The 57671-nt window shown below is 60.0% G+C and carries 49 protein-coding genes and 1 pseudogene (2 of these 50 running past the window's edge); 30 read left to right on the forward strand and 20 right to left on the reverse strand.

What is annotated here, in order from left to right; all coding sequences use genetic code 11:
- The 3 genes in view from carB to gmk are tightly spaced (each overlapping or abutting the next) and all read left to right on the forward strand, a layout consistent with a single transcriptional unit that may run on beyond the window.
- On the forward strand, positions 1 to 1061 hold the final stretch of the coding sequence (gene carB / locus OGI63_RS04765; protein ID WP_004218885.1) for a carbamoyl-phosphate synthase large subunit. Its footprint begins 2350 nt before the window's first position; 1061 of the gene's 3411 nt are visible here — the last part of the coding sequence; its start codon lies beyond the left edge, outside the window; the stop codon is at positions 1059 to 1061.
- Entirely contained in the window at positions 1058 to 2029 is a 972-nt protein-coding gene (pyrF, locus tag OGI63_RS04770) for an orotidine-5'-phosphate decarboxylase (protein WP_004218886.1), read from the forward strand. Before carB ends, pyrF begins: the two co-directional genes overlap by 4 nt.
- Positions 2026 to 2655, forward strand: coding sequence for a guanylate kinase (gmk, locus tag OGI63_RS04775; RefSeq protein WP_004218887.1), 630 nt, complete (start codon positions 2026 to 2028; stop codon positions 2653 to 2655). The genes pyrF and gmk overlap by 4 nt, the downstream gene beginning before the upstream one ends.
- Positions 2656 to 2751: 96 nt before the next feature.
- Here gmk and ilvD read toward each other — a convergent pair whose 3' ends face one another.
- Complete coding sequence (ilvD, locus tag OGI63_RS04780; RefSeq protein WP_012619949.1) at positions 2752 to 4611, reverse strand: dihydroxy-acid dehydratase; 1860 nt, start codon at positions 4609 to 4611, stop codon at positions 2752 to 2754.
- Between the two features lie 172 nt (positions 4612 to 4783).
- Between ilvD and rpoZ the strand changes: the two genes are divergently transcribed.
- From rpoZ to fmt, 5 genes are all read left to right on the forward strand, one after another.
- Entirely contained in the window at positions 4784 to 5068 is a 285-nt protein-coding gene (gene rpoZ, locus OGI63_RS04785; RefSeq protein ID WP_004218889.1) for a DNA-directed RNA polymerase subunit omega, read from the forward strand.
- 180 nt (positions 5069 to 5248) lie between these two features.
- Complete coding sequence (gene metK, locus OGI63_RS04790; protein WP_004218890.1) at positions 5249 to 6475, forward strand: methionine adenosyltransferase; 1227 nt, start codon at positions 5249 to 5251, stop codon at positions 6473 to 6475.
- Between the two features lie 119 nt (positions 6476 to 6594).
- A complete protein-coding gene (locus tag OGI63_RS04795) occupies positions 6595 to 7878 on the forward strand; it encodes an SAM-dependent methyltransferase (protein WP_004218891.1) in 1284 nt (427 codons plus the stop codon).
- Between the two features lie 153 nt (positions 7879 to 8031).
- On the forward strand, positions 8032 to 10275 hold the full coding sequence (locus OGI63_RS04800; RefSeq protein ID WP_004218896.1) for a primosomal protein N': 2244 nt from the start codon (positions 8032 to 8034) through the stop codon (positions 10273 to 10275).
- 117 nt (positions 10276 to 10392) lie between these two features.
- Positions 10393 to 11358, forward strand: a complete 966-nt coding sequence (fmt, locus tag OGI63_RS04805; RefSeq protein ID WP_012619951.1) for a methionyl-tRNA formyltransferase — start codon at positions 10393 to 10395, stop codon at positions 11356 to 11358.
- A 99-nt stretch (positions 11359 to 11457) separates the two neighbouring features.
- Here the strand turns inward: fmt and serB are convergent, their stop codons facing one another.
- Entirely contained in the window at positions 11458 to 12159 is a 702-nt protein-coding gene (gene serB, locus OGI63_RS04810) for a phosphoserine phosphatase SerB (protein ID WP_004218899.1), read from the reverse strand.
- A 109-nt stretch (positions 12160 to 12268) separates the two neighbouring features.
- On the opposite strand from serB, the gene OGI63_RS04815 reads away from it, so the two are divergent.
- From OGI63_RS04815 to OGI63_RS04840, 6 genes are all read left to right on the forward strand, one after another.
- Complete coding sequence (locus OGI63_RS04815) at positions 12269 to 12892, forward strand: DedA family protein (protein ID WP_004269070.1); 624 nt, start codon at positions 12269 to 12271, stop codon at positions 12890 to 12892.
- 125 nt (positions 12893 to 13017) lie between these two features.
- A complete protein-coding gene (gene arc / locus OGI63_RS04820) occupies positions 13018 to 14586 on the forward strand; it encodes a proteasome ATPase (protein WP_004218902.1) in 1569 nt (522 codons plus the stop codon).
- An 82-nt stretch (positions 14587 to 14668) separates the two neighbouring features.
- Complete coding sequence (gene dop, locus OGI63_RS04825; RefSeq protein WP_004218903.1) at positions 14669 to 16273, forward strand: depupylase/deamidase Dop; 1605 nt, start codon at positions 14669 to 14671, stop codon at positions 16271 to 16273.
- 119 nt (positions 16274 to 16392) lie between these two features.
- On the forward strand, positions 16393 to 17286 hold the full coding sequence (locus tag OGI63_RS04830) for an inositol monophosphatase family protein (protein WP_004218904.1): 894 nt from the start codon (positions 16393 to 16395) through the stop codon (positions 17284 to 17286).
- An 88-nt stretch (positions 17287 to 17374) separates the two neighbouring features.
- Complete coding sequence (locus OGI63_RS04835; RefSeq protein ID WP_004218910.1) at positions 17375 to 17590, forward strand: ubiquitin-like protein Pup; 216 nt, start codon at positions 17375 to 17377, stop codon at positions 17588 to 17590.
- Positions 17590 to 19080 (forward strand): proteasome accessory factor PafA2 family protein, encoded by a 1491-nt coding sequence (locus OGI63_RS04840; protein ID WP_004218911.1) that lies wholly within the window; start codon positions 17590 to 17592, stop codon positions 19078 to 19080. The genes OGI63_RS04835 and OGI63_RS04840 overlap by 1 nt, the downstream gene beginning before the upstream one ends.
- Positions 19081 to 19157: 77 nt before the next feature.
- On the opposite strand, the gene OGI63_RS04845 is transcribed toward OGI63_RS04840, so the two are convergent.
- The 12 genes and pseudogenes from OGI63_RS04845 to OGI63_RS04900 all read right to left on the reverse strand — a co-directional run bounded on the left by OGI63_RS04845 (position 19158) and on the right by OGI63_RS04900 (position 31714).
- Positions 19158 to 19439 (reverse strand): HU family DNA-binding protein, encoded by a 282-nt coding sequence (locus tag OGI63_RS04845; protein WP_004218914.1) that lies wholly within the window; start codon positions 19437 to 19439, stop codon positions 19158 to 19160.
- Between the two features lie 166 nt (positions 19440 to 19605).
- Positions 19606 to 22110, reverse strand: coding sequence for a lysylphosphatidylglycerol synthase transmembrane domain-containing protein (locus OGI63_RS04850; protein WP_004218915.1), 2505 nt, complete (start codon positions 22108 to 22110; stop codon positions 19606 to 19608).
- A gap of 98 nt (positions 22111 to 22208) precedes the next feature.
- Positions 22209 to 23654 (reverse strand): adenylosuccinate lyase, encoded by a 1446-nt coding sequence (gene purB, locus OGI63_RS04855; protein WP_004218916.1) that lies wholly within the window; start codon positions 23652 to 23654, stop codon positions 22209 to 22211.
- A gap of 50 nt (positions 23655 to 23704) precedes the next feature.
- Complete coding sequence (locus OGI63_RS04860; RefSeq protein ID WP_004218917.1) at positions 23705 to 25255, reverse strand: alpha/beta fold hydrolase; 1551 nt, start codon at positions 25253 to 25255, stop codon at positions 23705 to 23707.
- 8 nt (positions 25256 to 25263) lie between these two features.
- Positions 25264 to 25542: a hypothetical protein gene (locus OGI63_RS04865; RefSeq protein ID WP_004218918.1), complete on the reverse strand. Its 279-nt coding sequence runs from the start codon at positions 25540 to 25542 to the stop codon at positions 25264 to 25266.
- A gap of 130 nt (positions 25543 to 25672) precedes the next feature.
- Positions 25673 to 26272: a DUF6466 family protein gene (locus OGI63_RS04870; RefSeq protein ID WP_004218919.1), complete on the reverse strand. Its 600-nt coding sequence runs from the start codon at positions 26270 to 26272 to the stop codon at positions 25673 to 25675.
- Positions 26269 to 27273, reverse strand: a complete 1005-nt coding sequence (locus OGI63_RS04875; RefSeq protein WP_004218926.1) for a vWA domain-containing protein — start codon at positions 27271 to 27273, stop codon at positions 26269 to 26271. The genes OGI63_RS04870 and OGI63_RS04875 overlap by 4 nt, the downstream gene beginning before the upstream one ends.
- Positions 27270 to 28331 carry a VWA domain-containing protein gene (locus OGI63_RS04880; protein ID WP_004218927.1) on the reverse strand — a complete coding sequence of 354 codons (1062 nt, stop codon included), beginning with the start codon at positions 28329 to 28331 and terminating at the stop codon, positions 27270 to 27272. The genes OGI63_RS04875 and OGI63_RS04880 overlap by 4 nt, the downstream gene beginning before the upstream one ends.
- Positions 28328 to 28840, reverse strand: a complete 513-nt coding sequence (locus OGI63_RS04885; protein WP_004218928.1) for a hypothetical protein — start codon at positions 28838 to 28840, stop codon at positions 28328 to 28330. The genes OGI63_RS04880 and OGI63_RS04885 overlap by 4 nt, the downstream gene beginning before the upstream one ends.
- Positions 28841 to 29806: a DUF58 domain-containing protein gene (locus OGI63_RS04890; RefSeq protein WP_004218929.1), complete on the reverse strand. Its 966-nt coding sequence runs from the start codon at positions 29804 to 29806 to the stop codon at positions 28841 to 28843.
- On the reverse strand, positions 29803 to 30867 hold the full coding sequence (locus tag OGI63_RS04895; RefSeq protein ID WP_012619956.1) for an AAA family ATPase: 1065 nt from the start codon (positions 30865 to 30867) through the stop codon (positions 29803 to 29805). Before OGI63_RS04895 ends, OGI63_RS04890 begins: the two co-directional genes overlap by 4 nt.
- A 126-nt stretch (positions 30868 to 30993) precedes the next feature.
- A pseudogene (locus OGI63_RS04900) lies at positions 30994 to 31714 on the reverse strand (uracil-DNA glycosylase).
- Positions 31715 to 31890: 176 nt separating this feature from the next.
- Here OGI63_RS04900 and OGI63_RS04905 point away from each other — a divergent pair.
- The 3 genes from OGI63_RS04905 to groL all read left to right on the forward strand — a co-directional run bounded on the left by OGI63_RS04905 (position 31891) and on the right by groL (position 34922).
- Complete coding sequence (locus OGI63_RS04905; RefSeq protein WP_004218933.1) at positions 31891 to 32574, forward strand: LytR C-terminal domain-containing protein; 684 nt, start codon at positions 31891 to 31893, stop codon at positions 32572 to 32574.
- A gap of 306 nt (positions 32575 to 32880) precedes the next feature.
- Positions 32881 to 33093: a cold-shock protein gene (locus OGI63_RS04910; RefSeq protein WP_004218935.1), complete on the forward strand. Its 213-nt coding sequence runs from the start codon at positions 32881 to 32883 to the stop codon at positions 33091 to 33093.
- Between the two features lie 215 nt (positions 33094 to 33308).
- Complete coding sequence (gene groL / locus OGI63_RS04915) at positions 33309 to 34922, forward strand: chaperonin GroEL (RefSeq protein WP_004218937.1); 1614 nt, start codon at positions 33309 to 33311, stop codon at positions 34920 to 34922.
- Between the two features lie 139 nt (positions 34923 to 35061).
- Here the strand turns inward: groL and OGI63_RS04920 are convergent, their stop codons facing one another.
- Entirely contained in the window at positions 35062 to 35355 is a 294-nt protein-coding gene (locus tag OGI63_RS04920; RefSeq protein ID WP_004218164.1) for a WXG100 family type VII secretion target, read from the reverse strand.
- Positions 35356 to 35432: 77 nt separating this feature from the next.
- Between OGI63_RS04920 and OGI63_RS04925 the strand changes: the two genes are divergently transcribed.
- The 5 genes from OGI63_RS04925 to OGI63_RS04945 all read left to right on the forward strand — a co-directional run bounded on the left by OGI63_RS04925 (position 35433) and on the right by OGI63_RS04945 (position 40752).
- Positions 35433 to 36440 carry a hypothetical protein gene (locus OGI63_RS04925; protein WP_004218163.1) on the forward strand — a complete coding sequence of 336 codons (1008 nt, stop codon included), beginning with the start codon at positions 35433 to 35435 and terminating at the stop codon, positions 36438 to 36440.
- 53 nt (positions 36441 to 36493) lie between these two features.
- Positions 36494 to 37231, forward strand: a complete 738-nt coding sequence (locus OGI63_RS04930; RefSeq protein ID WP_004269071.1) for a response regulator transcription factor — start codon at positions 36494 to 36496, stop codon at positions 37229 to 37231.
- Positions 37232 to 37304: 73 nt separating this feature from the next.
- Positions 37305 to 39050: a sensor histidine kinase gene (locus OGI63_RS04935; protein ID WP_012754418.1), complete on the forward strand. Its 1746-nt coding sequence runs from the start codon at positions 37305 to 37307 to the stop codon at positions 39048 to 39050.
- A 180-nt stretch (positions 39051 to 39230) separates the two neighbouring features.
- A complete protein-coding gene (locus OGI63_RS04940; protein WP_004218160.1) occupies positions 39231 to 39620 on the forward strand; it encodes a cold-shock protein in 390 nt (129 codons plus the stop codon).
- Between the two features lies 1 nt (position 39621).
- Positions 39622 to 40752, forward strand: a complete 1131-nt coding sequence (locus tag OGI63_RS04945; RefSeq protein ID WP_004218159.1) for a DUF3027 domain-containing protein — start codon at positions 39622 to 39624, stop codon at positions 40750 to 40752.
- Between the two features lie 82 nt (positions 40753 to 40834).
- Here OGI63_RS04945 and OGI63_RS04950 read toward each other — a convergent pair whose 3' ends face one another.
- Entirely contained in the window at positions 40835 to 41857 is a 1023-nt protein-coding gene (locus tag OGI63_RS04950) for a hypothetical protein (RefSeq protein WP_004218157.1), read from the reverse strand.
- Between the two features lie 164 nt (positions 41858 to 42021).
- The gene (locus tag OGI63_RS04955) at positions 42022 to 42999 is read right to left on the reverse strand and encodes a universal stress protein (RefSeq protein WP_004218155.1); all 978 of its coding nucleotides are present in this window, start codon (positions 42997 to 42999) and stop codon (positions 42022 to 42024) included.
- 306 nt (positions 43000 to 43305) lie between these two features.
- Between OGI63_RS04955 and OGI63_RS04960 the strand changes: the two genes are divergently transcribed.
- Entirely contained in the window at positions 43306 to 45858 is a 2553-nt protein-coding gene (locus OGI63_RS04960) for an ATP-dependent Clp protease ATP-binding subunit (protein ID WP_004218154.1), read from the forward strand.
- A 401-nt stretch (positions 45859 to 46259) separates the two neighbouring features.
- On the opposite strand, the gene aspS is transcribed toward OGI63_RS04960, so the two are convergent.
- Both aspS and hisS read right to left on the reverse strand, forming a co-directional pair.
- Entirely contained in the window at positions 46260 to 48062 is a 1803-nt protein-coding gene (aspS, locus tag OGI63_RS04965; RefSeq protein ID WP_004218152.1) for an aspartate--tRNA ligase, read from the reverse strand.
- A 58-nt stretch (positions 48063 to 48120) separates the two neighbouring features.
- On the reverse strand, positions 48121 to 49521 hold the full coding sequence (hisS, locus tag OGI63_RS04970) for a histidine--tRNA ligase (protein ID WP_012619961.1): 1401 nt from the start codon (positions 49519 to 49521) through the stop codon (positions 48121 to 48123).
- A gap of 133 nt (positions 49522 to 49654) precedes the next feature.
- On the opposite strand from hisS, the gene OGI63_RS04975 reads away from it, so the two are divergent.
- The 7 genes from OGI63_RS04975 to OGI63_RS05005 all read left to right on the forward strand — a co-directional run bounded on the left by OGI63_RS04975 (position 49655) and on the right by OGI63_RS05005 (position 56778).
- On the forward strand, positions 49655 to 51073 hold the full coding sequence (locus OGI63_RS04975; protein ID WP_004218150.1) for a DUF349 domain-containing protein: 1419 nt from the start codon (positions 49655 to 49657) through the stop codon (positions 51071 to 51073).
- Between the two features lie 178 nt (positions 51074 to 51251).
- A complete protein-coding gene (locus OGI63_RS04980) occupies positions 51252 to 52040 on the forward strand; it encodes an alpha/beta hydrolase family protein (RefSeq protein WP_004218147.1) in 789 nt (262 codons plus the stop codon).
- A 168-nt stretch (positions 52041 to 52208) separates the two neighbouring features.
- Positions 52209 to 52994 carry an amino acid ABC transporter ATP-binding protein gene (locus OGI63_RS04985; RefSeq protein ID WP_004218146.1) on the forward strand — a complete coding sequence of 262 codons (786 nt, stop codon included), beginning with the start codon at positions 52209 to 52211 and terminating at the stop codon, positions 52992 to 52994.
- Between the two features lie 85 nt (positions 52995 to 53079).
- Positions 53080 to 53919, forward strand: a complete 840-nt coding sequence (locus OGI63_RS04990; protein WP_004218145.1) for a glutamate ABC transporter substrate-binding protein — start codon at positions 53080 to 53082, stop codon at positions 53917 to 53919.
- A 5-nt stretch (positions 53920 to 53924) separates the two neighbouring features.
- The gene (locus tag OGI63_RS04995) at positions 53925 to 54602 is read left to right on the forward strand and encodes an amino acid ABC transporter permease (protein ID WP_004218144.1); all 678 of its coding nucleotides are present in this window, start codon (positions 53925 to 53927) and stop codon (positions 54600 to 54602) included.
- Between the two features lie 3 nt (positions 54603 to 54605).
- On the forward strand, positions 54606 to 55697 hold the full coding sequence (locus OGI63_RS05000) for an amino acid ABC transporter permease (RefSeq protein ID WP_004218142.1): 1092 nt from the start codon (positions 54606 to 54608) through the stop codon (positions 55695 to 55697).
- A gap of 112 nt (positions 55698 to 55809) precedes the next feature.
- The gene (locus OGI63_RS05005) at positions 55810 to 56778 is read left to right on the forward strand and encodes a PPK2 family polyphosphate kinase (protein WP_004218141.1); all 969 of its coding nucleotides are present in this window, start codon (positions 55810 to 55812) and stop codon (positions 56776 to 56778) included.
- Between the two features lie 14 nt (positions 56779 to 56792).
- Here the strand turns inward: OGI63_RS05005 and OGI63_RS05010 are convergent, their stop codons facing one another.
- Positions 56793 to 57671, reverse strand: the final stretch of a protein-coding gene (locus OGI63_RS05010) for a DEAD/DEAH box helicase (protein ID WP_004218140.1). Its footprint extends 1710 nt past the window's final position; only the last 879 of its 2589 coding nucleotides appear in the window; its start codon lies beyond the right edge, outside the window; its stop codon occupies positions 56793 to 56795.

The following is a 57671-nucleotide window of genomic DNA, read 5'->3' on the forward strand; positions in this document are numbered from 1 at the left end:
TGTATATCGGCGGCATCATGGAACACATTGAGGAGGCGGGCGTCCATTCCGGCGACGCTGCCTGTACATTGCCGCCGAGCACGCTGAGCGACGACCAGATTCGACGTCTGCGCGAGGCGACCCTGGCCATAGCCAAGGGTTGCCAGGTACGCGGTCTCATGAATGTGCAGTATGCCTTCATGGCCAACACGTTGTATGTGATCGAGGCGAATCCACGCGCTTCGCGCACCGTGCCGTTCGCATCCAAGGCCACCGGCGTGGCTCTGGCGAAGGCCGCGGCCCGCATCATGGCAGGCGAAACGATTGAGCAGCAGCGTGAGAACGGCTTGTTGCTGCCTTATGGCGATGGCGGCGATGTGCGCCTCGGCCAGCAGGTCGCCGTGAAGGAATCGGTGCTGCCGTTCAAGCGCTTCCGCACGCCGGTCGGCAAGACCGTCGACATTCTGCTTGGGCCCGAGATGCGTTCCACCGGCGAGGTGATGGGATTCGACCGCGATTTCCCGCATGCTTTCGCCAAGAGCCAGCTGGCCTCCTACGAGGGGGGACTGCCGACGAACGGCAACGTGTTCATCTCGGTGAACGACACCGACAAGCGTCAGCTGCCGTTGTTCGCCGTGCGTCTGGTGGAGCTTGGGTTCGAGATCTGGGCCACCGAGGGCACCGCATCGGTGCTGCGCCGCTACGGCATCGAATCGAAGATCGTCGACAAGATTCACAGCCGGGTGGACACCGATCCGGAGCATCCGATTGAAATCCAGCATGCCGCGGGTAGCGTTGGCAAGAACGTCGTCGAGCTCATCGAGGAAGGCCAGATCGATCTCATCCTCAACACGCCGAACTCCCGTGGCTCCCGATCCGACGGCTATTCGATCCGTGCCGCGGCCATTGCCGCCGACATTCCGCAGTACACAACGATGACGGAGTTCTCCGCGGTGCTGTTGGCCATCGAAGCCGTGAAGAAGAACGACTACGAGGTGATGAGCATTCAGGAGCACTCCCGTGAGCTCTACGAACTCGAACGCAAGCACAAGGAAGAAGGAGAGGAAGCGCGGGCGCAATGACACAATCGCTCACAGACAAGGAACGCGAGGCCATGCACTCCGACTTCGGATTGCGGCTGAGCAACTCAATGAAGCAATACGGGCCGCTATGCGTGGGCATTGACCCGCATAGGGGCGTGCTCGAGAACTGGGGGTACAGCGTCGACGCCGAAGGCGCGGAGCTCTTCGCCATGCGTATGCTTCAGGCGGCCAGCGGCAGGGCCGCAGCCGTCAAGTTCCAGCTCTCCATGTTCGAACGCTACGGCTCCCGCGGTTTCGTGGCGCTGGAACGCGCCCTGTACGCGGCCCGCCAGATGGAGCTCATCACCATTGTCGACTGTCTGCATGGCGGCTTGTCGACCACCATCTCGGCCATTGCCGACGCCTATTTCAAGCCAGATGCGCCCATGCTTGCCGATGCGATCACGTTGTTGCCATACTACGGTGCGCGGTCGCTCGGTGGTGTGATCAACGATGCGCTTGACAATGGGAGGGGAGTCTTCATCGCCTCGCTCACGTCGAACCCGGAGGGCGCGAGTCTGCAGACCGCAATCCGCCAGAATGGCGAGTACAAAGGCAAGACGGTGGCCTATGGCATCGCCGCGACCGCTCAGAAGTACAATAAATCAGTGAAGGGCCTCGGTTCGGTCGGACTCATCATTGGCGCGACCATCAGCCAATGGCTGCAGGAAAGCGGCATCGAACCGGGCGATTTCACGGGGCCGATCCTCTCGCCGGGCTACGGTTGGCAAGGTGCGGAGGGCAGCGATCTGAAGAACGTGTTCCATGGCACCAACGGCAATGTGTTGGTGACGGTGTCCCGCGCGATTTCGCAAAGCGGGCCCGACATGGACGCGCTCATCGAAAGCACCCAGACCATTGCCGCCGATGTACGCAAGGCATTGCGCGAAGCCATCGACGGCACGTCGACGGCGCCACGCGGACACATGGCGAATCCGAAAGGATTGCGCACTTGGGAGGAACAATGAGCGAACAATCCCGGCAATCGCAGGCAACCGAGCGGCAAGGCGGCCGGCTGATCGTACTCACCGGCCCCACAGCCGTGGGCAAGGGCACCGTCGAGACGGCGTTACGCAAGGCGCATCCGGAGGTCTGGGTTTCGGTCTCCGCCACCACGCGCGATCCACGGCCGGGGGAACGCGATGGCGTGAACTACTGGTTCATAAGCGAACCCGAATTCCTGCGCAGGCAGGAGGCGGGGGAGTTCCTCGAAACCGCCGTCGTTCATGGCATGGCGCACTACGGCACGCCGTTGGAACCCGTACGTGAGCACTTGGCAGGGAACGTGCCGACAATCCTCGAGATCGACCTGCAGGGTGCGCGCCGCGTCAAGGAGCGCGCGAAGGAACTCGGACTCGACGTGGTTTACGTGTTCATCGCGCCACCAAGCTTCGACGAGCTCAAGAAACGTCTGATCGGGCGTGGGACGGAGACGCCTGAACAGCAGGCGAAGCGGCTCGAGACCGCGAAGGTGGAGCTGGCGGCGGAGCCCGAGTTCGATGTGACGATCGTGAACGAGCAGGTGGACAAAGCGGCACGGGACCTGTGGAATGTCATCGCACAGGAATACGGCTTGCCACAGGATACCGACTGACGGCATGCGGCATCGAATGCGAGTGGGGGTGCCACCGAGGAAATCGGTGGCACCCCCACTCGCATAGGTTCTAGGTATCGAGGATTCCCAGCCGAATCAGGCCAGTCCCGAAAGACGGTCGATGAGCTCGGGGTCGCGGGTGGCGCCCTTGTCGGCCGACCTGGCGAAGGCGGCGAAGGCCTTGAGTGCTTGGCTCACTTTGCGATCACGGTGTGCGACATAGCCATCGCCGGCCTCGAGTTTGGCACGGCGCTCGGCGAGTTCCTCGTCGGTCAGCTCGACGTTGATCGTGCGGTTCGGGATGTCGATGGTGATGATGTCGCCGTTCTCGACGAGCGCGATGTTGCCGCCGCTCGCCGCCTCAGGCGCCACATGGCCGATCGACAGGCCCGAGGAGCCGCCCGAATAGCGGCCGTCGGTGATCAGTGCGACGTCCTTGCCTATGCCCTTGCCTTTGACGAACGAGGTCGGGTAGAGCATCTCCTGCATGCCCGGGCCGCCCTTCGGTCCCTCATAACGGATGATGAGTGCCTGACCTGGTTTCAGCGTGTCGTTGAGAATGACCTCGACCGCCTGCTCCTGCGATTCGACGACGAGCGCGGGACCACGGAACTTCCAGATCTCCTTCGGCACACCTGCGGTCTTCACCACGGCGCCATCCGGGGCGAGGTTGCCGCGCAACACGGCGAGACCGCCTTCGGTCACGGCGGGATGGTCGATGTCGTGGATCGCGCCGTTCACACGGTCGGTGTCAAGCGAATCGAATTTCGTCTCATGGGTCCATGGCTCGGGGGAGACGATGTGGCCCGGAGCCGCCCTGTAGAAGTCCTTGGCGTATTCGGTGCAGGAGTCGCGCATGATGTCCCACTCGTCGAGCTTGGCCTCGAGCGAGGGGTAGTCGATCGAATGCACATCGCGGTGGAGCTTGCCGGCACGGTCGAGCTCACCCAGGATTCCGGTGATGCCTCCGGCTCGGTGCACGTCGGAGATCTCCCATTCGCCGGATGGCGATGCCTTGCAGATGCACGGCACAGTATGCGAGATGCGTTCGATGTCATTGAGTGTGAAGTCGACGTCCGCAGACTGTGCCATCGCGAGAATGTGCAGCACGGTGTTCGTCGAGCCGCCCATCGCCACATCCATCGTCATGGCGTTCTCGAAGGCGTGCTTCGTGGCGATCGAACGGGGGAGCACGGATTCGTCGTCATGCTGGTAGTACTGGTTGGCGATCTTGACCACCTGTTGTGCCGCCCGTTCGAACAGCTGCTTGCGGTAGCCGTGCGAGGCGAGCACCGTGCCGTTGCCGGGCAGTGCAAGGCCGATCGCCTCCGTGAGGCAGTTCATCGAGTTCGCGGTGAACATGCCGGCGCATGAGCCGCATGTCGGGCACACGGTGCGCTCGAAGGCGAGGAGGTCGTCGTCGCTCATGGAGTCGTCGGCAGAGGCGTACATGACGTCGATGAGATCGGTGTTCTCCTTCACGGTGCCGTCCGGCAGCACGGTGGTGCCGGCTTCCATGGGGCCGCCGGAGACGAACACGGTCGGAATGTTGAGACGCAATGCCGCCATGAGCATGCCCGGTGTGATCTTGTCGCAGTTCGAGATGCAGATCAGCGCGTCCGCACAATGCGCGTTCACCTGGTATTCCACCGTATCGGCGATGATCTCGCGGCTAGGCAGGGAGTACAGCATGCCGGTGTGCCCCATGGCGATGCCGTCGTCGACGGCCATCGTGTTGAACTCACGCGGGATGCCGCCGGCCTTCTTCACGGCCTCGGAGACGAGACGCCCAACTTTGTTGAGATGTACGTGCCCGGGGACGAATTCGTCGAAGGAGTTGGCAATGGCGACGATCGGCTTGCCGAAATCCTTGCTGTCAACGCCGGCCGCACGGTAGAGCGCGCGGGCACCGGCGAACATTCGTCCGTTCATGATTTTTGCAGATCGCATTTCCATAAGCATCTATTCAACTCGAACTTCGCGGAGAGTGGGCAAGGCTTCCGCATGCTGGAATTTTCGGCCATAATCTCAACAGAATAGGTACATCTGTCAGAGTTTGCCTATTTTCGTCGACTTGAGGTATACTGAACCTTTGCATAAGCATTTGCTAGTGATTTGGAGATTTCAAATGGCATTCGGCACTGAGCCTATCCCGACCGGTCTTGCGGATCCGCCGATCGACGACCTCATGGAGCATGCGGATTCCAAGTACGCATTGGCCATTTTCGCTGCCAAGCGTGCTCGCCAGATCAATTCCTACTTCACGCAGCTCAATGAGGGTCTGCTGCAGAACGTCGGTCCGCTCGTCGAGTACAAGAGCCAGGAGAAGCCGTTGTCGATCGCGTTCCGCGAGATCAACGAAGGCCTGCTTGAGGAGACGCTCGGCGAAGACGATCTGAGCGAAGGAAACTAGACTTTCACGAACATGCATGTGCGCCCTGCCGGATATTGGTGGGGCGTTTTTGTTTTGGCGGCCAACCCGGTTTGACCGCGAATCCAGGTGGTGCTAAGTTACGCTTGCGTATGAAAGTAGCGAAGATGTGATTGAATTGTGGAGACAAACGCCCGCATATTGAAATAGAGAGGAGGAGTCATGGCAGAAGTGAAGCTGATCTCCGCGGAATCCGTTACCGAAGGACATCCCGACAAGATCTGTGATCAGATTTCCGACGCCATTCTCGACGACATGCTCCGCCAGGACCCGCATTCACATGTGGCGGTGGAGACATCCGCCACGAAGGGCCAGTTCTGGGTGTTCGGCGAAGTGACGAGCAAAGGGTACTCCGACATCCAGAGCATTGTGCGCGACACAGTGCGTAGGATCGGGTACACCAGCTCGGTGATTGGTCTGGATGCGGATTCCTGTGGCGTTCTTGTTTCACTGAGCGAACAAAGCCCTGAAATCAACCAAGGTGTTTCCCGGATCGACTCGGACCGGGAGAACGCCGTCTCGCGCGAGGAGCGCTACGAGGCACAAGGAGCGGGCGACCAGGGTGTCATGTTCGGTTATGCAAGCGACGAAACCGATGTGCTCATGCCATTGCCGATCCATCTGGCACATCGCCTGGCATATCGGCTCGCAGAGGTGCGTAAGAACGGCGAGGTGAAGTTCCTGCGCCCCGACGGCAAGACGCAGGTAACCATTGAATACGACGAGGAGAACAGGCCGCTGCGCGTCGATACCGTGCTCATCTCCACACAGCATGATCCCGAGGTCTCGCAGGAGGCATTGCGCGAGGATCTGCGGGAGCATGTGATCGAGCCGGTGCTCGATGAGGTGCTGGGGGATGCGGTGAAGCACGACGACTACCGCGTGCTCGTCAATCCGACAGGTTCGTTCATCATGGGCGGTCCGGCAGCGGATGCAGGGCTGACCGGTCGCAAGATCATCGTCGACACCTATGGCGGTGCGGCCCATCATGGCGGCGGCGCGTTCTCGGGCAAGGATCCGAGCAAGGTGGATCGTTCCGCGGCCTATGCCGCACGTTGGGTCGCCAAGAACATCGTGGCCGCGGGTTTGGCCCATAAGGTCGAGGTGCAGGTTGCCTACGCCATCGGCGTGGCCGAGCCGGTGAGCATCAATGTGGAGACCTACGGCACCGAGGCGGACGGCGTGACCCGCGAGCAGATTCAGGAAGCCGTGCGCAAGGTGTTCGATCTGCGTCCTGCCGCGATTGTGGACGAGCTCGACCTGCTGCGTCCGATCTACTCGAAGACGGCTGCGTACGGCCACTTCGGACGTGAGGACGATGACTTCACTTGGGAGCACACCAACAAGGTCGATGAGCTCAAGCGGGCCATCGCCACCCTCGTCGACTGATACGAATACCACCAAGTCCATCCCGGCAAGCTGCTTATGCAGGATGGGCAACGGCATATCTCAATGCAACAGCTGCACCGAATGCGCCGTGCAGCAAGGAATCTCCAAAGGAGATGAATATGGCCGCAATGACCGTGGCACAGATGATCGAGCTGTTCCTCAAGCCGGGTGCACCTGTGCATATTGAAAGTTTCGATGGGTCGTCGTATGGGTCCGACGATGCTCCGCTGACGTTGCAGGTGAAGAACTCGCGCGCCATCTACTACATGGTGAATGCGCCGAGCGAGCTCGGCCTGGCCCGCGCCTACCTGCAGGGGGACATCGATTCGCCGCAGCTCGTGCCCGGCAATCCATATGCGCTGTTCAAGGAACTCGTACCGCTCAAGTCGTACCTGCGTACACCAAATCCAGCCCAACTGGCCAAGGCGCTCGCTTCGGTGGCCTCCCATGGGTTCCACCGTCCCGCGCCTCCCGATATCGAGGGCCCAAGCCGTGCCCGCCGCATCAGCGAAGGACTGCTGCCGCATTCGAAGGCCGGCGACGAGGCCACGGTGAGCTACCATTACGATCAGTCGAACGAATTCTATTCGATGTTCCTGGGACCATCCATGACCTACACCTGCGCGGTGTTCGACTCCCCGCTCATGTCGCTCGAGGCCGCGCAGAAGAACAAGATCGACCTCGTGCTCGACAAGCTCGCACTCCAGCCGGGAGAACGACTGCTCGACATAGGTTGCGGTTGGGGGTCCATGGTGATCGAAGCTGCCAAGCGCGGCATCAAGGCCCTCGGCGTCACGCTGAGCGAGGAGCAGGTCGAATGGGCTCAGCGCTGGATCAAAGACGAAGGACTGGAGGACCTCGCCGAGGTGCGACTCATGGACTATCGTGACGTTCCCGAAGGCGATTTCGACGGCATCTGCTCCATCGGCATGATGGAGCATGTCGGGCACAAGCACTACCCGTCGTATTTCAAGGAGATCTACGCCAAGCTCAAGCCGGGCGCCAAATTGCTCAACCACCAGATCACCCGGTGCAACTCGCATCAGGGCAAGAAAGCCGGTCAGTTCATCGACCGTTACATATTCCCGGACGGCGAGCTCTCCTCACCGGCCGAGATCGAGATGGTGATCCAAGACACGGGCTTCGAGGTGATCAATCAGGAGAACCTCCGCCAGCACTATGCACTCACGCTGCACCGTTGGAACGAGAATCTGGTGGCGCATTGGGATGACGCCGTCAAGCTCGTCGGTGAGCCGAAGGCCCGTTTGTGGGGGCTCTATATGGCCGGTTGCGCGTTCAATTTCGAGATGAACAACATTCAGGTGCATCAGTTCCTCGCCATCAAACCAAACGATGAGGGCACTGACACCTACCCGTTGCGTCCATGGTGGCCGAACCACTGAGTCGGTAAGCTGACGCCCACGTGGAAAGCGGCATGCTCATACGCATGCCGCTTTTTCGTATGTATGGAGCTGGACACGCGCATGCTGACGCCTTTACCTGAATGAGGGGAGAGCCTAGACTGGGGCACTATGAGTGGAACACCCGAAGAAGCGATGCAGCCGGCTTTCGACGGCATGGGCATGCGGCGGCGCTCGCCGCGCAAGGCAGCGCCCAGAAAGCCTGCTGCCCAGCTGCCGGTGGCGCGGGTGGTGCTGGATGTGCAGGCCACGCATCTGGGGCAGCCCTTCGACTATTTCGTCGACGACAGCATGAGCGAAGCCGCTCAGCCGGGTGTTCTGGTCCGGGTCAGATTCGGAGGCCAGCGCGTCAGCGGCATTATTTGGGAACGGGTGAACGACAGCGATACGCCGACAAATGCCATTCGCTACATCGAGAAGGTCGTTTCGCCGCGCGTGCTCGTACCGAGCCAGATGCGCCGTGACATCACCGCCGTGGCCAATGCCTACGGCGGCACCATAGCGAACGTGCTGCGCGTGGCCATGCCGGGCAGGGTCGCCGGCGTGGAGAAGGAGCCCAATGCCACCATGCAATCGGCAAGCGACGTGGAGTCGGCTGCCGATGAGGCGTCCTATGCCGATTCGCCGATGGTTGATCGCAGGGGTCGTTTCGCCTCACGTGCCGAAGACCATTTCCCCGTGATCGCCAAAGCCTATGAGCAGGCACAGACCCTACGTGCCTCACTCACCGCACCGCAGGGGTTCTCGGCGTTCGTCATCGATGCCCTTCCGGGGGTCGGTGCATGGGAACGGACACTGGCCTGGATGGCGCTCACCGCCATGGGGGCGGGGAAATCCGCCGTGCTGGTGATGCCCGGCATGCGTGAGGTGTGGAGCATGGTGCATGCGCTGGAGAACATGGGACTCCATGTGTTTGCGCCAAATGCCAGGCAGATATACGAGGGTGACATCGCGGTGTTGAGTGCAGCGCTCTCGCCGGCCGACAGATACCGGGCGTATCTGGCGATTGGCGAGGGGCGGGTCACTTGCGTGGTGGGTACGAGGGCGGCCATGTATGCGCCCGTACCGGACGAGGCGCTGTTTGCGATTGTGGACGACGACGCCTACCAGTATGCGGATGGCCTCATGCCCTATGCGAATGCGCGTGGTGTGTGCCGTCTGCGTGCCAAGCTCCATGGAGGCGTCTTCGTCGCAATCGGAAGGGCGCGTAGCGTGTTGAGTGAATGGGAAAGCCAAACCTCCTCGGTCGTGTCGGAGGTCGCTGGTCCGAGTGTGGCGGTGCACGGCTTTTCCGATGTGATTAAAAGCCAGGCACCGCCGGTACGGTGGCTGAACCGTGACGAACTCAACCGGCTCGCCGATCCCAGCGTCGGTGCCAGGGTACCGCACACTGCGGTGCGTGTGCTGTCGAAGGCGCTTGAGCATGGCCCCATGCTGTTCTCCATACCGCACGATGGCGTCACCGAGTCGTTGAGTTGCGCGCAGTGCCTGCAACTGGCTCGATGCCTGCGTTGCAGCGGGCCATTGGTGCGTATTCCCGGGGCCGATGCCCCGCGATGCAGCTGGTGTGGCGCATCAGCAGTGGACTGGCATTGCAGGCATTGCGGAGCAGAGCGGTTGCGCGTGATCCGTGTGGGGGCGGTGGGAACCGTGCAGGAATTGCAGGGCCTATTCCGTGGCGTTCCCATGCTCGTGTCGAGCCAAAGCCAAGGGGTTGTGGATCATGTGGATGCCGCCCCGCGCATTGTCGTCGCCACTCCCGGATGCGAACCCATGGTGCATACGCAAGATGGTACGACGGGAGCCTACGAGGCGGTGGCGATTCTCGATGCCTGGACGAGTCTGTACGATCTGCGTCTCGATGCTCGCGTGGATGTGCTGTCCAATTGGATGCAGGCGATGTCGCTGTGCAAATCACGTGCCGCCGGAGGCAGGGGACTGCTGATCGGCGAGACGTATCCGACTCTGGCTCGTTCGCTCATGCTCTGGGATCCCCGCGTGGTTGCGAGCAATGAGCTCGCGGACCGCATTGCGACGGGGCTGCCCCCAATCGTCAGTGCCGCCTGCATTTGGGGGAGACGTGATGCGGTGGAACGTGCCCTGCACAACATAGGCATTGCGAACGGAGATTGGGCATGGGTGGAAAGCGGAGAAGGGAAGGTCCCCTCACTGCTCGGCATCACCCCTCTCGCTCCAGATCGCACGATCGATGCCCGTGAACTCGATGAGATGGGCGATAGGGTGAAGGCGGTCGTGCGCGTCTCGCATGCCCGACGTGCCGAACTCGCATTGCGGCTGCGCACTGAGGTGGCGCGTCACGTGGCCTCTCGCGAAAGTGGGGAACTGCGGTTCAGAATGGACCCGAAAGATCTGCTGTGAGGCGGCATCCGACTCAGCTGTGACCGTAAGCCGACTGCCTGCGCCTTGTGCGTACTATGCTTGGGATTCAGTGAAAACCACAGCCCATGAGTTGCACGGGCGGAAGAGAGGACATCAATGTTACGAGTGCTGTTCGCGGGAACCCCGGAGGTGGCGGTTCCCTCTTTGCGTATGTTGGCCAAAGACACCGAGCATTTCGAAGTGGTCGCAGTGCTCACCCGGCCTGACGCGCCCACGGGGCGCGGCCGTAAGATTATGCCCAGCCCGGTGAAAATGGCCGCTCGTGAACTTGGCCTCGATGTCATCGAATGCGATCCGGCCGACGAATGCTTCCTCTCCGCATTGAAGGCCACCGGAGCACAATGTGCGGCGGTGGTGGCCTACGGCAAGATCCTGCGTGAATCGGTGCTGGAGGCGCTGCCGCTGGGATGGTACAACCTGCATTTCTCGCTGCTGCCGCAGTGGCGTGGTGCCGCTCCGGTTCAGCGCGCGATCTGGGCTGGCGACGAAGTGACCGGATGCTCGGTGTTCCGCATCACTGCAGGTATGGATCGTGGGCCGGTGCTCGGGCAGAGCACGGTGACCATAGGTGCGCATGAGAATGCCGGCGAGCTGCTCGACCGTCTCGCCGAAGATGGCGCCGGTCTGCTTGCGGCATCGCTGCAGGCCCTTGACGAAGGAGTCGTCAACGCCGTCGATCAGCCGGCAGGCTCCTACGATGTCGCCGCCAAGATCACCACGCAGGATGCCCACATGCGTTTCGACGTGCCGGCTTTCGCGCTTGATCGCCAGATTCGCGCCTGCACGCCGGCGCCGGGGGCATGGGCGAATCTACATCCACATGGTGATGATGCCAACGAGACGCTGCATGTGTCGAAGGCCATCCCGGCCGATATGACGGCCGATGAATCACCTCGGAATCTCAAGCCGGGTGAGCTGCACGTCACCAAGCATCACGTGTGGGTGGGCACTTCCACCGACCCGTTGGAACTGCTGGTTGTCAAGGCCGCGGGCAAGCGAGAGATGGGGGCTCCGGAGTGGGCCCGCGGCGCACATCTGGCTGAAGGTGCCTATCTCGACTGACGTGTCTCACCAGAATGCCCGGAGCCGGCTTTCATCGAGGTGCCGACTCCGGGCATTCTAGTGAATTGCTGCGGTTGCCCGGCAGCGGACATTGTTCTGCTACTGCAGGAAATCAAGCACCTTGCGAAGATCGCGCTCGTCGATCGTGTGGGGGGCCGCCGTGCGCACAGTGGGTTTGGCGCAGAATGCGATGCCCAGTCCGGCAGCGCCGATCATGGGCAGATCGTTCGCGCCATCGCCCACGGCAACCGTCTGGATGCGCGCGATGTCGTTCTCTTGAGCCCATGACCGTAGCCGGGAGAGTTTGACCTCCTTGGTCACGACATCACCGACCACTTCGCCGGTGAGCATGCCGCGGCGGGCATCCACGCCCAGTCGGTTCGCAATGTGGTAATCGAGATGCGCGTCTGCTGCGAGCCTGTCGACGATTTCGTGGAAGCCACCTGAGACGACCCCCACCTTCCAGCCATGCGCATGGAGCGTGTCGATGAGTTCATGTGCGCCATTGGTGAAATGCAACCGTTCGTACACGCGATCGAAGATCTGTGCTGGCATCCCTCTCAGCAGCGCCACCCGTTCGTCCAATGCCTGCCGGAAATCAAGCTCGCCGTTCATCGCCCGCGCGGTGATGGCCGCGATCTCGTCGCCCACACCCACCTCCTCGCCGAGTTCGTCGATCACCTCTTCATCGATGAGCGTGGAATCGACATCCATCACAAGCAGGCCCGGCATGCCGAGAGCGGGTAATGGGTCAGCGAGTGTGTCGGTGTTGTCAAGATGTTGCGAAAGTGGTGCGCTCATGCCTTTGATTGTCGAAAAACGTTGGGACAATCAAAGCATGCACTTTACTGTTACCCTGGCTGAGGCCCAACTGCAATGCGCCACGAGTTCCGATGGCCTGATCGGCGCCATGACGGCGTGGCTCGTCTCTCTCATGGAACATGTGGGCGGTGTGGGCGTGGCATTGGCCATCGCCCTCGAGTCAATCTTCCCTCCCATTCCCAGCGAGATCATTCTGCCCCTCGCCGGTTTCACCGCTGCCCGTGGCAGCATGAGCCTGTTCGGTGCGATCCTATGGGCGACAATGGGATCGCTGCTCGGCGCCTGGGCGCTGTACGGCATTGCGCGCTGGTTCGGTCTCCACCGCATTCACAAGGCAGTCGACAGGATCCCCGGCGTGAGCCGCAAGGATGTGAACAAGGCAAACGAATGGTTCAACAAGTACGGCACCTGGTCGGTGCTCATCGGACGCGTGATTCCCGTTGTTCGCTCGCTCATCTCGATTCCGGCCGGATTCAACCAGATGAACTTCGCGAAGTTCTCCGGCTGGACCTTCCTCGGCTCGGCAATCTGGAACACGGTGCTCGTCACCGCCGGTTACATGCTCGGCGACCAGTGGTGCTCCATTCTCGGCGTGCTCAATGTGTTCGAAGATGTGATCATCGTGGTGTTTGCGCTGATGCTGGTGTTCTTTGCGTGGCGGTGGGTTCGCAATCTGATACGCGAACGTCGCTCGACGCAATCCCATGAGTAGACTGTCGATGCGCGTTAGGCGCTGAAGTCAGTTCGGGTTCGTGCTCTCCTGCACGGACCCGTTTTCCTTTGCGGGGCCGTGCATTACAATGGCATACGGAACATTCGGATTGAACGAAGGTGGGTATGGGGCAGGAGAAGCACACGGACGCGGCTTCGCAGTCCAGGGATCCCGAGGCTGTGGCGGCGCATGAGAACGACCAGCTGCGGCAGCGCAACCACGCGCTCGCCAAAGCGCTCACCCGTGCCACCGAGGAGCTTCGCAAGGCGAAGGCGCAGCTCGAGCAGTTCATGGCACCGCCATTGACAATGGCGACCATGGTCCGCGTGCATCGCTGTTCCACCGATGAGCATGGTGTGCGGCATGCAAGCGCGGAGATTCTCAATGGCAACAGACGCCAGATCGTCCCGCTGTCGCCGACTGTCAATCCCGCACAGTTGGGGAGCGGCCAAGGCGTGTTGCTCGATGCCAACATGGTGATTGTCGATTCCTGCGAGACACCTACTACCGGTCCGATGCGTGCGGTCTCGGAAAGCCTTGCCGACGGTAGGCTCATCGTCTCCGATGTCGGAGGCAATCGCGGTGTGGTCATGCGTGCGAGCGCGGTGGCACGAACTCCGATCAACGTCGACGATCGTGTGGTGATCGATCCCTCCGGTACCTATGTTTTGTCTGTACTGCCGCAGGAACAGGCGCAGGATCTGCTTCTCGAGGAGACTCCGGATGTCTCCTTCACCGACATCGGAGGTCTGGATGAGCAGATCGCACGGATTCGCGATGCCGTGCAGTTGCCGTTCCAGCATCGTGACCTCTTCGACCGGTTCGACCTGAAGGCACCGAAGGGCGTGTTACTGTATGGGCCTCCGGGCAATGGCAAGACGCTCATAGCCAAGGCCATCGCGCATGAGCTGGCCGCGGGCAGTGGTAACGACGGCGTGTTCCTGTCGGTGAAGGGACCGGAGCTGCTCAACAAGTTCGTAGGCGAGTCTGAGCGCCTCATCCGCAGAATCTTCGAGCGGGCGAAGGAGCTGTCGGGTGCCGGACGCCCCGTCATCGTGTTCATCGACGAGATGGATTCGCTGCTGCGCACCCGAGGCACGGGCGTCTCCAGCGATGTGGAGACGACAATCGTGCCGCAGTTCCTCACCGAGCTCGACGGCGTGGAGAGCCTTGACGACGTGATGGTGATCGGCGCCTCGAACCGCATCGACATGATCGATCCCGCGGTGTTGCGTCCGGGCCGTCTGGACGTCAAGATTCATGTCACACGGCCGGACGAGACGGCCGCCATGGCCATCACCCGTCATTACCTCACCGATGCGCTGCCCCTTGAACCCGGCAGGGACGCGGATGCGCTGGCGGCCTCGCTGGTGCGTGATCTTTTCCGCAGGGATGAATCCCGATTGCTTGCCACGCTCGATGAACAGGGCCGTCGGCGTGGAATCTACATGGCCGACATCGTCAGCGGTGCGATGCTGCGCAACATCGTCGACCGGGCGAAGACCAAGGCGGTGAAGGCCGAAATCCTCCATGGGTCGGTGAGCAGGGACGATGAGCCGCAAGGCATCACCGAGGCGCGGATCCATGAGGCCATTGACGACGAATACGAACAGAACCGCTCCACGATCAACGAGACAGATCCAGGGCAATGGCTCAGAATCAACGCGCTGACGTTGGCGGCTGACGGCGTCTGATCCCGGCAGCGGGTCTCGGTGGAATGGAATGTGTTCGAAATGTGCCGTTGGCATGGAACATGTCGTGAGAGGAGCGGAGTGAATGAGCGTGCGCAGAGTGATGGGGACGGAGACCGAGTATGCCGTGTCGGTACGGCAGGATCCCCATGCCAACCCGGTGCAGTCGTCATTCGATGTGATTGCCCATGCAGGCGATGAGGAGACGAGGCATATTCGTTGGGACTACCGGCAGGAGGATCCGGTGCACGATATGCGGGGTATGACGATGCCCCGCGCCGCTGCACGTCCCGACATGCTTACCGACGAACCGCAACGCAATATCACGAACACCTTCGCAGCCAATGGAGGGCGCATGTACGTGGATCATGCGCATCCCGAATACTCCGCGCCGGAGACGCGCGATCCGTTTGAGGCCGTGGCCTATGATTTCGCCGGCGATCTGCTTATGCGTCAGGCCGCCCAATCCGCGAGCACTGAGCGGCATCAGTTCGAGGTATTCCGCAACAATGCGGATGGCAAGGGCGCTGCGTGGGGGAGCCATGAGAATTATCTGCTGCGTCGCGATGTGGACTTCGATGTAGTGACTGCGCTCATGCTGGTCCATTTCGCCACGCGGCAGATCTACACGGGCTCTGGACGTGTGGGGCTCGGCGAGCGCGGGGAACGGGCAGGCTACCAGTTGAGTCAGCGTGCCGATTACTTCCATATGAAAGTGGGTTTGCAAACCACTTTCGACAGGCCGATCGTGAACACCCGCGACGAGTCGCATGCGCCTGACGAGATGCGCAGACTCCATGTGATCGTGGGCGATGCCAACCGCCTGGAAGTGCCGGACGTGTTGAAGCTCGGCACGACAAGCATGCTGCTTTGGGTGGCCGAGCAGGCATCTGCATTGGATTACGACCTGACGGATGAGTTGCGTTCCCTTTCGCTTCTCGACTCGGTCGCCGCCATGCACACGGTGTCGCACGACCTGACCTTCGACGAACCACTCGCTTTGGCCAATGGAGGTTCGAGCACGGCGTGGCAGCTGCAGGTGTCGCTGCGGGGCCTTGTTTACGAGGTGGCATCGATGGTGTACGGCACCGATTCGCTCGGGGAGCCGGTATGGCCGGATTCGCAGACCCGCTCGGTCATGGCGATGTGGCAGCAGGCGCTGATCGACGTGGCCGAGGTTCGCCATGCCGACGACGACACCCGAATGACGATGACCGCGCAGGCCTCTCGACTGGAATGGCTTCTCAAATGGCAGCTGCTCGAACGCATGCGCCGACGCATCGCCGGTTGCGGCGCATCCTCTGCCTCGGGCTGGGACAATCCACAGGTGCGCGCGCTCGAATTGCGATGGGCTTCGCTCGCTCCCGAGAACGAGGCGGTGTTCGCCAAGGTGCGCTCCCGTGCCGAGCGTGTGGTGACGGATGAGCGTATAGCCGCGGCGGCGACCGATGCCCCGGCGGACACACGCGCATGGTTCCGTGCCGCGATACTGCACAGATTCCCCACTGAATTGCGTGCGATCTCCTGGACCCGAATCACCACCGTTGCCGATGGAGCCGGTGATTCCTGGACGCTCGACATGCGCGATCCCACGCGGTTCACCAAAGATGACACCGAACGGCAGGTGGAGGAGGCGTCCAGCGCGGCGCAGCTCATCAGGAGTCTCGGCGGCATCTGCGAACATTCGTAGGTCGTACATCCGCTGTATCCAGCGCGCTCGCATAGGGCGAGTTTTTCAGAATACTCACAGATTATTTGCTAGTCTTGGAACAGATTTTTCCGAGACATAAGGTCACAGGAGGCATTGGTATGCAGGCCGGATTACGGGAGCTCGCAGTGCAGGTGAGTCGCATCGCCGAGGACGCCGGCAAGCATGCGCTCAAGGACCAGCTCATGCCGAAGGATCTGGTGACGCTGAACACGGTGCAGCGTGACTACTCACGCGGGCTCAAGGTGGACGACCGTCTGTCGCAGTTCATCTACAATCGTCTCACCTACATCGATCCGTTCAAAGGCCGTTGGGAGGATCGCACCGACGAATGGGCGCCCGGTGACCGGTACTGGTGCGTGGGCGGTGTCGATGGCGTGATCAACTATTCGCGCAGCATGGCCGAATGGAGCGTGACCATCTCGCTGTTCGAATTCAATGAGTTCGGATCGGCCCAGCCGATTCTGGGGGTGATTCATGCGCCGGCACTGAACCTCACCTATTTGGCCGCCCGGCAGCAGGGCGCGATCCGCATGCGCAAGACACCAGTGGGGGAGAAGCGCGAGAAGATCATGCCATCCACAGTCAGCCACCTCGATGGCTCAATCGTGAGCTTCGGCATGTCGTATGTGCCGCAGGAGGCACAACATGCCCTCAATGTGGTCGCGAGCCTCGCCGGCAAGCCCGCCGACATCAAACGGATCGGGCCCGTCTCGCTCGATGTGTGCAAGGTGGCCGATGGCACCTACGACGCGTACTTCGAACCGCATCTGCATGAACGTGATGTGCCGGCCATCTCGGCCGCCGCCGTGGTGCTCTGGGAGGCCCAAGGGCAGCTGAGCACATGGGAGGGCGGGCTCATCCACTGGCGTAGCCAGAACGATCTCGTGGCCACCAACGGACAGATCATACAGGAGCTGCAACCCTACCTCATCAACTCTGATTGTGGGGAATCCTACCATCATCACGAACAGAAGCCCGCGGGACAACAGTGATTTCAAATCCTGAGCCACTTTGAACAGCCCATGTGGCACAGGGCACATCCGACATCGATATTGGAATCCACACCAGATTGGGGGAGCAATGCCATCTGCATCCGGACACCATCAGATCCCCGCCGAGACACAGCGGCATGATGACGACCAGACCCAGGAAACGGCCCAGGGTCTTTCCGCAGCGGCCATGCTTGCGCAGGAGCAGGCTGACGATCTCGATGCGATTCTCGATGACATCGAAACCGTTCTCGAGACGAACGCTGAGGAATATGTGAGCAGCTTCGTGCAGAAAGGCGGCGAGTGATGCCACAGCTGCACGACAGTGGCAGCAGGGCGATACAGCCGTCGGACCAGACGCATCAGCATGATTTCGCGCGCATCTTCGGCATCGAGACCGAGTATGGTGTGAGCGTCACCGATATTCCGGAGCCCATGGACGCCAGTCATGTGGCGATGACGATGTTCCAGCCCGTTGTGCGCAGGGCCCGTTCCACCAACACCTACGTGGAGAACGGCTCACGTCTGTACCTCGATGTGGGATCCCACCCGGAGTATGCGACCGCCGAGGCGATATGCCCCTCGGATGCGTTGCTGAGCGATCTGGCAGGCGAGCAGACCATGCGTTCGATGGGGCTTGACGCCCAGCGGAGGCTGCGGGAATCCGACGCGCAGAATCGGCATGCGACCCTGCATCTGTACAAGAACAACGCCGACAGTGCCGGTCATTCATTCGGTTGCCACGAGAACTACCTCGTGCGCCGTTTCGTGAATCTGGACATGATACAGCATGTGTTGCTGCCATTCCTCATCACCCGGCAGATCTACACCGGAGCCGGCAGATTCGACGGAGAACGGCTCCTGTTCACCCAACGTGCGGCATTCGTGGACGAGACCGTCTCCAGCGCCACCACACGGTCGCGCCCGATGATCAACACCCGTGACGAGCCGCACGCCAACCCCGACGACTACCGGCGTCTCCATGTGATCATAGGCGACTCCAATCGCTCCCAGTGGGCCACCCTTATGAAATGCGCCACCACGCATCTCGTTCTGTGCATGATGGAGCATGCAGCGCGCAGCGGCTGCGAGACCGAGCTTGAGGCATTCGCGCTCGCGGATCCGATCGCTGCAAACCACGCCATCAACACCGATGGGGCGCATGCCCGCATCGCGCTGGCAGCGGGGCGTTCGACCACCGCACTGGAACTGCAGCAGATGATGCTGGAGCAGGTCGAGTCCTTCGCCGCACATCACGGTGATGCATTGGAGGCATCGTTGCGGTATGACGCGTTGTGCAATGTCGAATGGATTGTGGGCCAATGGCGATGGGTACTCGACAGATTGGCGGCCAATGACATCGAGACGCTGTCGCACGTGGTCGATTGGGCATCCAAGCAGGTGTTCTTCAATCGTTTGCAGTCTCGGGGCACCGTCACACCGGCCAGATTGCGCCAGCTCGACCTGGACTATCACGACATCGCCAACGGCAGGCTCTACCCGTCGTTATGCGCGCATGGCTTGATGCGCACCTTGGTGGATGCCGATCAGATTCACGATGCCGTGTCCACTCCGCCCCCTCACACGCGTGCCGTGCTGCGTGGACGTTTCGTGGCGGCGGCATCGCACACCGATGCCGTCTACGACTGCGATTGGACGACGCTGAAGCTTGTGCGTCCGGTGCATATGGAGGCGGTGCTGCTCGATCCGTTCCATGACGAGCCGACCAAGCAATATGACAAGCTCATGGGCGAATTGGGTGATGCGCGCGCGGATGGCGATGAAGCGCCCGTCTGAGCATGGGTGCCGAAGCAATCTGACATGAAAAAACCCGGCCGTCACTGGCCGGGTCATTTTCTAGCGTAGGCTGCGAATCACTCGCTCACTGCCTTCTTCAGCAGGGAGCCAGCGGAGATGCGAACACCATAGGTGGCCGGGATCTCAATGGTCTCACCGGTACGGGGATTGCGGCCTGTGCGGGCGGCGCGCTTGACGCGCTCTGCGGAGAGCAGACCGGTGAGCTTGAGGCCTTCGCCGTTCTTCATGGCTTCGATGAAGACATCGCGGAAAGCATTGACGGCAGCCTCAGCCTGAGCCTTGGTGAGACCGGACTTCTGGGAGATCTTTGCAACGAGATCAGACTTATTGTATGCCATAGAAGCGTCCTTCTTTGTCAGGGGTAATCCTCATTGCGGATAACCACATGTTCAAGAAGCATCTTACCTCAAGATTCGGTCAAATCCGCGTGTTTGCAACGATTTCCCTTGATTTTTTCGCATTTGGCTACGTTCTGGGCATCAAAAGCTTACAAAATGAAATAAATCAGATCAGATTGTGCTTATCCAGCCACTTCATAGCCAACGCACCCAGCGGAATACGCAACCAGTAGAACACGACACGATAGAGCAATGTGGCTGATAACGCCAATGCGGCGGGGACCCCGACGGCGCTGAACGCCACCGACAGCGCGGCCTCGACGGCACCGAGGCCACCCGGTGTGGGCACCGCTGAACCAAGTGTATTCGCCAGCAGGAAGATGAACGTCGTCTCGATGGGGTTCATGTTGAATCCGAACGCCATGAGCGCCGCCCAGAAGCCGAAGCCTGTGGAGAGATTCAGAATGAGTGAGCCGGCCACCGAACCGAGCAGCTTACGCGGCTGCGTGAGCGTTTCCAACAACGATCTGGCATATGACTTCACCAGGGGAAGATACTTGTTGGCGATCTTCCTGCGCACCGAGGGGATCGCCATGATCACGCTGATCGCCAGGGCGACGACCGCGATAGCGATAATCAGCGTGTTCGTGGGAATCATGCCGGAAAGGGTGTTACGGCCGGTGAAAATGCCAATGAGCAGCAGCAGGACCACCGTGATCACCCCCTGCACGGCGAGCACGGCGCTCATGATGGCAGTGGCGGTCGTATTGCGGTAGCCGCTCTTGCGCAGGTACTGGAGGTTCACAAAGGCCGGGCCGATGCCGGCAGGCATCGACACCGCAGTGAATCCGGCGGCAATCTGCGAGCAGAGCAAACCGAAAGGCCGGCGGCGGTCCCTGTCCATGAAGGCGCCGAGGGCCATGGCCGAACCCACCCATGCGAGGAAGCCGAACAGCATGACAACGAATGCCCACCAGAGATTCGCCTGCTTCACGGCGCGAATCATCTCGTCCGGCCGCATCTGCGTCAGCATCACGTAGACGGCGATCACCAGCAACACAAGACCGAAGAACGATCGCGCATTGAATCGCGTGAGCGTCACCTGCTCCATCGATTCCGCCACTTCTTCAGGGGCCAGTTTACTGAGTGCGGTGCGCAGATCCTCGACAATCTGCTTGTTCCAGCCTTCCATCTGCCGGGTGGCGGCAGGGACGGCGGCCTTCTGAACAAACGGAATCAACGAGATGAGTGTCGATTCGCCCCAGGCACGGCGCGCGAGCGAGACGGTGCGTTCAATGCCGAGCATCGTGCTGAACAAGGTGAGCAGCTGTACTTTGTCGAGTGTGATGTTCGTGGTGGTGGACGCGTAATCGCCATTCTGCCAGCCGGCAATCACCATGTCGCCAATGGCGGAGCGCGCAATGGTGTCCGCCGTGATCTGGCGGTGAGTGAAGCCACGCTGATGCGCACGCTGCAGATAGTTCATGAGCGAGAGCGCTTCGGTATCGTCGAGCTCCCTGCAATCCACGGCGTGAATGGTCTCGCGGTGCTCGAACACGACTATAGAGGATTCACCGTAGTCGCAGACACCATAGGGCCTTGCACAGGTCAGATCTATGTCACGCAGCCCCAGCAGCATGGAATAGTGGTGGTGCGTGGCGCTCACGGCGGAGCGATCATGGCGCACCGCGACGCCGTTGAGCCGAATGAGCTGCCACAGCTGTGAGAAATAGCCGGTGATCTGCACTTGGTTGTCAAGCACCGACACCACATAGTGCACGCCGCTCTCATCAGTCAGATCGTAGAGTCGGGAATGGTCGGTCAGGTCGTCCGTAAGCATGGGTGCATGGTCGGATGCCTCGGGGCGTCGGTCAAGGACGGCCGGATGCAAGCCGATGGAGCTCAGCGCCTGCACGATCTGATATCCCCATGCTCCCGAGTTCTTCGTGCCCACGCCGAAACGGATGGACAGTCCCACCATGCGACCGATGCAAATGGCCACCAGCACACCAGGCAACGAGCTCCACGAGGTCATGATGAAGATCACGGCGCCGGCGAGGAGTATATTCCAGCTCCACTTCACCGATGACCGGGTGTCACGGGGACCTGCGACCGTGAGGAATGCAGCTATGGCGGCGTAGAAATCGGGCAGCAGGGAAGGCCCTACGCGGGTGCCGCTCGACAGCAATGTGTTGATGAGCATGGCGCTGCTGTGGTAGGAGAGCAGTTCGGAGACACCCCAGCAGACAAGGAAGCCGATGAGCAGCGCGCCGACCGAGCAAGCGGACTGAAGCCATTCCCGGTTGAGCACCAATTGGATGAGCACCCCTACCACGATGGAAATCACAATGAGCTGTTGTAGCAACGACGATGGCAGGTCGACCAGCCAGTCGAATGCCTGACTGGCGGAATGGGCGTCATCTTCGACGCCGGTGGTGAGCCCATGAAGGTAGACGGCGACCAGGATCACCAGAATCCCGAATACGAGAGCCGCACCTGCGTGCAGCAGATCGCTGGTCACGTGGTTGCGCTTCGGTGCCACATCGCTGACCTTCACGTTGGGGAACCTACTTGCCAGTGCATGCTCGGGGGTCTTCTCGATGGACGGTTGTTGCACATCCGTCTGATCGGAGGGCACCCGACCTGAGCCGGACGAATTGGGCGTTGTCATATCAGTCCTTCATATAGAATGCCCATGCCCGGGTGGAAGGCCCAAGCATGAGCATCGCACATCAGCACGTATATTCTACGCGATGGATTGAAAAAGGACTACGGGCGATCGTAACCGACCAGCATCGATGCAAGGCCCACATAGGTGGCCGGCGTCAAAGCCTTGAGACGGGCTGCGGTCTCGTCGTCGAAGTCAAGCGAATCGATGAAGCTCTCGACATCGGCCTGCGAGATGGAGTGGCCGCGCATGAGCTCCTTCACCTTCTCGTAGGGGCGTTCCATGCCGGAGCGGCCGGCCAGCTCCTGGGCGCGCATGGCGGTCTGGATTGGCTCGCCCAGCACCTCCCAGTTCTCATCGAGCTCGCGATCCATCACCTGTGTGTTCGGATGAACCGACTTGAGGCCACCGAGCAGGTTGTTGTGCGCCAGCACCGAATACCCCAATGCTGAGCCGATGTTGCGTTGCGTGGTGGAGTCGGTCAGATCGCGCTGCCAACGGGACTCCACAAGCGTGGCTGCCAACGTGTCGAGCAGCGAGCAGGAGATTTCGAAGTTGGCTTCCGCGTTCTCGAAACGGATCGGGTTCACCTTGTGGGGCATCGTGGACGAACCGGTTGCGCCCTTCACCGGTACCTGGGCGAACACGCCACGGGAGATGTACATCCATGTGTCCACACACAGATTGTGCATGATGCGATTGGTGTGCGAGATCGTGTCGAACAGCTCCGCCTGCCAGTCATGCGATTCGATCTGGGTGGTGAGCGGGTTCCAGGTCAGGCCCATGCGGTTCTCCACGAATTCACGTGAGACGGCGACCCAGTCGACATTCGGCAATGCGGCCAGATGCGCACCGAAAGTGCCGGTGGCGCCATTGATCTTGCCCAGGTATTCCTGCTCACGAACATGCTTGAGCTGGCGCCCAAGCCGGTACACGTAGACGGCGAGCTCCTTGCCGAGTGTGGTCGGTGTGGCCGGCTGCCCGTGCGTGAGGGAGAGCAACGGCATGTCCTTGAACTCCTCGGCACGCTGAGCCAGCAGGTCGACAATGGCATCCGCGCCCGGTAGCCATACGTGTTCGATTGCATTCTTCACGCAGCGGGCGATGGAGAGGTTGTTGATGTCCTCGCTGGTGCAGGCGAAATGCACGAGAGTTTTCAGGTCGGTGAGCTGGGTGGGGGCACCGAGCACCTGCTCCGCGCTATCCAGATAGTCGTCGATGTAGTATTCGACAGCCTTCACATCATGGTGCGTAACGGCTTCATGCGCGGCATGCCTGGCAATGCCCTGTGCCCCGAACTCCTCGGGGATGGAACGCAGGAATGCCTGTTCCTGTTCGGTGAGCGGCTTGACGCCGGTGACAATCGGCTTCCAGTCGTTTCCGGCGAAGCCGTTGGCGAGCAGAATCATCCATTCGACTTCCACGCGCATGCGTTCGCGGTTCAGTGCCGGTTCGCTCAGGTATTCCACCAGAGCGGCGGTCTGGGCATGATAGCGCCCATCCAGAGGGGTGAGGGCGATGGCTGGTGAGATCTCGGAAAGGTTCATGGTTCCACCCTAAACCAAGCCCTTGAGACATGGACGGTGTATGTCCATTTTCACTGCGTGTGCGTGTCATCCATCTCGATGTCGTGTTTGCCGTGTTCCATGCGGCCGCTCCAGTAGGTGGTCTCCATATAGTCGCCGTGAATGGTCGCCATGAAATGGCTGTCATGGTTCGCAAGCGCCTCGGACCCCAGCGACAGCGCATTCTCATAGGCGGCGGTATGGTAGGCGAGGTCGTGCGTGAGTTCGTATTTCCCCTGATGGGATTGATCGACGGCGGTCATGGCAGCGGTGCCGTCATCCACGGCGCCATTCGCATCGGCAGGTGACCCGTCCGCCACATTGCGCACCTCACCTCGAATGGTGAGCCACTGCTCGCTCCGAGGATTCACCTCGCCGTCCAGCGCGGCAACCAGTTCGTCTTCCATCTCAATGCTGGTCACCCATGTCCCCTTGCCCATCGGATGGTTGGCGATGGGGGAGCCGGCGGTCACGATATGTTCGATGCGATACTCATCGGCATAATCGCTGGCCAGCGTTGCCGCGATGATGCCGCCCTGCGAATGGCCGATCAACGCCACGCGCTCATCGCGGCCGATACCCGCCTGCCGCATGGCTTCGACGACCATACGTGCGCTGTCTGCGTTACGTCGTTGCATGGCATTGGCGCTCATGAGCTCCACATTCTGCTCCCATCCCAAGGGGGAGTCGAAGTTGCCGTCGGTTCCCGGAATGGTCACCAGCCAGGAACGCCGGCCATCGGCATCCACATACCGTGAGATGGCGATGGTTGCATATTCACCATGCGTGCTGTCCGCGTTCGCTGCCGAGAGCCTTCGCAGATTCGCCAGTGCACCGCCCATGTCCGACACAGGGGCGACGGATGGTTCATGGGGATCCACGGATTCGACGGTCAGCGCATCACCTTGAATCAGATTCGTTGCTCGCGATGAGATTCCCCCGATGGCATATGCTCCTGACGGCACCGGTGATTGACCGTCATGCAGGCCTATGGCTGCGCTGGCCGCACGCATCAGCCCCTCCTGCTGCCACGAGATGGCATTCAAGGCATGGGCTGCTGAGAAATTGCCCTCAGTGACCACACCGTATAGCCATCCGCCCAGAGCCTGTGCAATGGTGAATTTCGCCATTGTCGCAGGTGCCACCCGTGCGGCCCATTGCAGTGCCCTATTAGTGGCCATGCGGCTTTTGGCCTCGGCCTCGGAATACAGGCCGTATGCACGCGCCAATACATCGGCGATTCTCTCGCATTGGACGGCCAGCGCATGCAGCTGTGATCTGGCGGATTCAGCGTGGTCCGTCAGGCGAAGGTACTCGACATGAACATGAAGGGAACGACCGAATCCACTCGATTCACAGACGGGAGCTCGCAATGCCGCCATGCCGTTCTGTTCCGGACACCATTGAAGAGTTGAGGTGCGCAGCACGGCAACACGCATTCTGGCGTTCGACAAGGCGATGGCCTGTGCCTTCAAATCGGCGGCGCAGGCCCCCAACCGTGAGCATATGCCGTGAACGAGGTCGAGCGTGGCAGTGGCATACTGAGCGCCACCATGAATGGATGATCTCACCATCTTCGTCATGGCAGCCCCTACATTGTCGAGAGCAATCCGTCGAGCATCTGCAGCGTTTGCATACATGCGGATGCTCGTGGTTCCATGGCCTGCAGCCGTTCATGGAACAATTCGGCGGCACGGCCGCTCCATGTTCCTGTATCGGACCGGCACGCGGCCATCAGGCCATCAAGCGCATGGAACGAACCGCGCACCAATGGCACGAGCAATGCGATGCATTCCTGTGCATTGCCCGCGCATACGCACTGCGTCGTGGTGCCCGACGTGGCGTTGAACGCTGAATTGGAGCCGATCATGATTCCATTGCACACCGCAGTCGACCATGAATCCAGCTGAATCGGCGATTGTGGTCAGTGAACGGCGTGAATGCATTGACTCCGGAAACTATCCACAGTGCAACACTGCATAGCCATTCACCGTCGTGGCTTACCACGGTTTCACATTCGACGGGCGAGAGGGGCTGTCGTTTTCCCTCTCGCCTTGGCCGCCATTCGATTCGTTCGTGGAATCCTCGGATTTGCCCAGCTCCTCGTTGCTGCGTAGCAACTCCTCCACTTGCTTGCGCTGTTCCTCGGTGAGCGAGTCGAGTGATTTGGGCTGCTCGCCGTGCTGCCCCGACTGCTGGCTGTCGTTCTTCGCGGCATCGGCGTCGACCTGTTGTTGCACCAAGTCGGTCAGCTGTTTCGAAACCTGCGCGTTATAAGTGGTGCTCTCGCTGATCTGCGGCAGCAGCACCGCCGATTTTCCGGTGATACTGGCGAATCGTGCGTCCAGCTCCTGCTGTGAGGTCAGCAGTTGCTTGAGATCGGCGTCGTTGCGGGACGCGGTCTCGAGATTCTCGGTGAGCGTTTGAGTCGCGGCATCATACTGACGTTGTGCGTCGATGTTCACGCCGGCCAATACGGCGAATGCAATGGCCAGGACGGCGAATGCCGCAAGCATGATGCGCACGCCGAGAGGCGCGCGTTTCGTGAAAGACCTGCTCGCCGTGGCGCGATCCAGGCGCCCGGATATGTTCCCGCTCATAGAAGCCTCCTCGAAGTGGCGATCCATGTGCCCAGCTCCCATGCCAGCAACGCAGCCAATGCAATGGCCAGTGGCCAGACAATCGGATTGATGCGCGTACGCTCCTTCTGCGTGTCGTCTTCACGCCAGCTCCCGGCCTGTTGCGCGATCTGTGCGCTCGCCACCGTGTCGTTCGCCGAGGTGATCACCACTTTGCCACTGAGCTCGTCGGCCAGCGACCGAATCTGTCCTTCATCCATGATCGATACGCCGGGCTGGCCCGTAGAGGGATCGGTGACCCATTGACCTGCGGTCTTCGAAGGTATCCGGCCACCGGTGGTGGAGCCGACGCCGATCACGCAGGCATCGTCAATATAGTGGCGCAGCGACGAAAATGTGCGGCGTGTGTTCCGCACAGTCTGTTCCCCATCCGTGATGATGTACAACACAATGCGATCGTCCGGGTGGGCGTCGCGAATCGATTTGAGTGCACGCAGCAACGGATCGATCACCACATCAAGCGATGAACCGCTGGAACTCGAGGAATCCTCGGTATCAAGGGACTGCGCCCAATTCGTGATGGCACGGGTGTCGGGCGTCAGCGGCACATCCACCGCTCCCGATGCTCCAACGGATACTGCGGAGAAACTCGAATTCGGGTAATCCCTGACGATGTCTGCAATGGCGGACTTCGCCGCTTCGAGGCGGGAAAGGTCGGACTTGGAGCCATAGCGGGCATCCTGCACACCCATCGACGGCGTGATGTCCGAGACAATGACCACATCAGTGGTACTGATGGCACGGCTGGTGGTCTTGGTCACCATGCTTGGTGTGAAGGCCATGAGCGCCACGATGACGCATGCCAGCACACGCCTTACGCACGACCAGAGTGTCTCATCGGTACCATCGGCGCCGCGACGTGCATGCAGCACGACACACGTCACCGCGCATGCCACCATCACCGCAGCCACAAGGGAGCCGCCAATCCAGCCGAGGGCCGGTGCAAAGCCGAACGTACTCATCGCTTCAACCTCCACGCCATAACCAACCAGCCCGCAAGCAGAATCGCCACAGCGAGAGTCCACCATCCCGGGACGTCCGTCAGGGCAGTCTGTGATTGGGCCTGTGCCTCATGTGAACGACGACCGTCTATCTCACGCACCAATTCATCGATCGACGCGCTGTTCGACTGGGTGAGGAACAGACCGCCATGCCGCTCGATGAGTTGGCGCATCTCGTTGGTCGTGGCGTCACCCTCACTGGATTGCGGTCCCGAATACAGACCGTCCACATTGATGCCGGCTTGGGAGGTGAGATCAAGCGCCTGAGCCAACGAATAGGTGGGGGAGCCCGAGACCACATTGTCGGTGGCCAGCACAATCGACGCCTCCCGCGACCGAGATTGCGCAGTGTCGGCCTTCGAATAGGCGAATCCGGGAAGCATTGCGGCACAGCCCACCAATCCATCTCCGATGAGTGAAGTGGCGTTCTTGCGGTTCTGTGTGCCCTCAAGCCAGTCGGCAATCTGCTGGTATTGTTCGTCGCTCATCTTATCGATATCGTCCTGGGTCTGCACGCCTTTGAGCATGTCGTTCGCCTGCGTGAGTTGCTCGGTCACCATCGCGTAGTCATCGGTGAGCGGGAACACCGTACGCGACGATGAGTTGAAGATGCTCAGGCCTATGCGCTCACCCTTGAAATGCTGCAGCAGATTCAAATACGTGGAAAGTACCTGATGATCGTAGGGAAGCGTGGATCCTGAGACGTCGAGACACAGGATGATGTCGCGGTTCGATGATTGCTCGTCCTGTGCATCCACATGCGCAGGCCTGCCTACGAGAATGCAGGAGAGGACAAGCGCACAAGCGAGCAATGCCACGGCGATGCGGTTCAGACGGCGCCAGACGCGCATCAGCGCACCGGCATGCTCGGTCTCAAGATCATCCTGTACACCGTAGATTCTCGCTTCATCGTGGTAGGCGCGCCGATGTGACGATACCATGACGATCGTCAGGCATACCAGGGCGGCGATCAGCAATGCGGCCACCAATGCCCACGGCCATTGCCAACGAAGCATCATTGCCACCTCTCAATCAGGTCGAGCACCCAGTCGGCCGCCTGCCTCACGCTGACGCCACGCGCCTGTGGATGCTCGGCTTGCGCGAACTCCGGCGGATACAGCGCGGCGATCGTCTGTCGGAGCAAATCCCAGTTGACGGCGACGCCGGTGCGGCGCAGACGGCGTAGATCAGTCAACGTGTTCGCCTGCATGCGTCGTCCCGACATATTCGATGCGAAATCGCGCGCAATCGCGGCCAGCTGCGCGAAGGCCTCGTCTCGCGTGATGTCCTGAGCGTCATGCCGAGCGACCACCTGGTTCACCCGCGCGGCCCACTCCTTCTTGGGAAGAGTCTCTTCATCTTGCGATCCGGTGGTTTCCGGGCGACGTCGAGTGCCTGACAGTACGCAGCATGCCACAATGAGGATCAACGCCAGCACGATGTCGCAGATCAGTGCAATCCAGAGCGATTGCGTGATGGCGATGGTTCCGCGCGGATGGAGGTTCTGGGTGTCTATTGCCACAATCATTTATGCGTTCGCAGTTCCTTCGGGAATCGTGACGGGCGTGAAGACCGATGCATGGGAAAGGGAGAGAAGCCGCACGAATGCGTGGAACATCCCCTCGCTCGACGAGGCGTGAATCATACGTGATCCACAGCGCAACAGTTCCCGGTCAAGCGCCTGCAACAGGTAGGCCCTATGGGTGTCCAACTCCTGCGCCGCTTTCGTGTTGCGCAGGAACGCGGGAATCCTCCGGTCGGTCGCGCCATCGACAAGGGATGCATGCGGCCTCGAGGGAATGGGATCGCTCGAGAACGGGTTGATCGTGCCCACATTGATCAGCACCAGCGGATGCGTCTGTGTGATCCGCCGGATTGCGCGCATATGCGTGTCGTCGAGGGCATGATCGTCGGTGGCGAGCACAATGAGCGCCTCACGGTCGCGAATATGCGCGGCATAGTCGAGCAGTGCGTCGATATTGCGCGGGAATCGCCAGCCTCGGTCAAGCGCCTTGTCGAGTGTGTGCTCGAACTGGGCCAAACCGCCATGGAACGGCACCCGGGTGATATTCGAGGAGTCACCGAAGACGAGCGACACCTCATCGCTGCGTCGCAGGCTCAGCGCCGCGAACATGCACAAGGCATTCGCTGCGATGCGATACGCCATCTCGTCCGAAGGGCACACCTCGGTCATCTCCACGCCTGCGTCCAGCAACAGGTACACACGGGTGCTGGAGAGACGCTCGCGCTGCGCAATCATTGCCCTGCCATTGCGCGCGCTGATCTTCCAATCGATCTGTCGCGCCTCATCGCCCACCTCATAGGCACGAATGTCCAGCAGATCGTCATTGCCTCCACGTCGTGCGGAAGCATGCTCCCCCTCAAGGATGCCCATGGCACGGCGCACGGTGGGCAGGCTCAGCGACGTGCCGAGCATCTCGATCTTGCGTCGGATCGGATCCGACCGATTGGCATCATGATTGGTGCCGATCATGGAACGGGCACCACCTGAACAATCTGGTCGACAATCTGATCGCTGGTCACGCCATCGGCGAGCGCCTCGAACGTGAGCAGGATGCGGTGACGGAACACTTCGTGCGCGAAGCCCCTCACATCCTCCGGAATCACATAATCCCTGCCGGCCATCAATGCCGAAGCCTGTGCAATGCGCACCAATGCAATCGAGGCGCGTGGCGAGGCACCCAGGCGCACCAGGGAGGACAGGCCTTGGATGGGCTTCGGGCCGCCGCCACGAGAGGTCTCGGAGAGCGCAACCGCATATTGCATGATCGCATCGGAGACATGCACCCGGCGCGCGGTTTCGCGCAGCCAGTCGACATCCTGAATCGAGATGACGTCGCGGGGGAGCTTCGTCGGGTCGATGGCGTCCGATCCACGGTTGATCAGCAGCCCCAGCATGCGCTGTTCCTCGTCAGCGCTGGGGTAGGTCATGATCGCCTTCATCATGAAGCGATCCATCTGCGCCTCAGGCAGATTGAATGTGCCCTCCTCTTCGATGGGGTTCTGAGTGGCGATCACCATGAACGGCTTGGGAAGTTCGATTCGTTGGCCTCCGATGGTGGTGGCGCCTTCGGCCATGGCCTCCAGCATGGCGGACTGGGTTTTCGCATTGGCTCGGTTGATTTCGTCGAGCAACACGAAATTGGCGTGGATCGGTCCGATTTGCGTGGTGAAGCGTTGGGTGGAGAAATCGAACACCTGGGTTCCCACAAGGTCCGAAGGCATGAGGTCCGGCGTGCATTGCACGCGTTTGAACGAACCGGAGACGGAGGTGGCCAGCGTCTGTGCGGCTGTCGTCTTCGCCAGGCCGGGCACCGATTCTATGAGAATATGGCCGCCGGCCACCAAGGTGGTGATCAGGGATTCTCGCAGATTGGTCTGGCCGACAAGCGTTTGCGCGAATCGCGAGCGGATGCTGTCGACCAACCGACCGGCCCGTTCCGCATCGTTTCTTGAGATCGGGACGGTTGGGGACTGGAGGGTGGATGGGACTGGCGGAGGCGCGGTCGGTTGGGAGGGGGAAAAGAAAGACATGTGCCACCTACTATGTTTGAGCGTTTCGTATGCTGTTCTGTTTCAGTTGGTTAGTGTAATGCATGGCCGTGCAATGGGCATTCGACGCAGCCGTGCAGTGTGCTCGTCTTCATGTGCCTCCAGCTATTACCGTGCAGGGCAATCGGACGATGGCAGCGACCAGTCGACCGGTTCGGCTCCCATCTGCTTGAGTGCTGCGTTCGCGCGGGAGAAGGGATGTGATCCGAAGAAACCGCGCGATGCCGACAGCGGGCTGGGGTGTGCGGATTTGATGATGGCGGCATTCGTCAGCAACGGCTCCAAGGTCTGGGCGTTACGCCCCCAGAGAATCGCTGCCAGCGGCTTTGGCTTGCCGTGCTCATCGACACGGTTGTTGAGTGCACGCACAGCGCAATCGGTCACAGGTTCCCAGCCCAAGTTCTGGTGGCTGTTCGGCCTGCCAATCTCGACGGTGAGGCAGCGGTTGAGCAATTCCACCCCCCCGGTGGGTCCAAGGAGTGAGGTCGCCGTTGCAGGGTGGCGGCACGTGCAGATCATCTTCAAGCTCTTTGAATATGTTGACAAGGCTCTTCGGCAGCGGGTGGACGTTTGGCGCCACCGAGAAGCTCAATCCCACTGCGTAGCCTGGAGTGGGATAGGGGTCTTGGCCCACGATGAGCACACGGATGGAGTCGAAGGGAATGGTGAAGGCGCGCAGTATGTTCCGGCTGGCGGGGGCGATATGTTCGCCATGCCCGATACGTTCACGCAACAGACGCCCCATATGGCGAATTTGCGGCTCCACCGGGCGCAGCGCCTCGGCCCACCCCGGATCCATGAGTTCCTCAAGAGGTTTGATTTCGGTCATGTCTCCACTCTAGCCCGCTCGTGCAACTCCAGGCTTCTTGCGGCTATGGACCGTAGCGCGTGGACGTCTGCCGCCGGTATTCGTGTGCGGTGGCCCTTGTGACTCCGACCTGGTATACCCCGACTTGGTATATTGGAGCCGACACTTGTTTGCACTGCGTACGGAAAGGGACGGCCATGGCTCGCAACGATGACCATAAGTATGAGTCGTATCCGAAGGATTCCTTCGACAATCCGCCGACCGGCCCGGTCGGCGTCCACAATGGCCGTCGTTCCTGGCCAGTGCGTCTGACCCCCTATGCGATCGTGATTGTCGTGGCCGCCGCCGTTGGTGTGTTGTTCTGGAGCGCGTTCTCCGGGGAGGCTGCGAACATGTTCAAACATGGCGATCGAGAGACCGTGGTGGCATCCAGCAGTACAACCACGACCACCTCGCCGTCGTCGACGAGTGCCAGTGAGAGCGAATCCCCCTCACAGAGTGCCAGCGCCTCTGCGTCGGAATCGCCGTCGCAGTCGCCGTCGCAGTCGCCATCGCAGTCCAGTGAGTCGCCGTCTCAGAGCCCGAGCGAAGAGCAGACGCCCGAGCAGAAAGTCAATCTCGATGCTTCGATCAGTGTGATCAATGGCACTGCCACCAATGGATACGCCGCCCAGGAGGCGCAGCGGTTGCAGGGCGCTGGCTTCACGAACGTGGCGCCTAGCAATCCGAACGGCATGCAGCTTCCCTCCCAAAGCGTGGTGTGGTATCAGAACGACGCTGATCTGGCCACTGCGCAAAAGGTGGCAGAAACCCTTGGGGTGAGCACCGTGCAGAAAGCCGAGGGCATTGCAGTGCCAGTGGCCGTCGTACTCATGAATTGAGTCGCCTGCGTCGCATGCCGACGGAGTTCTTCCGCGACGAACCGGCCCGAGGGCCGGTTTTCTTATGCCAATTTGGACTTTGTAAAATCAGTAAAGTTGTATTGTCGGTTAGGCAGATGCGCGTTCTGCGGTATTTTTCTTATATAAGAACCGGTTTGAAACGCCGAAGCTGCGTTAATACCCCCTCATAACTATCATGGGGAAAGGGTGAATGGTTCCGGGCCGCAAATCGGGGAAGTTTGCGTTGCGTTCCTCTCATGAGTCGTTCGCCTTCACGGAGTCCTTCACGAAGGAAGATACAAGGGTATGCCAAGGGGAACGGTTAAATTCTTCAATGTAGGTCGCGGGTACGGGTTCATTACTCCCGAGGATGGTGGGGCGGATGTGTTCGTACATTATTCCTCCATCGAGGCCGAGGGTTTCAAGGCGCTTCGCCAGGGGGATTTGGTGGAGTACGACAGCAAGCCCACTGACAAGGGTGAACTTGCCACGAGGGTGGTCAAGATTCATCGTTCCTGAACGGTTATGGAGTTCGTTCACGATATCTGCGCGAGGCTCTGCCCCGATATTCCCGAAACGCCGTCATCTAGCCCATAGCGCAAAAGGCGGTCCGAAAAGTTGGCACTCGACCACTGAGAGTGCTAATCTGCCCTGTAGCACTTCGGGAACGGGTGCGGGAGCTGACGCCCGTCTCGGACCCAAGTGGGTAAGCATGAATTTCTCGTGGAGGAACAATGGCAAAGATCATTGAATACGATGAGGAAGCTCGTCAGGGTATGCTCGCCGGTCTGGATAAGCTGGCCGATACCGTCAAGGTGACGCTTGGTCCCAAGGGCCGCAACGTCGTGCTTGACAAGACCTATGGCGCGCCGACCATCACCAACGATGGCGTTTCGATCGCCAAGGAGATCGATCTTGAGGATCCGTTCGAGCGCATTGGTGCCGAACTGGTGAAGGAAGTGGCCAAGCGCACCGATGATGTCGCCGGCGATGGCACCACCACCGCAACTGTACTTGCACAGTCCCTCGTGCATGAGGGTCTGAAGAACGTGGTGGCCGGATCCAATCCGATTGCCCTGCGCCGCGGCATCGAGAAGGCTTCCGACGCTCTCGTCAAGCAGCTTGTCGCTTCCGCGAAGCCGGTGGAGACCAAGGAACAGATTGCTGCAACCGCAACGATTTCCGCAGGTGACCCCGAGGTGGGCGAGAAGATCGCCGAGGCTCTCGACAAGGTCGGACAGGATGGCGTCGTCACCGTCGAAGACAACAACCGCTTCGGCCTCGATCTCGATTTCACCGAGGGCATGCGCTTCGACAAGGGTTATATTTCCCCCTACTTCGTCACCAATGCGGAAGACCAGACGGCCGTGCTCGACGACCCGTACATTCTGCTCACCTCGAGCAAGGTCTCCTCGCAGCAGGATGTGGTCCACATCGCCGAACTGGTGATGAAGACCGGCAAGCCGTTGCTGATCGTGGCCGAGGATGTCGATGGCGAGGCACTGCCCACGCTGATTCTCAACAACATCCGTGGCACCTTCAAGTCCTGCGCCGTCAAGGCTCCGGGCTTCGGTGACCGCCGCAAGGCCATGCTGCAGGATATGGCGATTCTGACCGGCGGTCAGGTCGTCTCGGAGGATCTGGGCCTCAAGCTCGATTCCATCGACCTGTCCGTGTTCGGCACCGCCAAGAAGGTCATTGTCTCCAAGGATGAGACCACCATCGTGTCCGGTGGCGGCTCCAAGGAGGACGTGGCCGCACGCGTCGCCCAGATTCGCGCCGAGATCGAGAAGACCGATTCCGATTACGATCGTGAGAAGCTGCAGGAGCGTTTGGCTAAGCTGGCAGGTGGCGTCGCCGTCATCAAGGTCGGCGCAGCCACCGAGGTCGAGGCCAAGGAGCGCAAGCACCGCATTGAAGATGCCGTGCGCAACGCCAAGGCCGCCATCGAAGAGGGTCTGGTTCCGGGCGGCGGCGTCGCACTGGTGCAGGCTGCCGAAAAGGTTGAGAAGGACTTCAACCTTGAAGGCGACGAGGCCACCGGTGCCGCAATCGTCTTCTCGGGCATCGAGGCTCCGATTAAGCAGATCGCCGAAAATGCAGGTCTCTCTGGCGCCGTGGTGATCGACAAGGTTCGTTCCCTGCCTGAGGGTGAGGGCTTCAATGCGGCAACCGACACCTATGAGGATCTCATGGCCGCCGGTGTGACCGATCCTGTCAAGGTGACTCGTTCTGCTTTGCAGAATGCGGCCTCCATCGCGGGTCTGTTCCTGACGACCGAAGCGGTTGTCGCCAACAAGCCGGAGCCGGCAGCGGCACCGGCCGCCGGCCAGGACATGGGTTACTGATTTAGGGTCTTTCCGGTTCCGTTCCGGGACATACATAGAAAAGAGGTGGGGCGTTCCGCAGATCGATCTGCGGAACGCCCCACCTCTTTTCTATGTATTTTCTATGTATTCCTTCCCGCTCGCGCAGCTCGATGCGACCTCACGATGTCGCGAACAGCCGTGTCGCCTGCATCTCGGCATCCGCATAAACGGTGGAGGCTTGCGTCAGGGCCTGCTGCATGGCCTCGAGCGATAGCTCCATTTGCTGCTGGGTGCGACGCCATTCGGAGGCAACCATGTTGAACTGCGCCGCGGCGGCTCCGCGCCATGCATCCTGCAGGGCATTCAGGTTCGCATACATGGTGGTGACCGCATCGCGGATGGCGGTGATAGATGAGCAGACGGCCGCGCTCGAGGCGGCGATGCGTTCAGAATCGACTTGGTATTGTGACATTGCATGCTCCTTTGCATCGTGTTCGTTGTAATAAAAACCGCGGGACAACGTGCAGCTCTCCCGCTACTGTTGACTTTATGGCGAACAACAACGAATGGACAGCGCAACAGGCAATTGTGGTCGGAGGACGTGGTGACGATCCGGTCATTGTGGATAACTTCGGGGGCCTCAAGCGGCAGGCCCGCGTCTGGACGGCGGTTCTCTCCGTCATTATGTTGTTCGCGGCGCTCCTCGTAGGCGCCACTGGTGCCCAAATGGCTGCGGCAGATGATTCTCCGTCGCCGTCTGCCAGCGAATCGTCGAGTCCGAGTGCCTTGGTGGAGGACTCTCAGGGGTACATCACCGATCCGCAGAACCTGCTTGGCGACAATCTCACCAAGGTGATCGATGCGGCGAATCGGACGAAGCAGGAGACGGGCGTGACGGTGCGTCTGCTCTACCTCGAATCGTTCAATACCACAGAGAAGCCGGAACAATGGGCCTCTCAACTGTTGGAGTCGCTCAACCCTCCAGCCAACACCGTCATGCTTGCGGTGGCCTCCCATGATGGCAATCTCGTCGTCGTGGTCTCACCGAATTCCGACGAATGGCTTCGCAGCCAAAGCACCGTGGACCAGCTTTCGGAGGCCGCGAGCAAACCGCTGCTCGATCAGCAGGCCGGTCAGGGGCCGAACTGGTCCCAATCCGCCATCGACATGATGGATGCCATTGCCAGCGCGAAATCGACCGCCACCACCCATGCCGTGAGCTCGGTGAGCATCATCGTCATGATCATTGTGTTTGTCGTGCTCATCGTTGTCGTGCTGGTCATGATCTTCATGCGCCGTAAGCGTGAAGTGAGCGAAGGCTCCAAGCAGACCGAGGAGGTTGGGAAGACGCGGAACGACGACGCCATGCAGTTGGACAACGCCGATGATGACCTTGATGTCACCGCCATGGCCCCGGAAGAGACATCCGAGCAACCCGAAGGCAAAGAGGCGCAAGAGCCGAACCCGACCTCCGAAGCGTCTGGAATGCCTGCCCCGCGTCGCGGGCGCCATGCTGCGGCACCGCATGATGACGAACGATTCAAACGCCCGAATTAAGTTTTCAGAGAGCATTCAGAAAACTTCCAGAGTGTTGCGTGATTATAGGTGCCATGAGTAAAGCAACTGAAGCAACAATCGTGGTTGTCGATGACGAACCCTCCATTCGCGAATTGCTCGTCGCATCGCTGCATTTCGCCGGCTATGAGGTGGAGACGGCGGCATCCGGCTCCGAAGCCATCGAGGTGATCAGTCGCACGAAGCCAGACATGATCATACTCGACGTGATGTTGCCCGATATCGACGGATTCACCGTCACTCGACGCATTCGCCAGGAGGGCATCACGGCTCCGGTGCTGTTCCTCACCGCCCGAGATGACACCCAGGATAAGGTGATGGGCCTGACGGTGGGCGGTGACGACTACGTGACCAAGCCCTTCAGCCTTGAGGAGGTGGTCGCCCGAATCCGCGCCATCCTACGCCGCACCCGTGAGCAGGTGGAGGATGACCCGATCATTCGCGTCGGCGATCTGGAAATCAACGAGGATTCGCATGATGTGACCCGTGCCGGCCAGACCATAGATCTGAGCCCCACCGAGTACAAGTTGTTGCGCTACCTCATGGACAACGAGGGCCGTGTGCTCTCGAAAGCGCAGATTCTCGACCATGTATGGCAATACGATTGGGGCGGCGACGCCGCAATCGTGGAATCGTACATCTCATACCTGCGCAAGAAGGTGGATGATGTCACGGTGACCGATGAGGATGGTTCCACGCACAAGGTGACACCGCTCATCGAGACGAAGCGCGGCATCGGGTACATGATCCGTGCACCGAAGGCACAGAAGTAGGCGAGGGGACATGGGGCAACAGCCACAGGGACCGGGCGGAGATCATTCGGCGTTACCCTCCCCGAAATCAGCGGTGAAAGACACGCCGTTGGCCCAGGTGGCCGCAGCCGATGCCAGGAAAGGGCAATCCTCGCAGAATCAGCCGCACACCCACAGATCACGACGTCTTGCCGCGCTCAATGAGTGCATTCCGCTGAGCGTGCGCCTCATGTCGATCATTGTGGGCATGCTTTCAATCGGCACCATTGTCATCACCTTCTCCATACGCTGGCTGGTGAGCAGCTACCCGATGGAGCGTGTGGACCAGCAGCTGCTGGAACAGGCGGACCTGGTGTTCCCCCAGATGCTCAATACGGACGTGAATACCCAGAACGGTTTCACCAGCTATTATGTGAAGGTGTACAACACCAACACCGGTTCATCGGCGGTGATGTTGCAGCCGGTGCTTAAGGATGGCGTGATCTCGAGCCCCAAGCTGCCCGATAACGGTTCGTTGGACGGCCATGAGCTCGGTGTGCCGTTCACCACGCCTGCTGTGGTGAATACGAAGAACGTTGTGGGGGTTCCCGACCATGCCACCATGCAGTTCGCTGAATGCCCCTGGCGTGTTGTGGCCCTCAAGGGTCTGACGAAATCGGGCAAGGGGGAGTTCCAGGATCTCGGCATCGTGTATATAGGCCTCTCGCTGGGTGACCAGATCGATGTGATCAGCACATTGACCCGGTTCTGCATCATGGTGAGCATAGCCGTGGTGCTACTTGGCGGTTCCTTGGGTGCATTGGTGGTGCAGCGAACCTTGAGCCCGCCCAAACGAATAGAGAAGACCGCCGCGAAGATTGCCGCCGGCGATCTTTCCCAACGTGTGCCGGAAAGCGGTGAATCCACGGAGATAGGCTCGCTGGCAAGATCGCTCAACAGCATGCTCACGCAAATCGAGCGGAGTTTCCATGAGCAGGAGGCCGTGACGCAGAAGATGCGCCAATTCGTCTCCGACGCCAGCCACGAGTTGCGCACACCCCTCGCCGCCATTCATGGCTATGCCGAACTGTACAAGATGCAACGGGATGCGCCGGGGACGTTGGAGCGGGCGGATGATGCCATCTCTCATATCGAGTCATCGAGCTCGCGCATGACGGTGCTGGTCGAGGATCTGCTCTCATTGGCCCGTTTGGATGAGGGGCGCGGCGTCTCGATGAATCAACGTGTTGATTTCACCTCGGTGATGCAGGATTCCGTAGATGACCTTCACGCACTCGATCCGGATCGTGAAATCACCACCATGCAACTCGACATCGATCTGAGTGCGCCGAGGAAGCCGAAGCTGAGTGAGACTCCAGGGCCGTTGCCGAAGATCGCATTGACCGGCGACGCCACCCGACTCCATCAGGTGATCACGAATATCGTGGGCAACATCCACCGGTACACTCCTTCGGATTCGCCTGTCGACATTGGTCTGGGCGTCATAGAGTCGAGCCGCACACCAGAGGACCTCGCGGCGATGCCACAGGACGGCGACATGCTCGAAACACTTCTGCAGGGAGCTCGCAAAAGCAAATCCAGCAAACTCCTGAGCATGTATGCGGTGGCTGTGCTGCGCGACCACGGACCCGGCGTACCCGAGAAATCGCTTCACAACATATTCGAACGCTTCTACACCGCCGATCCGTCCAGGGATCGTCAGAAGGGCGGCACCGGACTCGGGCTTGCCATCGCATTGTCGATCGTGAACGCACACGGAGGTCGTATCTATGCCAGTCCGACCGAGGGCAGTGGCTTGACTTTCACGATTATCCTGCCCATGGAGTCCGGCACGGATTGATGTGTTGGCGTTCGCCGAAGGCTCCAAGGAGCCTGCGTCGGAATAGCAGACGGAGGACCTTGGTTGTTAGGTGAGGCCCCGCGTAAGCTTGCAATGGTTTTGCCAGCGATGCGCGCTGGCGGTAGAATGGACTTTTGGTATGCGGCGGGGCCGCACGTATTCGAGACGATAGAGGTGAACATGCCCAGCGGACGCATTCGTTGGTTTGACGCGAAGAAAGGCTATGGATTCATTGCAGGCGATGACGGCAAGGATGTCTTCCTGCCCCAGACCGCATTGCCGCAGGGAGTGAGGAACCCGAGAAAAGGCGCGAAAGTCGAGTATTCGGTGATCGAGGGTAACCGTGGGCAGGTCGCCATGGGGGTCACCATGGTCGCCTCGGCGCCATCATTGGTGAAAGCCACCAGGCCGAAACCGGATGACATGGCCGCCATTGTGGAGGATCTCATCAAGCTCCTCGACTCCGCCGGCAATGGTTTGCGACGCCACCGCTACCCGTCGTCTGCGGATAGCCGAAAGCTGGCCACATTGCTGCGTGCCGTGGCCGATGACTTCGATGTACAGGACTGATATGGCAACAAGTGAATTCGATCCCATTGCCTTGGCGAGGGCGGAGGCAATCGACACCGCGCATGAACCGGAGGATGTCGGAGAGTTCGTCACCAGCGAGGCCCATGACGATGGCGTGACGGATTTCCGTTTCGAGGCGCTCATGAAGGGATATGAGGGCTGGCAGTGGTCGGTCACGCTGTACCACGATGTCGAGCTCGACCATTGGACCATCGACGAATCCTCGCTGATCCCTACGGACAAGGCCCTTCTGCCACCGAAATGGGTGCCTTGGAAGGATCGTCTGCTTCCCAGTGACCTCTCCGTGACCGATTCCATCGGCACTCCGGAGGATGATGAACGGCTTGATGATGGTATCGGCATTGACGAGGCGGTCAGCCGCACAGAGGAACTCAATGCCGAGCAGCAGGCTGTCGAGACCGTGCAGGCTCAAGAGGGAGGATCCCCCGATGAGCAAGCCGACGCGTTGACTGCCGTTGAAGATGTGGTGGAAGCAGTGGAGGAACTCGACCTGTCGAGGCGTCACGTGCTTTCGGAATTGGGGCAGACGCAGACGGCGCAACGCTGGTATGAAGGTCCTCATGGCCCCAAGTCGCTCTCCACGAAAACCGCCGATGGCAATCTGTGCTCGACCTGTGGTTTCTTCATTCCGCTCGCCGGCAGCCTCAAAACAATGTTTGGTGTGTGTGCAAACCGTTGGAGCCCGGATGACGGGAAAGTGGTCTCGGTGGATCATGGGTGCGGAGAGCATTCCGAGATTCGTCCGCCTGAGCCAAGTCGTATGTGGGTGCAGACAAAGCCCGCCTATGACGATCTGCATATCGATGTGGTGGCCCAGCATGGGCGTGACGAGCGCAAGGACGAGGAATTGCTCGAAAGCCTGGATGAGGTTGATGCGGAATCTTTGGCAGGGCTCAAACAGAAGGCACTCGATATGGACGACGACATGCCCGATACCAGCTCGTTCGGTATCGGGTCAGTGTCGCCGCAGGATTTTTCCGGTGAGGAACCGGAAGCGGATTCTACTGTGGAGCGATCCGCTGCCAAAGAGGTTTGCGAGGACGAGGACGCAGAGCAGATTGACTCGATGTGCACCAGTGAGACGGTGATTGCTGAGGAAGCCGGCGAATAACACGCCAGACGAATGTCAGAGGGGGCTTTCATGTGAACACACATGAAAGCCCCCTCTGACATTCGTCTGCAAATCGGGTCGATCACATGACATTGCCCGATTTCGTCCCGTTGGATTTCGTCGTGTTCGACCCGTTTCCTTCGGATTGAGAGGATGCGGACGAGCCGGACTCCTTCTGTTTGCGCTTGCCTGTCCCCGCATCTTCGGAGGAGGTCGACATGCTGGCGGATGGCGAGGGACTGGGTTCCGGCGAGGTTCTGGAGGTGTTGGAGGGCTGCGCCGAGGGAGATGCGAGTTCGTTGGCTGTGCCGCTGTCGTTGTGTGACTTCGCATCATCTGATGTCGTGCCATGGGTGCTGGAATCGGTGCTCGGGGAGGTGGGTGGCTGCGGCGATTCGGTTGGCATTTGTGTTTCGGACGGCGAGTATGAAGGGTCACCCGTCTGCTCATCGCCCTGCAGTTCCTGGGGGAGCACGCCGGTCGTCGCCAGCAGCAGATCGCGGGTCAGCGTTGTGGCGTTGTGTGCGAGCTTCTTGGCATTGACGGCATTGGTTTGCAGAACGCCATCGTTGGCGATGATTGAGCATGACGGCACCGACGGCTGTTGTGCGGATTGGTCGAGATACGAGGTCAAATTGCGCAGTTGCTCATCGGACATGTCTGTGACATGCGATGCCCGGTATGTTTTCGCATCGCCCACTGCGGTGGTGAGCAGGCTGCGCGCCGAATTCGCGTGAGAGACGCTGGATCGGCAATCGCTCATTGCGGCCGCGCGAGGCGTTCCCGATATGTTCCCATTGGCATACAGGTACAATCCGGCGATTAGGATCACAATGATGCCGAGCACGATCGTGGTGATATGCATGGGCAGATGCCGTCTGGCTCCGCCGCGGGCGCTCTTCGAGGGGCGCTGCTTGGCATCGGTATCTTCGCTATCCGAGGCCGGATCCGTCTCCTCATGATGCGGGGGGAATGACGGTGGCACTACCGTGCCATGCACTTCATCCTGATCGTCCGTTGTCGATTGCGTCACTGACTCTGGGGCTGCGGTCATCTGCGCGCTCGTTTCGCCGACATTGTCTGCAGACTCGTCATCCGCACTCATTTATTCCACCCATCTATCCGTTGCCATACCAGAGCCCCAGTGTAGGGAGTGGCTCTGGCTGCGGCAATGGAGGTGTAGCTCAAAGTGAACAGATGGCGTGTCAATGCAAGGGCATCTGCTCCTTCATGGAGCCGATATCTCGGGTGAATGCTGACAGCCGAGAATCAGTGCACAATGGTGAGGTTGCATTCCGCGAGGTTGATGAGTTGCTTGGAGACCGAACCCAGGAAATGCGCATCGGCCCCGGAGAGCCCGCGGGAACCGACCACAATATGGCGGCAGTAGCGTGAGGCGCTTACCAATCCCTTGCCTGCGCTGATATGGAAGACGTCCGCCTTGATAGTGAGCCCCTCGGGCAGCGTGCTTGAGGCGATAAGGTGCTGCACCACCTGTTCGGCATGCTGCTGTGCCACATCGAGGGGTGGCACGCTTGTCTCATAGCCGGGGATGTCGGTCATGTCCTTCAACTGCCAGCAGTACATCACATGGAGGGGCGCATGGTTCAGATTCGCCAACCATGCGGAGAACTCGAGTGCCCGACGGGACGTGGGCGATCCGTCCACGCCGACGACGATCGGACGGCTCGTTCGGGGCGTGTCAGGTGCGGGCAATTCGAAGTGAACTTCTTGAGAACCGGGCGTCAGCGCGTTGGCAATCTCATCCTGCACCGATTGATCCTCGTTCTCCACGCGAATGATCGTCACGGGAATCTGCGATTCCTCGGCGAGCGAAGACGACAGGGAGCCGGAGAACCAGCGGGCCACCCGCCCGAGTGTGCGCCGCCCCACGACGATCTGCTGGGCGTCGCTGCCAATCTCAAGCAGAGCAGATGTGCCCGAGGCTCGGAACGAGGTGAGACGGATCTGGTCAGAGTCGATGTCGATGCCTTCGGCAGCATCCTTCACCCAATCGCGAAGTTTTTCGGCGATCTGCGTGCGCAGCTTCGCGAGCTCCTCGTCGGTGGTGGGTTCAGGTCCCATGTCCCACGAATACGACCAGCCGTACACGGCGTTCACGGTCTGCCCGGAAAGTGCGGCCTGACGCAAGGCCCAACGCAATGCGCCGAACGATTCCTGAGAGCCATCCACACCCACCACCAGATCTCCCTGTGGGTTCAGCGACTGCACTGTTGCCGGTTCCATGACATCTCCTTGCCGTTGGTCGAATACGCACTACATCTAAGCATAGTGTAAGTGGCACGAGGTGTCATGCTCCACACACGGTGCGTGAGCGATCAGCATGGGGTCCTGCTCGGCATGCAGGGTGATGCGAAATAGCGCGATGGGAATAATACAATGGTCAAATCTGTTCAGCGAGTACATGCCATTCACCGCATATGCGGCACGCGCCGTATACGCCCATCCCGCAATTTCGCGGGAAAACGGAAATAAACGTTCCGCGAATTCTGTAGAGTGGTTTGGAATTGTATTGATTATGGAAGGACAAGCATGTTCGAACGGTTTACCGACCGTGCGCGCCGGGTCATCGTGCTCGCGCAGGAAGAGGCTCGTGCCCTCCAGCACAATTACATCGGCACCGAGCATCTGCTGCTTGGGCTGATTCGTGAGGGAGATGGCGTGGCCGCCAAGGCTCTCGAAGCCAAAGGCGTGACGTTGGAAGACACCCGCAAGCAGGTCGAGGAGATGATCGGCAAGGGCACCGCGGCTCCGACAGGCCACATTCCCTTCACTCCGCATGCCAAGCAGGTGCTGGAGCTCTCGCTGCGTGAAGCGTTGCAGCTGGGGCATAGCTACATCGGAACCGAACATATTCTGTTGGGCCTCATTCGTGAGGGTGAGGGCGTGGGCACCCAGGTGCTCATCAAGATGGACGTCGATCTTTCCGACCTGCGCAGCACCACGATCGACATGATTCGCGGCAACTCCGGCAACGGTGAGGGAGACAAGGGCGACATGGCCAACGCGGGTTCCGTGCAGGACAAGCGCAGCCAGAGCGGTTCCGCCATACTGGATCAGTTCGGGCGCAACCTGACGGCCGAGGCGAAGGACGGCAAACTCGACCCGGTCATCGGCCGCAGCACTGAGATCGAACGCGTCATGGTGGTGCTTTCGCGCCGTACGAAGAACAATCCGGTGCTGATTGGTGAGCCGGGCGTCGGCAAGACGGCGGTGGTCGAGGGACTTGCGCAGAAGATCGTCGCCGGTGATGTGCCGGAGACGCTCAAGGACAAGCAGGTGTATTCGCTCGATCTGGGTTCCATGGTCGCGGGATCGCGGTATCGCGGTGATTTTGAGGAACGCTTGAAGAAGGTGCTCAAGGAGATCAAGACCCGCGGCGACATCGTGCTGTTCATCGATGAGATTCATACGATTGTGGGAGCTGGCTCCGCGGACGGGGCTCTCGGTGCCTCCGATATGCTCAAACCGATGCTGGCGCGCGGCGAGCTCCAGACCATTGGCGCCACGACCACCGACGAGTACCGCAAGTACATCGAGAAGGACGCCGCCTTGGAACGCCGATTCCAGCCGATCCAGGTGTCGGAACCGTCGATTGCCGAGACGATTGAGATCCTCAAGGGGTTGCGTGCACGCTACGAGAATCACCACCATGTGACGATCACCGATGGTGCACTGCAGTCTGCCGCAGAACTTTCGGCACGGTACATTCAGGACCGCAACCTTCCCGATAAGGCAATCGATTTGATCGATGAGGCGGGTGCGCGTCTGCGCATCAAGCGCCTTACCGCGCCTCCGGAGCTCAAGGAGCTTGACAACCGCATTGCGCGCATCGCCAAGGAGAAGGACCAGACGATCAAGGACCAGCAGTTCGAGAAGGCCGCCGAGCTTCGCGACAAGCAGGAGAAGCTTGAGGCTGAGCGCAAAGAGAAAGAGAAGTCCTGGCGTGAGGGCGAATCCGACGTCCGTATGGTCGTCGATGAGGATGTGATCGCCGAGGTGATCTCGCAGAGCACGGGCATTCCGGTGTTCAAGCTCACCCAGGCGGAATCCAAGAAGCTCATGTCGATGGAGAAGGAGCTGCATAAGCGCATCATCGGTCAGGATGAGGCCGTCTCTGCGCTGTCGCGCTCCATCCGCCGTACACGTGTGGGACTCAAGGACCCGAAGCGTCCGGCGGGATCGTTCATCTTCGCCGGCCCCACCGGCGTGGGCAAGACCGAACTTGCCAAGGCTCTCGCTCAGTTCCTGTTCGACGATGAGGATGCGCTCATTCGCGTCGACATGTCGGAGTTCTCAGAAAAGTACGCGGCTTCGCGTCTGTTCGGAGCCCCTCCGGGATATGTCGGTTATGAGGAGGGTGGTGAGCTCACCGAGAAGGTGCGCCGCAAGCCGTTCTCCGTCGTGCTGTTCGATGAGATCGAAAAGGCCCATCCCGACATCTTCAACACATTGCTGCAGGTGTTGGATGACGGCCACTTGACCGATGGCCAGGGGCGCAAAGTGGACTTCAAGAACACCATCATCATTTTGACGACCAATCTCGGCACGCGTGACATCGCGAAGACCGCCAATACAGGCTTCACGATGGGGGGCAACACCGAATCGAGCTATCAGCGCATGAAGGACCAGGTGTCGAGCGAGCTCAAGCAGCAGTTCCGCCCCGAGTTCCTCAACCGTTTGGATGACATCATCGTGTTCCGCCAGCTCACCGAACCGCAGGTGCGCCAGATCGTCGATCTCGATGTCACGAAGATCAACGATCGTCTGTTCGAACGTCATATGGAGCTCGACCTGACCGATAAGGCCAAGGATTTGCTCGCGGAAAAGGGCTTCGACCCGTTGCTTGGTGCCCGACCGCTACGTCGTGTGATTCAGCGTGATATCGAGGACACCATTTCCGAAAAGATTCTCATGGGCGATCTGCACGACAACGAACGTGTGATCGTCGATGCCGAAGGTGATGGCATTCTCGGGGAGTTCACGTTCCGCGGCGAGCCTTTCGAGCTCCCGGCGGCAGGCGAAGGGGACGAGTCGAAGGATGTCGTGCCCGAACCTGCGGCTGCGGCGAGTGAGGCCGAATAATCCTCGAGACGATAAGCGCCGAATAAGGGGCGGCGCGGACGGGAATCCCGTCCGCGCCGCCCCTTTCGTTTCCCGCCAGTGAAGACATCATTGAATTCATATCGGTAAAACATCGACGAAGACAAGAAAAAATACGGAATATGGGTAGTATGTGAAGAATACTTAAGAAATAGGGTATCTTATTTCGGAAAGCTGTATAGTCAGAAACATAGGGGAGGGTAGCGAATACAGAAAAGGGAAACAGGAAACAGGCCGAGTGTGCAAGGGGGTATGCGACGGCGGGTGTTGTGGCACGCGTCTGTGCAGAGAGGAAGACGCGTGCCACAACACATGGGGAATGGGGATGCACAGTTTTGCTGTGCATCCCCATTCCCCATGCTCTTAGCAGTTTGGCGAGGAAGTCAGTCCTCATCCTCTTCCGGATCGTAATCCACGCCGGTTTCCGCACGCTGTTCGTCGGAAATCGGTGCAGGTGCGCCTGTCAGTGGATCGCGACCGCCACCGGCCTTCGGGAAGGCGATGACATCGCGAATCGAATCCGCGCCGGCGAGCAGGGCAACCGTGCGGTCCCAGCCGAGTGCAATGCCTGCGTGCGGCGGCGCGCCGTACTTGAATGCCTCCAGCAGGAAGCCGAACTTATCCTGAGCCTCCTGAGGCGTGATGCCAAGCACATTGAGTACGCGGTCCTGAATGTCGTCACGGTGGATACGCACCGAGCCGCCGCCCATTTCATTACCGTTGCACACGATGTCGTAGGAATCGCTCATCGCATGCTCGGGATCCTCATCGAAGGTGTCGATCCAGTCCTTCGACGGCATTGTGAACGGGTGGTGCATCGACGTCCACTTGGAATGGCCGACTGCAACGTCGTCGTCGTCCGGGTCGTCGGTGCGCTTGAACAGCGGGAAGTCGACCACCCAGCAGAATGCGAATTTCTTCGGGTCGAGCAGACCGGCGCGGTTGGCGAGTTCGACGCGTACGGCACCGAGCAGCAACTGGGAGGATTCGCGGGCACCTGCTGCGAAGAACACGGCATCGCCATCCTCGGCACCCACAGCTTCCTTGAGCCCATTGCGTTCCTCGCCGGAGAGGTTCTTTGCGACAGGTCCCTTGAGCTCTCCATTCTCGCCGAACACGACGTACGCAAGACCCTTGGCACCACGCTGCTTGGCCCAATCCTGCCAGGCGTCGAACTGGCGACGGGGAGTGGAGGCGCCGCCCTTGAAGAGCACCGCGCCCACGTATGGGGCCTGGAACACGCGGAACGGCGTGTTCTTGAAATAATCGGTGAGTTCGATGAGCTCGTTTCCGAAGCGCAGATCAGGCTTGTCGGAGCCATACTTGTCCATGGCCTCCTGCCATGGGATGCGACGGATCGGCGTCTCAATGTCGTATCCATCGGCCTTCCAGATGGCTTTGATCACCTGTTCGGCCATGGCGATGACATCCTCCTGGTCCACGAAGCTCATCTCCATGTCGAGCTGGGTGAACTCGGGCTGACGGTCTGCGCGGAAATCCTCGTCGCGATAGCAGCGGGCGAACTGGTAGTAACGTTCGACACCGGCCACCATGAGCAGCTGCTTGAGCAGCTGCGGGGACTGGGGGAGCGCATACCAGGAACCGGGAACCAGACGTGCCGGGACAACGAAGTCACGGGCGCCCTCGGGTGTCGACTTGATCATCGTCGGGGTCTCGACCTCGGTGAAGCCGAGCTTGTCGAGCTCGGTGCGGGCGGCGCGCATCATGTCGGAACGCAGCTTGATGTTGCGCTGCATGGCCGGGCGTCGCAGATCGAGGTAGCGGTACTTGAGACGCACATCCTCACCCGGCAGCTTGTTCTCGGATTCGTTTTCGAGTGCGGTGGACACCTGGAAAGGCAGCGCGTCGGACTTTGCGAGCACGCGGATCTTCTCGGCCACGACCTCGACCTTGCCTGTCGCCAGATGGTCGTTCTCGTTGCCCTCCGGACGCTGGCGAACCTTGCCGTCCACCTCGATCACATATTCGCTGCGCAGCGGACGAGCCATCTCCTCCTCGTTGATGACCACCTGCACCAGACCGGTGTTGTCACGCAGATCGATGAAGGCCACGCCGCCATGATCACGGCGGCGGTCCACCCAACCGGCAAGCGTGACGTGCTCGCCGACCAGAACTTCGGTCACGTCGGTGGCGTGATGTGTACGATAAGCCGTCTGCTGGCTCATGCTTCCTCTATTCTCCATTGCATTGTTCTTGGATAAAACTGTTCTGAACGCCGATTTTTCAACGGTTGTCGGCATTGATGGAAACGGTTTGCTGGGCATACACAGTATCCGGTTGCCACGACTGTGCATCAGCTGGACGCTGATCTCCGGTGATGATGTTCTTCACCTCGTCGCTGCCGTCGTTCTCGGGGTTCTCGTTCGGGAACCAGACGTATGGGATTCCGAGTTTGTCGGCGTACTTGATCTGCTTGCCGAGCTTGGCCGCCGTGGGCGCCACATCGGCCGCGATGCCGCGGGAACGCAACGTATTGGCGATGGCGTTCGAATCCCCTCGGTTCTCCTCGTCCCATACGGCCACGAGCACACATGCCGGCGACATGCGGCTTGCCGTGGCGCCCGCCCTGTGCAGCATGTAGGAGACCAGGCGAGACAAGCCGATTGAGAGACCCACCCCGGGGTATTTGCGGTTGCCCTGCGTGGCCAGATTATCGTAACGGCCACCTGAGCAGATCGATCCCAGATCGCTCGCTCCTTCGAGGAACGTCTCGTACACGGAGCCCGTGTAGTAATCAAGCCCGCGGGCGATTTTGAGATCGGCCATGACCGAACCGGGGCGAATGCGGCGGGCCTCGTCGATGATCATTGAAAGGGTGTCCAGACCCTCCTTGGCCATGGCGTACTCGTCGCCGTCGAACGGGATATGGTGGATTTCGCACAGTCCATTGAACTTCTCGATGAGCTCCTGGCCGTCCTCCGCGGTGACCTGTGCGAGCTCCAGGCAGGCATTCGCCTGTGCCTCGGTGGCACCGCAGGTCTCAACGAGCAGATCGGTCACCGCTTGGGGGCCGATCTTGTCGAGTTTGTCAATCTCGCGGAGCACACCCTCGATATCGGTCAGACCAAGCCCACGGTAGAAGCCCTCGGACAGCTTGCGGTTGTTCGCGTGCACGGTGGCCTTCGGCAAGCCGAATTCACGCAGCCGTTCCAATGCGTTCACCATGACCAACGGGAGCTCCACCTCATAGTGCGAAGGGAGCGTGCCGTCGCCGACCACGTCGATGTCGGCCTGCACGAACTCGCGGAAACGCCCTTCCTGCGGGCGCTCGCCCCTCCACACCTTCTGAATCTGCCAGCGTTTGAACGGGAACGGCAACGCGCCGGAATGCTCCACCACGTACCTGCTCAGCGGAACCGTCAGGTCGAAGTGCAGGCCGAGCCGTTGTTCGACAGGGATGTCGGATTCATGGCCGACCTCCTGAAGACGGGAGAGCAGGTAGATCTCCTTGCTCGTCTCGCCTTTCTTCAACAGACTCGACCCCTGTTCGACGGCACGCGTTTCGATGCCGATGAACCCGTTGAGCTCGAATACCTCACGAAGCGTATCGATGACACGCTGCTCCACCACGCGTTCAGCGGGGAGCCATTCTGGGAAACCTGATATAGATGCACCTTTTGCCACGTTCCATATAATAAGTGGGGTCGGGGAAAAACGTCGGTGGCGGACTATCGTGAGTCTTGTCTATACTGGGCTAGTGTGTTCCGAGGAAGGGAATGTGCTTCCCCTCCCCATCTCGCAAGCTAAGGAGCTGACCATGGCCGATTCCAACGTCACCGAATCCAAGACCACAGACAACGCAGTCGCGAACGACGAGGCGACGACGCCGGCCGCAGCCGTGCCGAGCCCGGCGGCCATGAAGGCGCATGCTCCCTCACCGGCCGTTCTCGCCAAGAGCCCTGTGGCTCATCTGGCGTCATCGTCGTCACATGACGATGTAGAGCTCAAGGAGGCGGAGAGCTTCGGCCGTGTGGATGGCAACGGCACCGTATACGTGAAGGAGGGCGAGGAAGAGCGTGAGGTGGGGCAATTCCCCGATGCGTCGGCCGACGAGGCATTGGCCTTGTACGCGCGCCGTTACCTCGACCTCAAGGCCAAACTCGACGTATTCGCAAATAGACTCAAGTCCAATTCGATCAAGCCCCGTGAGATCGACGAGACGCTCGCCGCGCTGACGGAGGAAGTCAAGCAGCCGGCGGTCGTGGGCGACATCCCCGCACTCCAGTCGCAGTTGGAAGAGCTGCGCAAGAAGGCTGCGGCGAAGAAGGACGCCATCGCGAAAGCCCGCAAGGAGGCCATGACCAAGGCAATCGCCGAACGCACCTCCATTGTGGAGAAGGCCGAGGCCCTTGCCGCCGGACTGGGTGATAACACGAACTGGCGTTCCACTGCCGACAAGTTCCGTTCGCTGTTCGAGCAGTGGCAGGAGCATCAGCGCACTACGATCCGCATCGACAAAGCCGAGGCGGATGCTCTGTGGAAGCGCTTCTCGGGGGCACGCACCACCTTCAACCAGGCTCGGCGCAAATGGGCTCAGGCCCGTGATGCCGAGCGGTCCCATGCCAAGGCGCAGAAGGAGGCGATCATCGCCGAAGCCAACGAAATCAAGGATTCCACAGCTTGGGGCGAGACCTCGCGTAAGTTCAACGAACTCATGGACCGTTGGAAGAAGGCAGGCCGTGCCGGCCGTAATGAGGATGATGCACTGTGGGCACAGTTCCGCGCCGCCGCCGATACGTTCTTCAATGCGCGTCAGGCCGACCGTGAACAGATCAGCTCCAACGAGAAGGAGAATCTGGCGCAGAAGGAGGCGCTGTTGGCGAAGGCCGAGGCACTCGTGCCGGTGGAGACCGGGGAACAGGCCAAGCAGGCACGTGTCAAGCTCGCGCAGATTCAGGAGGAGTGGGATCAGATCGGCTATGTGCCTCGTGAGGACATGCGTCGCATCGAAGGTCGTCTGGATGCCGTGGACAACCAGATCAAGGCCGTCGAAGATGCTGCCTGGAAGAAGACCGATCCCGAGGCCGATGCCCGTAAGTCGAGCTTCGAAGGCCAGCTCAAGGCACAGCTCGCCGAGTTGGACGAACAGATCGCCAAGGAGTCGGACGCCAAGAAGAAGGCGAAGCTGGAGGCCGAGAAGGCGACCAAGGAGCAGTGGCTCAACGCCATCATGTGATTGCATCGCATCCACGCCCCCATACATGACGGAAGCGGCCGACCCTAGGCGGGGCGGCCGCTTCCGTCATGTATGGGGGCGTCTGTTATAGCCAATAGCTTGAATCGAGAAGAACCGGGTTCTTCGCATTACGATGAGATGCAGAACACCAGTACGTGCATCCCATGCAGGAGGCAATATGACGACGAGCACACATACCGAGGAAATCACCGTGATGCGTGATGGGCTGAGGCTTCATGGACGCATCGACGCACCACAGGGCGAACCGAAAGGGCCGGTGGTGATTCTGATGCACGGGTTCATGGCCGATCTGGGGTATGAACCCGGCAGCCTGCTTCAGCAGGTGAGCGACCAGCTCGTCGAAGCGGGATTCACGTCCGTGAGGTTCGATTTCAACGGTCGTGGCAACAGTGACGGATCATTTGCGAATTCCGACGTCTGCAATCAGGTGGAGGATGCCATCGCGGTACTCAATTTTGTACGTGATCGTTTCGAGCCAGCGGAGATCTCATTGCTCGGACATTCACAAGGCGGTGTGATTGCAGGCATGACGGCGGGTATGTATGCCGATGTGGTCCATTCCCTAGTCCTGCTTTCGCCTGCGGCCTCGATCAAGGATGACGCATTGCGTGGGCGTGTGCTTGGCGTCCCATTCGACCCCTATCACATTCCACGGCGCATCGCGCTCGCGGATGGCAAGCATGAGGTCGCAGGCAAATACTCTCGCATCGCCAAGACGATTCCGGTGTATGAGGCGGCTGCGATGTTCAAGGGACCCGCTCTGGCGATCCAGGGTGAGCAGGACAAGGTGATCGACCCCAGCTGCGCGCACAACTACGGCAACGCTATGGCGAACTGCACCGTGAGCCTGTACACGAACCTCGACCACAAGTTCAACGGCGATGACCGCATGCGTGCGATAGGCGAGGCGGTGGCATTCCTTCAGACGCATCATGAGGTGGCGTGACTCGTTTGCACTCATTCTGCCGAAATATACAAAAGACTATAATATGTCTATTTATTTCGGAATATGAGACATCAGGGGCATTGATTTTGCATGATATCGGCCCAATATTCCGTGATGAGCGAACAGAGGTAACATCTCGTTACACATGGGATTATAAACTATGCCGCTATGAGCGAAAACAACACTGTGGAACAATTGTCGCCGAGCGGCGAGAACGCCCATCATCTCGTGGAACTCGAGCATGTGGAGAAGTACTACGGTAATCTGCATGTGCTGCGCGACATCAATCTGAAAGTAGACAAGGGCGAGGTGCTCGTGATTGTCGGACCGTCGGGCTCGGGCAAGTCGACGATGTGCCGCACCATCAACCGATTGGAGACCATAGACTCCGGTGTCATCCGCATAGACGGCCAGGCATTGCCCCAGGAGGGCAAGGGTCTGGCCCAGTTGCGCGCCGAAGTGGGCATGGTGTTTCAGTCGTTCAATCTGTTCGCGAACAAGACGATCCTGGAGAACGTCACGCTTGCGCCGATCAAGGTGCGTCACATGGACCGCGATCAGGCCGAGAAGGAGGCCATGGACCTGCTTGCGCGAGTCGGCGTCGATTCGCAGGCCATGAAGATGCCGTCGCAGCTATCGGGTGGACAACAGCAGCGCGTGGCCATCGCGCGCTCGCTGGCCATGCATCCGAAGGTCATGCTGTTCGACGAGCCGACCTCGGCGCTCGACCCTGAGATGGTCAACGAAGTGCTCGACGTCATGGTCGAACTCGCCCAGGAAGGCATGACGATGCTGTGTGTCACACACGAGATGGGTTTTGCGCGCAAGGCGGCCAATAAGATCGTGTTCATGGCCGACGGCCAGATTCTCGAACGTGGCACGCCCGACGAGTTCTTCGAGCACCCCCAGACGGAGCGTGCCCAGGAGTTCCTGTCGAAGATTCTCACGCACTGATGCAGTATGGGCCATGCACGCCTATGGATTCCGTTGAGGAGAGCGGAATCTGGTTCGTCATGCATGGCTCGGTGAAGGGAGAACGATGAAACATAGATACAAGAAGGGGTTGGCGCGCAAGGCAATCGCCATGGTGTGCGCCGCCAGTGCGCTGTTCGGGATGGCGGCCTGCGGTTCGTCGTCGGCGGACGGCGAGAAGAAAATCAGGATCGGCATCAAATACGACCAGCCTGGCTTGGGATTCAAGAAGAGCGGCACATTCGAAGGCTTTGACGTCGACGTGGCACGATATGTAGCCAATCAACTGGGGTATACCGATGCCGAGATCGAGTTCCTCGAGGCTCCGTCGAAACAACGCGAAGCCATGTTGCAAAACGGTGATGTCGACATGATCCTGGCGACCTATTCGATCACCGACGAGCGCAAGAAGGCGGTTTCGTTCGCGGGGCCGTACTTCGTGGCGGGGCAGGATCTAATGGTGCGCGCAGACGACCATTCGATCAACGGTCCGGAGGACCTCAATGGCAAACGCCTGTGCTCCGTGACCGGTTCCACGTCGGCCAAGGTGGTGAAGGAGAGATTCGCCAAGGAGGTCCAGCTGATGGAGCAGCCCGGTTATGCCGAATGCGCCACGGCGCTCTTCTCCGGCATCGTCGACGCGGTGACCACCGATGACATCATTCTGGCCGGTCTGGCCTCGGCGTCCCGTGGCAAGCTGCGTGTGGTGGGCAAGCCGTTCACGCAGGAATACTACGGGGTGGGCATCAGGAAGGGTGACACCGCATTCGCCAAGCAGATTAACGCCGCCATTGAAGACATGATCAAGAGCGGTGAGTGGGAACGGGCCATCGAGAAGAACACCGAAGGCACCGATTACCAACCGGATCCGAAATATAACCCACCGACACCGGACGAAGGGGAGTGAGCGGCATGGAAGGATTCATTTCCCTGTTCAGAAGCTATAACATTCCCGGTGCGTTCCTCGTCAACATCGAACTGACGCTATGGGCTGCGCTGTTCTCGACGATTCTGGGACTCATTCTCGTCATGATGCGCATCTCACCGGTTTCGTCACTGCGCAAGGTGTCGGCCGGCTATGTCGAGCTGTTCAAGAACATGCCGCTGACGATCATCATGGTGTTCATGGTGCTGGGCGCGTTCGCGCAGCTCAAGCTGAGCTTCTCCGACAACTTCCAGACGAACTTCTTCTGGCTCGCCGTGACTGGCCTGAGCCTGTACACCGCCGCATTCGTGGCGGAATCGTTGCGCTCGGGCATCAATACGGTGCCCAAGGGGCAGGCGGAGGCGGCTCGGGCCATGGGCCTCAACTTCATGCAGTCCGCCACACTGATCATCATGCCGCAGGCCATTCGAGGATCTGTTGCACCGCTCGGCAACACGCTGATCGCACTGCTCAAGAACTCGACCGTCGCTGCAGCGGCGTCGGTGGCCACCGAGACCTCATCGCTCATGAGCGAGATGATCGAGTTCCGGCCCGATGTGATCATCCAGATCTTCCTCATCTTCGCGATGGGATACGTGATTCTGATCCTGCCGATCGGCATCCTCACCACGTACCTGTCCAACAAGCTCGCAGTCAGGAGGTGAACCGTGGGTAATTCAGACGAAAGCTCCCTGCTGTTCGACCAGCCGGGCCCCAAGGGCCTCAAGCGCATTCGCATCATCAACTGGGTGGCCACGATTCTGTTCGTGGTCGTGCTCGTGCTCATTGTGCTGCGTCTGCACAATCCACCGGACGGCGAAAACCAGCTCAGCTGGGAATTGTGGAAGCCGGCGTTGGACGGTGAAGCGTGGTCGGACTTCTATCTGCCGGGCCTATGGGCCACACTGCGCGCGGCGTTCCTGGCGGTGATCGGTTCGGTCGTGTTCGGTCTGGTGTTCGGCATCGGTCGTCTGCTGCCGAGCAGGATCGTGCAGGGAATCTGCGCGATTGTCATCGAGTTCTGCCGTGCAGTTCCGGTGCTGATCATGATGATCTTCTTCTGGCGTGCATTCGCCTTCCTGGATCTGCCGAGCCCCTCCTATTGGGCCGTCGTGATCTCGCTCGTGTTCTATAACGGTTCGGTTGTCGCCGAGCTCATCCGCTCGGGTGTCGGAAACCTGCCGGGCGGCCAGCATGAGGCCGCAGTGGCACTGGGTATGACCCGTACACAGTCGCTGATGAGCATCGAAGTGCCGCAGGCCATCTACGCCATGCTGCCTGCTGCCGTGACCCAGCTCGTCGTCGTGCTCAAAGACACGGCGCTCGGTTCGATCATCATGTACACCGATCTGCTGCAGGAGTCGCGACGCTTAGGCTCGATGTACTTCAATATTCTGCAGACGCTCGTTGTAGCCGCTGTGATCTACTTCATCATCTGCTGGCTGCTGTCGAGACTGGCTGAATGGCTGCCGGTGCGCATGCAGCAGCACACACTCGCGCCAACCGAGCCCGAGCCGGTGGCACCGATTGCCATCATGGACCCGTCCAACGTCAACCAGATCGCGGTGGCGAAGGAGGGGCGCCCGCTTGGCGGTTCCCAGCGCCTCTATCATGTGCACCATCGTGGCACCAATGCGAGGATCCATGGATGGCGACGCACGCGCTATGTGCAAGGCTACGATGAAACACAGCCACAGAGCCAGCATGTTCCGGCCGAGCACCATATGCACCACCATTCGAAGGGTGCAGGGGAGCGGTGACCGACCATCCATGTGAACCATAACGCATACGGCATGCGAATGTGGGGTGCGCATCTGCGCACCCCACATTCGTTTTTGGCCAGTGCACGTGTCACATGCCTAGAATGTTGGTATGGCAAGCGACAAGAAAAACGGCAGAGGTTCGAAAAAAGGCGAATCAATCACGGTGGCAGAACGCAAGGCCAGGAAGGTGGCCGAACGCCTCGCCCGGGAGGCGAAGAGCAGTGAAACGCTCAGTGCCGTATGGTCGTTGCCCCCGGCGCAGTTATTGCGGTTCCATTCACATACGCATTTGGTCGACATCGATGCCGGGTCGAAACCGGGGTTTGACGGTGACCAAGAGGCTGGTGAGCGGTTCATTGCCGACAGCAGCTCCGAAATAGCCAACTATCAGCGGCTCATGTATGCCAATGGCATCCATGGCGACACGCATCGCGTGCTCATCGTGCTGCAGGGCATGGACGCCTCCGGCAAAGGCGGCATTGTGCGCCATGTATTCAGTCAGGTGGATCCAATGGGTATTCACTACCATGGCTTTGGCAAACCAAGCGAGGAGGATCTCGCCCATGACTACCTGTGGCGTATTCGCAGGGAGTTGCCGTCAAATGGCTGGATATCCATCTTCGATCGTTCGCAGTACGAGGACATCGTGATGCCACGCATCACAGGTTCCCTGCCTGAGGAGACATGGCGCGCACGGTATGGGCAGATCAATGACTTCGAAGCAGAGCTCGCCGGGTCAGGTTGCGCGATCATCAAGATTTTTCTCGTGTCGAGCAGGCAAGCGCAGCGACAGCACTTCCTGCGACGTCTCGATGATCCGACACGATACTGGAAGTTCGACCCCTCCGATCTCGAAGCCCGTGACAGATGGGATGATTACATGGCGGCCTGGCAGGAGGTATTCGAACGGACGAGCACCTCGATTGCCCCGTGGTATCTGATCCCCGCGGACAAGAGATGGTACTCACGTATGGTCGTTTCTGAGTTGCTGCGCACGACCATGAAGAATTTCAACCAGACCTGGCCGCCACTCGACGCCGACCGTGATGAGGCGTTGGCCAGACTCGGCGTCGAGTGAATACTATTTGGGTCTCACTGCGCTTTTACGGTGGCGGCATCGTTGTCGTTGACTACGTCACGCACCGAATAGTCGGTGAACACCACTTCTCCGCTTTCCTGCGTGGCATCGAGATTCACAGTGCCGGTGATTGCCCAGTCATGGTCGCCGTCGGAATCATCGATGATTTGGCGCACCGTCCACTCGTGGCGATCCTGCTCATGGCGAGTGTCGAGAACGAAATACTCACCACCACGGGCTTCGGCATCCGTGTTCACGTACTCGTGCTCGTCATAGAAGTCATCGAGCACATCCTCCCACGTGTGCACATCGTAATGCCATGCCTTGTCGAGTGCACCCAACTCATCAGGCCGGTCGAGGTCCATGAGCTGCACACGGCGGAACATCGCATTGCGGATGAGCACGATGAGCCCGCGACGATCTTCCACCACGGCGTTGGCCACATTCGGTGCGGCGAGGTTCGCGGCCTCCTGCGCCTGTGTGCCGGCGTTTTCCCATTCGTCCACGAGGCTGGAGTCAATGGAGCGGACCAGAACGCGCAACCATGCGATGATGTCGTCGAGTTCCTCATTGCGTTTCTCCGGGGGTACCGTTCTGGCCAGCACACGGTATGCATCAGACAGATAGCGCAACAGCGTCCCCTCCGAACGGGCTGCGTTGTACCGGGCGATGTAGCCGTTGAAGTCGGATGCAGTCTCGACCATGTCGCGCACCACGGACTTGGGATTGATCCAGTAGTCGTTGGCCCAGGGAACGTCTTTCCGGTACTGGTCGAATGCTTCAGTGAGCAGGTCATTCAATGGTTTGGGATAGGTGATGTCTTGCAGACGGTCGAGACGTTCATCGTAATCGACGCCATCGGCCTTCATCTCCTCCATCGCCTTGTCCCGAGC

The sequence above is a fragment of the Bifidobacterium sp. KRGSERBCFTRI genome (genome assembly GCF_025908335.1).

Excerpts from the sequence above, each read along its gene's own strand:
- pyrF (WP_004218886.1), top strand. The coding sequence starts at position 1,058 with ATGACACAATCGCTCACAGACAAGGAACGCGAGGCCATGCACTCCGAC.
- gmk (WP_004218887.1), top strand. The coding sequence starts at position 2,026 with ATGAGCGAACAATCCCGGCAATCGCAGGCAACCGAGCGGCAAGGCGGC.
- ilvD (WP_012619949.1), bottom strand. The coding sequence starts at position 4,611 with ATGGAAATGCGATCTGCAAAAATCATGAACGGACGAATGTTCGCCGGT.
- rpoZ (WP_004218889.1), top strand. The coding sequence starts at position 4,784 with ATGGCATTCGGCACTGAGCCTATCCCGACCGGTCTTGCGGATCCGCCG.
- metK (WP_004218890.1), top strand. The coding sequence starts at position 5,249 with ATGGCAGAAGTGAAGCTGATCTCCGCGGAATCCGTTACCGAAGGACAT.
- OGI63_RS04795 (WP_004218891.1), top strand. The coding sequence starts at position 6,595 with ATGGCCGCAATGACCGTGGCACAGATGATCGAGCTGTTCCTCAAGCCG.
- OGI63_RS04800 (WP_004218896.1), top strand. The coding sequence starts at position 8,032 with ATGCAGCCGGCTTTCGACGGCATGGGCATGCGGCGGCGCTCGCCGCGC.
- fmt (WP_012619951.1), top strand. The coding sequence starts at position 10,393 with ATGTTACGAGTGCTGTTCGCGGGAACCCCGGAGGTGGCGGTTCCCTCT.
- serB (WP_004218899.1), bottom strand. The coding sequence starts at position 12,159 with ATGAGCGCACCACTTTCGCAACATCTTGACAACACCGACACACTCGCT.
- OGI63_RS04815 (WP_004269070.1), top strand. The coding sequence starts at position 12,269 with ATGACGGCGTGGCTCGTCTCTCTCATGGAACATGTGGGCGGTGTGGGC.
- arc (WP_004218902.1), top strand. The coding sequence starts at position 13,018 with ATGGGGCAGGAGAAGCACACGGACGCGGCTTCGCAGTCCAGGGATCCC.
- dop (WP_004218903.1), top strand. The coding sequence starts at position 14,669 with ATGAGCGTGCGCAGAGTGATGGGGACGGAGACCGAGTATGCCGTGTCG.
- OGI63_RS04830 (WP_004218904.1), top strand. The coding sequence starts at position 16,393 with ATGCAGGCCGGATTACGGGAGCTCGCAGTGCAGGTGAGTCGCATCGCC.
- OGI63_RS04835 (WP_004218910.1), top strand. The coding sequence starts at position 17,375 with ATGCCATCTGCATCCGGACACCATCAGATCCCCGCCGAGACACAGCGG.
- OGI63_RS04840 (WP_004218911.1), top strand. The coding sequence starts at position 17,590 with ATGCCACAGCTGCACGACAGTGGCAGCAGGGCGATACAGCCGTCGGAC.
- OGI63_RS04845 (WP_004218914.1), bottom strand. The coding sequence starts at position 19,439 with ATGGCATACAATAAGTCTGATCTCGTTGCAAAGATCTCCCAGAAGTCC.
- OGI63_RS04850 (WP_004218915.1), bottom strand. The coding sequence starts at position 22,110 with ATGACAACGCCCAATTCGTCCGGCTCAGGTCGGGTGCCCTCCGATCAG.
- purB (WP_004218916.1), bottom strand. The coding sequence starts at position 23,654 with ATGAACCTTTCCGAGATCTCACCAGCCATCGCCCTCACCCCTCTGGAT.
- OGI63_RS04860 (WP_004218917.1), bottom strand. The coding sequence starts at position 25,255 with ATGACGAAGATGGTGAGATCATCCATTCATGGTGGCGCTCAGTATGCC.
- OGI63_RS04865 (WP_004218918.1), bottom strand. The coding sequence starts at position 25,542 with ATGATCGGCTCCAATTCAGCGTTCAACGCCACGTCGGGCACCACGACG.
- OGI63_RS04870 (WP_004218919.1), bottom strand. The coding sequence starts at position 26,272 with ATGAGCGGGAACATATCCGGGCGCCTGGATCGCGCCACGGCGAGCAGG.
- OGI63_RS04875 (WP_004218926.1), bottom strand. The coding sequence starts at position 27,273 with ATGAGTACGTTCGGCTTTGCACCGGCCCTCGGCTGGATTGGCGGCTCC.
- OGI63_RS04880 (WP_004218927.1), bottom strand. The coding sequence starts at position 28,331 with ATGATGCTTCGTTGGCAATGGCCGTGGGCATTGGTGGCCGCATTGCTG.
- OGI63_RS04885 (WP_004218928.1), bottom strand. The coding sequence starts at position 28,840 with ATGATTGTGGCAATAGACACCCAGAACCTCCATCCGCGCGGAACCATC.
- OGI63_RS04890 (WP_004218929.1), bottom strand. The coding sequence starts at position 29,806 with ATGATCGGCACCAATCATGATGCCAATCGGTCGGATCCGATCCGACGC.
- OGI63_RS04895 (WP_012619956.1), bottom strand. The coding sequence starts at position 30,867 with ATGTCTTTCTTTTCCCCCTCCCAACCGACCGCGCCTCCGCCAGTCCCA.
- OGI63_RS04905 (WP_004218933.1), top strand. The coding sequence starts at position 31,891 with ATGGCTCGCAACGATGACCATAAGTATGAGTCGTATCCGAAGGATTCC.
- OGI63_RS04910 (WP_004218935.1), top strand. The coding sequence starts at position 32,881 with ATGCCAAGGGGAACGGTTAAATTCTTCAATGTAGGTCGCGGGTACGGG.
- groL (WP_004218937.1), top strand. The coding sequence starts at position 33,309 with ATGGCAAAGATCATTGAATACGATGAGGAAGCTCGTCAGGGTATGCTC.
- OGI63_RS04920 (WP_004218164.1), bottom strand. The coding sequence starts at position 35,355 with ATGTCACAATACCAAGTCGATTCTGAACGCATCGCCGCCTCGAGCGCG.
- OGI63_RS04925 (WP_004218163.1), top strand. The coding sequence starts at position 35,433 with ATGGCGAACAACAACGAATGGACAGCGCAACAGGCAATTGTGGTCGGA.
- OGI63_RS04930 (WP_004269071.1), top strand. The coding sequence starts at position 36,494 with ATGAGTAAAGCAACTGAAGCAACAATCGTGGTTGTCGATGACGAACCC.
- OGI63_RS04940 (WP_004218160.1), top strand. The coding sequence starts at position 39,231 with ATGCCCAGCGGACGCATTCGTTGGTTTGACGCGAAGAAAGGCTATGGA.
- OGI63_RS04945 (WP_004218159.1), top strand. The coding sequence starts at position 39,622 with ATGGCAACAAGTGAATTCGATCCCATTGCCTTGGCGAGGGCGGAGGCA.
- OGI63_RS04950 (WP_004218157.1), bottom strand. The coding sequence starts at position 41,857 with ATGAGTGCGGATGACGAGTCTGCAGACAATGTCGGCGAAACGAGCGCG.
- OGI63_RS04955 (WP_004218155.1), bottom strand. The coding sequence starts at position 42,999 with ATGGAACCGGCAACAGTGCAGTCGCTGAACCCACAGGGAGATCTGGTG.
- OGI63_RS04960 (WP_004218154.1), top strand. The coding sequence starts at position 43,306 with ATGTTCGAACGGTTTACCGACCGTGCGCGCCGGGTCATCGTGCTCGCG.
- aspS (WP_004218152.1), bottom strand. The coding sequence starts at position 48,062 with ATGAGCCAGCAGACGGCTTATCGTACACATCACGCCACCGACGTGACC.
- OGI63_RS04975 (WP_004218150.1), top strand. The coding sequence starts at position 49,655 with ATGGCCGATTCCAACGTCACCGAATCCAAGACCACAGACAACGCAGTC.
- OGI63_RS04980 (WP_004218147.1), top strand. The coding sequence starts at position 51,252 with ATGACGACGAGCACACATACCGAGGAAATCACCGTGATGCGTGATGGG.
- OGI63_RS04985 (WP_004218146.1), top strand. The coding sequence starts at position 52,209 with ATGAGCGAAAACAACACTGTGGAACAATTGTCGCCGAGCGGCGAGAAC.
- OGI63_RS04990 (WP_004218145.1), top strand. The coding sequence starts at position 53,080 with ATGAAACATAGATACAAGAAGGGGTTGGCGCGCAAGGCAATCGCCATG.
- OGI63_RS04995 (WP_004218144.1), top strand. The coding sequence starts at position 53,925 with ATGGAAGGATTCATTTCCCTGTTCAGAAGCTATAACATTCCCGGTGCG.
- OGI63_RS05005 (WP_004218141.1), top strand. The coding sequence starts at position 55,810 with ATGGCAAGCGACAAGAAAAACGGCAGAGGTTCGAAAAAAGGCGAATCA.